This is a genomic window from Streptomyces sp. NPDC057137, assembly GCF_042670825.1.
GTDB lineage: Bacteria > Actinomycetota > Actinomycetes > Streptomycetales > Streptomycetaceae > Streptomyces.
In genome coordinates, this window is sequence record NZ_JBHUUW010000043.1 from 1 (window position 1) to 57,671 (window position 57,671).

At 71.3% G+C, this 57,671-nt stretch carries 47 protein-coding genes and 2 pseudogenes (1 of these 49 running past the window's edge); 27 read left to right on the forward strand and 22 right to left on the reverse strand.

Going from position 1 to position 57,671, the window contains the following annotated elements; genetic code table 11:
• Nucleotides 1-133 precede the first annotated feature (133 nt).
• Together ACFT9I_RS27715 and ACFT9I_RS27720 are read left to right on the forward strand one after the other, a co-directional pair.
• Nucleotides 134-931: a VOC family protein gene (locus tag ACFT9I_RS27715; RefSeq protein WP_382568612.1), complete on the forward strand. Its 798-nt coding sequence runs from the start codon at nt 134-136 to the stop codon at nt 929-931.
• A gap of 62 nt (nt 932-993) precedes the next feature.
• Nucleotides 994-1,278 (forward strand): WhiB family transcriptional regulator, encoded by a 285-nt coding sequence (locus ACFT9I_RS27720; RefSeq protein ID WP_354606514.1) that lies wholly within the window; start codon nt 994-996, stop codon nt 1,276-1,278.
• 36 nt (nt 1,279-1,314) lie between these two features.
• Here ACFT9I_RS27720 and ACFT9I_RS27725 read toward each other — a convergent pair whose 3' ends face one another.
• From ACFT9I_RS27725 to ACFT9I_RS27755, 7 genes are all read right to left on the reverse strand, one after another.
• On the reverse strand, nt 1,315-2,232 hold the full coding sequence (locus ACFT9I_RS27725) for a chitosanase (RefSeq protein WP_382568614.1): 918 nt from the start codon (nt 2,230-2,232) through the stop codon (nt 1,315-1,317).
• A 157-nt stretch (nt 2,233-2,389) separates the two neighbouring features.
• Entirely contained in the window at nt 2,390-3,364 is a 975-nt protein-coding gene (locus ACFT9I_RS27730; protein WP_382568616.1) for an acyl-ACP desaturase, read from the reverse strand.
• 115 nt (nt 3,365-3,479) lie between these two features.
• A complete protein-coding gene (gene ddaH / locus ACFT9I_RS27735) occupies nt 3,480-4,256 on the reverse strand; it encodes a dimethylargininase (protein ID WP_382568618.1) in 777 nt (258 codons plus the stop codon).
• Between the two features lie 127 nt (nt 4,257-4,383).
• Complete coding sequence (locus tag ACFT9I_RS27740) at nt 4,384-6,666, reverse strand: ATP-binding cassette domain-containing protein (protein ID WP_382568620.1); 2,283 nt, start codon at nt 6,664-6,666, stop codon at nt 4,384-4,386.
• 140 nt (nt 6,667-6,806) lie between these two features.
• Nucleotides 6,807-8,453, reverse strand: coding sequence for an ABC-F family ATP-binding cassette domain-containing protein (locus tag ACFT9I_RS27745; RefSeq protein ID WP_382568622.1), 1,647 nt, complete (start codon nt 8,451-8,453; stop codon nt 6,807-6,809).
• Nucleotides 8,454-8,724: 271 nt separating this feature from the next.
• A complete protein-coding gene (locus ACFT9I_RS27750; RefSeq protein ID WP_382568624.1) occupies nt 8,725-9,141 on the reverse strand; it encodes an SsgA family sporulation/cell division regulator in 417 nt (138 codons plus the stop codon).
• A 181-nt stretch (nt 9,142-9,322) separates the two neighbouring features.
• Nucleotides 9,323-9,622 carry a YciI family protein gene (locus ACFT9I_RS27755; RefSeq protein ID WP_382568626.1) on the reverse strand — a complete coding sequence of 100 codons (300 nt, stop codon included), beginning with the start codon at nt 9,620-9,622 and terminating at the stop codon, nt 9,323-9,325.
• Nucleotides 9,623-9,715: 93 nt separating this feature from the next.
• Between ACFT9I_RS27755 and ACFT9I_RS27760 the strand changes: the two genes are divergently transcribed.
• Both ACFT9I_RS27760 and ACFT9I_RS27765 read left to right on the forward strand, forming a co-directional pair.
• Nucleotides 9,716-10,456: an endonuclease V gene (locus ACFT9I_RS27760; RefSeq protein ID WP_382568628.1), complete on the forward strand. Its 741-nt coding sequence runs from the start codon at nt 9,716-9,718 to the stop codon at nt 10,454-10,456.
• Between the two features lie 79 nt (nt 10,457-10,535).
• Nucleotides 10,536-11,417, forward strand: coding sequence for an alpha/beta fold hydrolase (locus tag ACFT9I_RS27765; protein ID WP_382568630.1), 882 nt, complete (start codon nt 10,536-10,538; stop codon nt 11,415-11,417).
• 130 nt (nt 11,418-11,547) lie between these two features.
• Here ACFT9I_RS27765 and ACFT9I_RS27770 read toward each other — a convergent pair whose 3' ends face one another.
• Nucleotides 11,548-12,738 carry a saccharopine dehydrogenase family protein gene (locus tag ACFT9I_RS27770; RefSeq protein WP_382568632.1) on the reverse strand — a complete coding sequence of 397 codons (1,191 nt, stop codon included), beginning with the start codon at nt 12,736-12,738 and terminating at the stop codon, nt 11,548-11,550.
• A 244-nt stretch (nt 12,739-12,982) separates the two neighbouring features.
• Between ACFT9I_RS27770 and ACFT9I_RS27775 the strand changes: the two genes are divergently transcribed.
• The 3 genes from ACFT9I_RS27775 (at nt 12,983) to ACFT9I_RS27785 (ending at nt 17,650) form a co-directional block, all read left to right on the forward strand.
• The gene (locus ACFT9I_RS27775) at nt 12,983-14,179 is read left to right on the forward strand and encodes a CaiB/BaiF CoA transferase family protein (RefSeq protein ID WP_382568634.1); all 1,197 of its coding nucleotides are present in this window, start codon (nt 12,983-12,985) and stop codon (nt 14,177-14,179) included.
• Between the two features lie 12 nt (nt 14,180-14,191).
• Nucleotides 14,192-15,406, forward strand: coding sequence for an acetyl-CoA C-acetyltransferase (locus ACFT9I_RS27780; protein WP_382568636.1), 1,215 nt, complete (start codon nt 14,192-14,194; stop codon nt 15,404-15,406).
• 69 nt (nt 15,407-15,475) lie between these two features.
• A complete protein-coding gene (locus ACFT9I_RS27785) occupies nt 15,476-17,650 on the forward strand; it encodes a 3-hydroxyacyl-CoA dehydrogenase NAD-binding domain-containing protein (protein ID WP_382568638.1) in 2,175 nt (724 codons plus the stop codon).
• Nucleotides 17,651-17,750: 100 nt separating this feature from the next.
• Here the strand turns inward: ACFT9I_RS27785 and ACFT9I_RS27790 are convergent, their stop codons facing one another.
• Nucleotides 17,751-18,494, reverse strand: coding sequence for a MerR family transcriptional regulator (locus tag ACFT9I_RS27790; RefSeq protein WP_382568640.1), 744 nt, complete (start codon nt 18,492-18,494; stop codon nt 17,751-17,753).
• Between ACFT9I_RS27790 and ACFT9I_RS27795 the strand changes: the two genes are divergently transcribed.
• Nucleotides 18,493-18,654, forward strand: coding sequence for a hypothetical protein (locus ACFT9I_RS27795; protein WP_382568642.1), 162 nt, complete (start codon nt 18,493-18,495; stop codon nt 18,652-18,654). The two genes, ACFT9I_RS27790 and ACFT9I_RS27795, sit on opposite strands and share 2 nt — an antisense overlap.
• 167 nt (nt 18,655-18,821) lie before the next feature.
• Complete coding sequence (locus ACFT9I_RS27800; RefSeq protein ID WP_382568644.1) at nt 18,822-19,535, forward strand: DUF6338 family protein; 714 nt, start codon at nt 18,822-18,824, stop codon at nt 19,533-19,535.
• A gap of 9 nt (nt 19,536-19,544) precedes the next feature.
• On the opposite strand, the gene ACFT9I_RS27805 is transcribed toward ACFT9I_RS27800, so the two are convergent.
• The gene (locus ACFT9I_RS27805; protein ID WP_382568646.1) at nt 19,545-22,790 is read right to left on the reverse strand and encodes a CHAT domain-containing protein; all 3,246 of its coding nucleotides are present in this window, start codon (nt 22,788-22,790) and stop codon (nt 19,545-19,547) included.
• Between the two features lie 155 nt (nt 22,791-22,945).
• A complete protein-coding gene (gene sph / locus ACFT9I_RS27810) occupies nt 22,946-23,959 on the reverse strand; it encodes a sphingomyelin phosphodiesterase (protein WP_382568648.1) in 1,014 nt (337 codons plus the stop codon).
• A 308-nt stretch (nt 23,960-24,267) separates the two neighbouring features.
• Here sph and ACFT9I_RS27815 point away from each other — a divergent pair, with 308 nt between their 5' ends.
• A complete protein-coding gene (locus ACFT9I_RS27815; RefSeq protein WP_382568650.1) occupies nt 24,268-25,137 on the forward strand; it encodes a putative protein N(5)-glutamine methyltransferase in 870 nt (289 codons plus the stop codon).
• A gap of 230 nt (nt 25,138-25,367) precedes the next feature.
• Nucleotides 25,368-27,629, forward strand: a pseudogene (locus ACFT9I_RS27820) (glycosyl hydrolase); the annotation flags it as partial.
• A 45-nt stretch (nt 27,630-27,674) separates the two neighbouring features.
• Here ACFT9I_RS27820 and ACFT9I_RS27825 read toward each other — a convergent pair.
• Complete coding sequence (locus tag ACFT9I_RS27825) at nt 27,675-28,715, reverse strand: LacI family DNA-binding transcriptional regulator (RefSeq protein ID WP_382568652.1); 1,041 nt, start codon at nt 28,713-28,715, stop codon at nt 27,675-27,677.
• A gap of 288 nt (nt 28,716-29,003) precedes the next feature.
• On the opposite strand from ACFT9I_RS27825, the gene ACFT9I_RS27830 reads away from it, so the two are divergent.
• Together ACFT9I_RS27830 and ACFT9I_RS27835 are read left to right on the forward strand one after the other, a co-directional pair.
• A complete protein-coding gene (locus ACFT9I_RS27830) occupies nt 29,004-30,302 on the forward strand; it encodes a M14 family metallocarboxypeptidase (protein ID WP_382568654.1) in 1,299 nt (432 codons plus the stop codon).
• An 81-nt stretch (nt 30,303-30,383) separates the two neighbouring features.
• A complete protein-coding gene (locus ACFT9I_RS27835; RefSeq protein WP_382568656.1) occupies nt 30,384-32,120 on the forward strand; it encodes a BCCT family transporter in 1,737 nt (578 codons plus the stop codon).
• 16 nt (nt 32,121-32,136) lie between these two features.
• Here the strand turns inward: ACFT9I_RS27835 and ACFT9I_RS27840 are convergent, their stop codons facing one another.
• Nucleotides 32,137-33,099: an FAD-dependent oxidoreductase gene (locus ACFT9I_RS27840; RefSeq protein ID WP_382568709.1), complete on the reverse strand. Its 963-nt coding sequence runs from the start codon at nt 33,097-33,099 to the stop codon at nt 32,137-32,139.
• Between the two features lie 177 nt (nt 33,100-33,276).
• Between ACFT9I_RS27840 and ACFT9I_RS27845 the strand changes: the two genes are divergently transcribed.
• Both ACFT9I_RS27845 and ACFT9I_RS27850 read left to right on the forward strand, forming a co-directional pair.
• Nucleotides 33,277-33,792 carry a TrmH family RNA methyltransferase gene (locus ACFT9I_RS27845; protein WP_382568658.1) on the forward strand — a complete coding sequence of 172 codons (516 nt, stop codon included), beginning with the start codon at nt 33,277-33,279 and terminating at the stop codon, nt 33,790-33,792.
• Nucleotides 33,793-33,832: 40 nt separating this feature from the next.
• Entirely contained in the window at nt 33,833-35,476 is a 1,644-nt protein-coding gene (locus ACFT9I_RS27850) for an ABC-F family ATP-binding cassette domain-containing protein (RefSeq protein WP_382568660.1), read from the forward strand.
• 116 nt (nt 35,477-35,592) lie between these two features.
• On the opposite strand, the gene ACFT9I_RS27855 is transcribed toward ACFT9I_RS27850, so the two are convergent.
• The 4 genes from ACFT9I_RS27855 to ACFT9I_RS27870 all read right to left on the reverse strand — a co-directional run bounded on the left by ACFT9I_RS27855 (nt 35,593) and on the right by ACFT9I_RS27870 (nt 40,080).
• Nucleotides 35,593-38,025: a Tex family protein gene (locus ACFT9I_RS27855; protein ID WP_382568662.1), complete on the reverse strand. Its 2,433-nt coding sequence runs from the start codon at nt 38,023-38,025 to the stop codon at nt 35,593-35,595.
• A 117-nt stretch (nt 38,026-38,142) separates the two neighbouring features.
• Nucleotides 38,143-38,283: an LPFR motif small protein gene (locus ACFT9I_RS27860; protein ID WP_354603205.1), complete on the reverse strand. Its 141-nt coding sequence runs from the start codon at nt 38,281-38,283 to the stop codon at nt 38,143-38,145.
• A gap of 81 nt (nt 38,284-38,364) precedes the next feature.
• Entirely contained in the window at nt 38,365-39,228 is an 864-nt protein-coding gene (locus ACFT9I_RS27865; protein WP_382568665.1) for a hypothetical protein, read from the reverse strand.
• Nucleotides 39,229-39,306: 78 nt separating this feature from the next.
• The gene (locus tag ACFT9I_RS27870; protein WP_382568667.1) at nt 39,307-40,080 is read right to left on the reverse strand and encodes an enoyl-CoA hydratase/isomerase family protein; all 774 of its coding nucleotides are present in this window, start codon (nt 40,078-40,080) and stop codon (nt 39,307-39,309) included.
• 224 nt (nt 40,081-40,304) lie between these two features.
• Here ACFT9I_RS27870 and ACFT9I_RS27875 point away from each other — a divergent pair, with 224 nt between their 5' ends.
• Nucleotides 40,305-40,844, forward strand: coding sequence for an ATP-binding protein (locus tag ACFT9I_RS27875; RefSeq protein ID WP_382568711.1), 540 nt, complete (start codon nt 40,305-40,307; stop codon nt 40,842-40,844).
• Here the strand turns inward: ACFT9I_RS27875 and idi are convergent.
• From idi to galE, 4 genes and pseudogenes are all read right to left on the reverse strand, one after another.
• Nucleotides 40,819-41,412: an isopentenyl-diphosphate Delta-isomerase gene (gene idi / locus ACFT9I_RS27880; protein WP_382568669.1), complete on the reverse strand. Its 594-nt coding sequence runs from the start codon at nt 41,410-41,412 to the stop codon at nt 40,819-40,821. The genes ACFT9I_RS27875 and idi overlap by 26 nt on opposite strands.
• 218 nt (nt 41,413-41,630) lie before the next feature.
• Nucleotides 41,631-42,401 (reverse strand): annotated as a pseudogene (locus ACFT9I_RS27885) (class I SAM-dependent methyltransferase); the annotation flags it as partial.
• A 257-nt stretch (nt 42,402-42,658) separates the two neighbouring features.
• The gene (locus ACFT9I_RS27890) at nt 42,659-43,600 is read right to left on the reverse strand and encodes a cation diffusion facilitator family transporter (RefSeq protein ID WP_382568671.1); all 942 of its coding nucleotides are present in this window, start codon (nt 43,598-43,600) and stop codon (nt 42,659-42,661) included.
• Nucleotides 43,601-43,752: 152 nt separating this feature from the next.
• Nucleotides 43,753-44,736 carry a UDP-glucose 4-epimerase GalE gene (galE, locus tag ACFT9I_RS27895; protein WP_382568673.1) on the reverse strand — a complete coding sequence of 328 codons (984 nt, stop codon included), beginning with the start codon at nt 44,734-44,736 and terminating at the stop codon, nt 43,753-43,755.
• 342 nt (nt 44,737-45,078) lie between these two features.
• On the opposite strand from galE, the gene ACFT9I_RS27900 reads away from it, so the two are divergent.
• The 7 genes from ACFT9I_RS27900 (at nt 45,079) to ACFT9I_RS27930 (ending at nt 52,229) form a co-directional block, all read left to right on the forward strand.
• The gene (locus ACFT9I_RS27900; RefSeq protein WP_382568713.1) at nt 45,079-46,995 is read left to right on the forward strand and encodes a DUF5941 domain-containing protein; all 1,917 of its coding nucleotides are present in this window, start codon (nt 45,079-45,081) and stop codon (nt 46,993-46,995) included.
• Complete coding sequence (locus ACFT9I_RS27905) at nt 46,992-47,729, forward strand: sugar phosphate nucleotidyltransferase (protein ID WP_382568675.1); 738 nt, start codon at nt 46,992-46,994, stop codon at nt 47,727-47,729. Before ACFT9I_RS27900 ends, ACFT9I_RS27905 begins: the two co-directional genes overlap by 4 nt.
• Entirely contained in the window at nt 47,717-48,778 is a 1,062-nt protein-coding gene (locus tag ACFT9I_RS27910) for an iron-containing alcohol dehydrogenase family protein (protein WP_382568677.1), read from the forward strand. The genes ACFT9I_RS27905 and ACFT9I_RS27910 overlap by 13 nt, the downstream gene beginning before the upstream one ends.
• Nucleotides 48,756-49,535, forward strand: a complete 780-nt coding sequence (locus ACFT9I_RS27915; protein WP_382568679.1) for a CDP-alcohol phosphatidyltransferase family protein — start codon at nt 48,756-48,758, stop codon at nt 49,533-49,535. The genes ACFT9I_RS27910 and ACFT9I_RS27915 overlap by 23 nt, the downstream gene beginning before the upstream one ends.
• A gap of 5 nt (nt 49,536-49,540) precedes the next feature.
• Nucleotides 49,541-50,413, forward strand: a complete 873-nt coding sequence (locus ACFT9I_RS27920) for a glycosyltransferase family 2 protein (RefSeq protein ID WP_382568681.1) — start codon at nt 49,541-49,543, stop codon at nt 50,411-50,413.
• Nucleotides 50,414-50,512: 99 nt separating this feature from the next.
• The gene (locus ACFT9I_RS27925; protein WP_382568683.1) at nt 50,513-51,451 is read left to right on the forward strand and encodes an ABC transporter permease; all 939 of its coding nucleotides are present in this window, start codon (nt 50,513-50,515) and stop codon (nt 51,449-51,451) included.
• The gene (locus ACFT9I_RS27930) at nt 51,444-52,229 is read left to right on the forward strand and encodes an ABC transporter ATP-binding protein (protein ID WP_382568685.1); all 786 of its coding nucleotides are present in this window, start codon (nt 51,444-51,446) and stop codon (nt 52,227-52,229) included. Before ACFT9I_RS27925 ends, ACFT9I_RS27930 begins: the two co-directional genes overlap by 8 nt.
• Nucleotides 52,230-52,320: 91 nt before the next feature.
• On the opposite strand, the gene ACFT9I_RS27935 is transcribed toward ACFT9I_RS27930, so the two are convergent.
• Nucleotides 52,321-54,528, reverse strand: coding sequence for an MMPL family transporter (locus ACFT9I_RS27935; protein ID WP_382568714.1), 2,208 nt, complete (start codon nt 54,526-54,528; stop codon nt 52,321-52,323).
• Nucleotides 54,529-54,615: 87 nt separating this feature from the next.
• Here ACFT9I_RS27935 and ACFT9I_RS27940 point away from each other — a divergent pair, with 87 nt between their 5' ends.
• From ACFT9I_RS27940 to hpnE, 4 genes are all read left to right on the forward strand, one after another.
• Nucleotides 54,616-55,323 carry a TetR/AcrR family transcriptional regulator gene (locus tag ACFT9I_RS27940; protein ID WP_382568687.1) on the forward strand — a complete coding sequence of 236 codons (708 nt, stop codon included), beginning with the start codon at nt 54,616-54,618 and terminating at the stop codon, nt 55,321-55,323.
• A gap of 414 nt (nt 55,324-55,737) precedes the next feature.
• Nucleotides 55,738-56,658 carry a squalene synthase HpnC gene (hpnC, locus tag ACFT9I_RS27945; protein ID WP_382568689.1) on the forward strand — a complete coding sequence of 307 codons (921 nt, stop codon included), beginning with the start codon at nt 55,738-55,740 and terminating at the stop codon, nt 56,656-56,658.
• Nucleotides 56,655-57,605: a presqualene diphosphate synthase HpnD gene (gene hpnD, locus ACFT9I_RS27950; protein WP_382568691.1), complete on the forward strand. Its 951-nt coding sequence runs from the start codon at nt 56,655-56,657 to the stop codon at nt 57,603-57,605. The genes hpnC and hpnD overlap by 4 nt, the downstream gene beginning before the upstream one ends.
• A 58-nt stretch (nt 57,606-57,663) precedes the next feature.
• On the forward strand, nt 57,664-57,671 hold the beginning of the coding sequence (gene hpnE / locus ACFT9I_RS27955; protein WP_382568716.1) for a hydroxysqualene dehydroxylase HpnE. 1,420 nt of this gene lie beyond the right edge of the window; only the first 8 of its 1,428 coding nucleotides appear in the window; the start codon lies at nt 57,664-57,666; its stop codon lies off the right edge, out of view.

Sequence of the window (57,671 nt, forward strand, 5' to 3'; positions counted from 1 at the left end):
GGCCTGCACACGGCCCGGTCCGGCGCGTCGGCTCTCCGGCGTACCTACCCGTGCGACGTACATGTGCGACGGGCGCCGATCGGTAGCAGACTCGGGAGGGAAAGCGCACGGGGGGTCTCTCGAAGGAGCGATGATGCTCACCACCCGTTACGTCCCAGGTTCACCGAACTGGGCAGATCTCGCCACGCCCGACATCGAGGGCGCGAAGACCTTCTACGGAGGCGTCCTCGGCTGGAACCACGTGTCGGCCGGCCCCGAATTCGGCGGCTACGGCATGTTCCAGCTGGACGGCAAGACCGTCGCGGGAGCCATGCAGCTCCCCGCCGAGCAGGCCCCGCCGTCCTGGACCCTCTACTTCCAGACAGCCGACGCCACCGCCACCTCCACCGCCGTGAAGGACAACGGCGGCACGGTCGTGAACGAGCCGATGGACGTCGAGGACCTCGGCCGTATGACGCTCTGCGCCGACCCGGCCGGAGCCGGCTTCGCCGCCTGGCAGCCGGGGAAGAACACCGGCCTGGAGGCCACCGACGCTCCGGGCACCCTCTGCTGGGCCGAGCTCTCCACCCCGGACGCGGCCGCCGCCACCGGCTTCTACGGCTCCGTGTTCGGCTGGGGCACGACCTCGATGCCGATGCCGGGAGGCGGGGGCGACTACATCATGGTCCACCCCGAGGGCAGAGGCCCGGACGGCATGTTCGCGGGGATCGTCCCCACCGCGGCCGATCCCGCCCCCGCCACGACAGGGCCGAACTGGCTCCTGTACTTCGGCACGGCCGACTGCGATGCTGCCGTGGCGGACGCGGACCGACTGGGCGGCACGACCGTCCTGGAGCCCAGGGACATCGAGGGTGTCGGCCGTTTCGCGGTGCTGACCGACCCGTACGGCGCACGATTCGCGCTCATGCAGGGCATCGCGCAGGACGCGTGACCGAGGGCCGTGACACGGCGGCGTTGATCGAATGTTTATCGGCACCAGGCAGCGTGTGTGTCATGCCGATCGATCCCACGAACACCCTCACCAGCATCACCGGACGCACGGGGCAGGAGCTCGCGTGGCAGGAGAACGCCCTGTGCGCCCAGACCGGCCCCGAGTTCTTCTTCCCGGCCCCCGGCTCCTCCACCCGCGAGGCCAAGCAGCTCTGCGGTGCCTGCGAAGGACGGCGGGAATGCCTCGAATACGCCCTGGACAACGACGAACGCTTCGGGGTGTGGGGCGGGCTGTCGGAGAAGGAGCGCGAACGCCTGCGCCGCAGCGGCGCCGCGAGTACCGCCTGAGCCCGCTCGTGTGAAGACAGGTGCAGTTCGGACAGGTCAGGAGGCGGGCAGCTGGAACGTCTCGCCGTACATCTTCCAGCGCAGCGGCAGCGCGAGATCCATGTTGCCGTCCCGGAGGAAGACCCGCTGCGCCGTGTCGATGCGTGAGGTGTCCCGCTGTGTCTCGGTCATCTTCGTCCTGATCACGAACCGGCCCCGGTCGAGGAAGGCGTTCAGATACTCCTTCTCCGAACCGCCCTCGGCCGCCGTCTTCGCCTTCCGCATCGCCGAGTGCCGGATGCCGTAGAAGCCGCCCTCGTCGAGACCGGGCCCGTGCAGCACCATCGCGTCGTAGTAGATGAACTGGCCCAGCGTGCTCAGGCCGTCCATCTTCGCCAGCCGCACCGCCGGGTCGAAGTAGACACGGTCGCGTGTCCTGTCCTGAGCCTCGCGGAAGGCGGGATTCCCGGCCGCCGTCACCCACGCCTCCGTGAAGCCGGGGTCCAGACCCTTGTGCGAGTCGGTGCCGTCCACGTCGCGCAGCGCGGGGAGGTACGGCGCCAGCGGGTTGTCCGGGTGGGCCTTGGTGTACTCCTCGACGAGCTGGAGCATGTCGTTGGTGCCCGAGCAGAATCCGACGATGCCGGCCGTGTAGCCGTTGCCGTCGTCCAGGTCCTCGATCGCGTCGTACTGACCGCGCCAGTCCAGCGTGGAGTTCTCGGCGCTCGCGATGATCCGGGCGGCCGTGTCCTTCTTGTCGGGAGCCGCGAGACCCGGCGGCATCTTCCTGATCCGCTCCTCCAGCTCCGCCTTCTCGCCGTCGCTCCCGGAGGCGAGGGGATCGGGGGCGGTGCTCGCTGTGCCCGCAGGCGGATTGTCGGCCAGAACGCCGGAGTCGCCGTCTCCGCCGAAGATGACGGAGACGACGACCAGGACAGGTGCGCCTATGAGGAAGAGACGGGTGACGGGCTTCACGCCGCACAGCGTACGATGCCCGATTCGAACACCCGTGGGGAGTCCCCCTCGAAATCAACACACCCTGGTGGGACGCGTGATGAATTCGTGTCGCCCTCGACGGGGCGAGGGCACGGAGTCGGCGTCGGCGGGGACGCCGGCCCCCGTCGGCGCGGGATCAGCCGGCGGCGCGCGCGGCCATCCGCGCCTTGCGGGCGGCGAGCTTCTCGTCGAACTTGCTCGCCTCGGAGTCGAGCCCGCTCATGTACAGGCCCAGCTCTTCCTGCGCCTTGAGCCCCTCGGGGCCCAGCCCGTCGATGTCGAGCACCTTCAGATAGCGCAGCACCGGCTGGATCACGTCGTCGTGGTGGATGCGCATGTTGTAGATCTCGCCGATCGCCATCTGCGCGGCGGCGCGCTCGAAGCCCGGCATGCCGTGTCCCGGCATCCGGAAGTCCACGACCACGTCGCGCACGGACTGCATGGTCAGGTCCGGGGCGATATCGAAGGCCGCGCCGAGCAGATTGCGGTAGAAGACCATGTGCAGGTTCTCGTCGGTGGCGATACGCGCCAGCATCCGGTCGCAGACGGGGTCGCCCGACTGGTGGCCGGTGTTGCGGTGCGAGACCCGGGTCGCCAGCTCCTGGAAGGCGACGTACGCGACGGAGTGCAGCATCGAGTGCCGGTTGTCCGACGTGAAGCCCTCCGCCATGTGCGTCATCCGGAACTGCTCCAGCTTGTCCGGGTCCACGGCGCGCGAGGCGAGCAGATAGTCACGCATCACGATGCCGTGCCGGCCCTCCTCGGCGGTCCAGCGGTGCACCCAGGTGCCCCAGGCGCCGTCGCGGCCGAAGAGGCTGGCGATCTCGTGGTGGTAGCTGGGGAGGTTGTCCTCGGTCAGCAGATTCACCACGAGGGCGATCTTGCCGATGTCGGTCACCTTGGACTGCTGCGGCTCCCAGGCCGTGCCGTCCTCGAAGAGACCGGGGAAGTTGTGGGCGTCGGACCAGGGCACGTACTCGTGCGGCATCCAGTCCTTGGCGACCTTGAGATGGCGGTTGAGTTCTTTCTCCACCACCTCTTCCAGTGCATACAGCAGCCGGGCGTCGGTCCACGCCTCCGAACTGCCGAGATGGGGAGAGGTGAGTGTCACGTGTGCTCCTGGGGACGGGAGTAGTACCTACGGGTTCGTAGGTTACGTGACCGTAGGTTAAGGGTGCAGTAAGGGGAGAGCCAACCCCGGATCCGCGACGTCCTGTCGCATACGGCTATTCGCGCAGGTCACGAAGGCGTACCGAGAGGCAGGTCACGCACCCTTCGAGCTTCTCGAACTCGCTGATGTCCACCGGAACGGGCTCAAGACCGAGACCCGCGAACAGTTCCGCGCTGCGCGGCGCGGACGCCGCCATCAACAGCTTCTCGCCGCCGAGCAGCACCACGTGCGACCCCGCCTCCTCGGGTACGGACAGGAACCGCGGGAAGAGCGACGGGTCGTCGACGAGCGGCGCGTAGCCGATCACGGTCCCGTCCGGGAGCGCGGTCACCGCCGACTTCAGATGCAGCACCTTGCTCACCGGTACGGCGACGACCCGCGCGCCCAGCGGCTCGAACGCGGCGCTCAGCTGCCGCAGGCCCTCGTCGTTCGTCCGCCCGCCCTGCCCCACGTACACCGTGTCGCCGACCTTGAGCACATCGCCGCCGTCGAGCGTGCCCGGCTCCGTCACCCGTTCGACCCGGCAGCCGAGCGCGGACAGCGCCTCCTCGACCGCCGCCGTCTCCGGCCGCCGCGACTCGGCGCCGGACCGGGCGATCAGCGCGACGTCACGGAACATCACCACCGGGTCCTCCACGAACACCGCGTCCGGGCAGTCGTCGGCGGGCGCCACCTCCGTCGTCCGCCAGCCGTGCTCCCGCAGCACGGCGGTGTACGACTCCCACTGCGCGAGGGCCAGGTCGGCGTCGACCGGCGTGCGTTCCAGATGGGTCACCAGGCCCTCGGTGAGACGGGGTCCTGGGCGGCGGATCAGGGCTTTCCTGCTGGTCATGGGCTTCTCCGGAGCGGTCGTGGTCGGGTCCGTCGGGCCGGTCAGGTCCGGCGGCATCCCGGCGGTGCCGTCGGGGTGCCGCCGGACCCGACCACGCTACGTCAGCCCGCGATCACCGGAGGCGCGCTCACGTCGCCACCTCCGCCCCCACCTCCCGCCGCAGATACTCCGCGGTGAAGGACTTGGGATGGCGCAGCAGTTCGGCCGGTGTTCCCTCGAAGACGATCTCGCCGCCGTGCTTCCCGCCGTCCGGGCCGAGGTCGATCACCCAGTCCGCGCGCTTGACGACATCCATGTTGTGCTCGACGCAGATCACCGAGTTCCCCGCGTCCACCAGCCGGTCGAGCAGCGCCAGCAGGGTGCCCACGTCCGCCATGTGCAGCCCGGTGGTCGGCTCGTCCAGGACGTACACGCTGCCCGTACGGTGCAGTTGGGTCGCCAGCTTGATGCGCTGCCGCTCCCCGCCCGACAGCGAACTCAGCGGCTGACCGAGCGTCAGATAGGTCAGCCCTACGTCGTTCAGCGTCCGAAGCTTGCGCAGCATCGCCCGGTCGCCGCCGAACTCCTCGAAGAACGGGATCGCCTGAGCGGCCGTCATGTTCAGTACGTCGACGATCGACCGGCCGCCCACCCGCAGCGCCAGTACGCCGTCGTTGAACCGCCGCCCCTCGCACACGTGGCAGACCGTCGTCACCGGATCCATGAACGCCAGATCGGTGTGGATGACCCCGCGCCCCGCGCACTCGGCGCAGGCGCCCGACGAGTTGAAGCTGAAGAGGCCCGGCTCGACCCCGTTCTCCTTCGCGTACACCTTGCGAATGATGTCCATGACGCCGAGATACGACGCCGGGGTGGACCGCGACGAGGCCGTGATCGCGCCCTGGTCGATGACGATCGCGTCCGGGTGCGCCGCCGTGAAGACCCGGGAGACCAGCGTCGACTTGCCCGACCCCGCGACGCCGGTCACCGCCGTCAGCACCCCGGCCGGGAACGTCACGTCGATGCCCTTCAGATTGTGCAACGCGGCTCCACGCACCGGCAGTTGGCCGGTGGGGGAGCGGAAGGTCCCCTTCATGGGGGTACGGCTCACGAGATGCCGGCCGGTGAGGGTGTCGGCGTTCCGCAGCTGCTCCACCGTGCCCTCGAACACCACGTGCCCGCCGTCCGCGCCCGCCCGGGGCCCCATGTCGACGACATGGTCCGCGATCGCCACCACGTCCGGGTCGTGTTCCACCACCAGCACCGTGTTGCCCCGGTCGCGCAGCCGCCGCAGCAGATCGTTCAGCCGGCCCACGTCGCGCGGGTGCAGCCCCACGCTCGGCTCGTCGAAGATGAAGGTCAGCCCCGTCAGTGAACTCCCCAGATGCCGCACCATCTTGAGCCGCTGCCCCTCACCGCCGGAGAGCGTGGTCGTCTCCCGGTCCAGGCTCAGATAGCCGAGCCCGATTCCGACCAGCCGGTCGAGCCGGGCGCGCGCGGCGGCGGCGATCGGTGTGGCCACCGGGTCGTCGATCCGCGCCAGCACGTCCACCAGGTCCCCGACTTCCATGCGGGTGTAGTCGGCGATGTTCAGACCGTCGATACGGGTCGCGAGCGCCGCCTCGTTCAGCCGCGCCCCGCCGCACACGTCGCACACCCGCTGCGCGGTGAACCGGTGCGCGGCCTCCTGGCGCTTCTCGGACATGGTGGCGGTGTCCCGCTTGAGGAAGAGCCGGGTGAAACGGCCCACGACACCCTCGAACCGCATATCGGCGGAACCCGTCCGCAGCTCCAGGGTGACGGTGAAGTCACCGCCATGGAGCAGCAGTTGGCGTTCCTCGGCGGTGTACCGGTCGAGCGGCTTGTCCGGGTCGAAGTGGCCCGAGCCGGCGTACAGCTTCCACTCCCAGCTGCCCACGGAGAGCCCCGGCAGCAGCAGCGCGCCCCCGTTCAGGGACTTCGACCAGTCGACCGCGCGGTCGAGGTCGAGCCGGACCACCCGCCCCACGCCGTCGCACTCCGGGCACATGCCGGCCGGGTCGTTGAAGGAGTACGCGGTGGCCGCCCCCGCGCTCGGCGTGCCGTACCGCGAGAACAGCACCCGGATCACCGAGTAGATGTCGGTCATCGTGCCGACGGTGGAGCGGATGTTGCCGCCGACCGGCTTCTGGTCGATGACGATCGCCACCGACAGGTCGTCGATCGCCTCGACGTGCGGCCGTTCGTGCTTGGGCAGCCGGTTCCTGATGAACGTCGTGAAGGTCTCGTTGAGCTGGCGCTGTGACTCCACGGCGATGGTGTCGAAGACGATCGAGGACTTGCCGGACCCGGAGACCCCGGTGAAGACGGTGATCCGGTCCTTCGGGATGGTGAGCGAGACGTCCCTGAGGTTGTTCTCACGGGCGCCCACGATGGTGATGTTCTGAGGCATGGGCCCGAAGCTAATCGGGAATCCAGACAGCTACTGTCCGGATTCCCGATCGGCCGCGCACCTTTTCCGGCGAGGCCCGGAGCGGGCCTCAGGACAGGCCCCGGGACGGCCGCCTCAGGCCGGGCCCCGCGACGGCGGCCTCAGGAGGCGCCCTGGGACGGCGGCTCAGCCCGTACCTCCTCCACCGTCGTGTCACGCAGCTCGCCGTCCAGCATCAGCCACCGCGTGACGCCGATCGACTCCAGGAACGGCACGTCGTGGCTCGCCACGACCAGGGCGCCCCGGTACGCCCCCAGCGCCGCCGTGAGCGCGCGCACGCTCGCCAGGTCGAGATTGTTCGTCGGCTCGTCCAGCATCAGCAGCCGGGGCGCCGGATCCGCGAGCAGCAGGGCGGCCAGCGAGGCGCGGAACCGCTCCCCGCCCGACAGGGTCCCGGCCGGCTGGTTCGCCCGCGCGCCCCGGAACAGGAAGCGGGCGAGCCGCGCCCGGATCTCGTTGTCCGTGGCGGCGGGCGCGAACCGCTTCACGTTCTCCGCCACGCTCAGCGCGTCGTCCAGGACGTCGAGCCGCTGCGGCAGGAAGCGCGTCGGCACCAGTGCCTCGGCCTCGCCCGAGACCGGCGCCAGTTCCCCGGCGACCGTCCGCAGGAGCGTCGTCTTGCCCGCCCCGTTCCGGCCCACCAGCGCGATCCGCTCCGGGCCGTGGATCGCGAACTCGCCCGAGGCCCGCGCGCCGTACCGCAGCTCCAGCTCGCGCAGCCGCAGCACGCCGATGCCGGAGTGCACCTCCGTGGCGGGCAGTTCGATCCGGATCTCGTCGTCGTCGCGCACCGCGTCGACCGCCTCGTCGAGCCGTTCCCTGGCCTCCGCGAGCTTGGTGGTGTGCATGATGCGGTGCTTGCCGGCCGACACCTGCGCCTGGCGTTTGCGCTCCTGCATGATGGCCTTCGGCTCGCGCTTGGTGTCCCACATCTTCTGTCCGTAGCGCTTACGTCGTGCCAACTTGACCTGCGCGTCGGCCAGTTCGCGCTTCTGCCGCTGCACGTCGCCCTCGGCGACGCGCACCATGCGTATCGAGGCCTCCTGTTCGACGGCGAGGGCCTCCTCGTACGCGGAGAAGTTCCCGCCGTACCAGGTGACCTCGCCGTCCCGCAGATCGGCGATCCGGTCGACCAGATCGAGCAGTTCACGGTCGTGGCTGACCACGACCAGCACCCCCGTCCAGGCGTCGACGGCCGCGTGCAGCCGCCTGCGCGCGTACAGATCCAGATTGTTCGTCGGCTCGTCGAGCAGCAGCACCGAGGGGCGGGCCAGCAGCAGGGCCGCCAGCCGCAGCAGCACGCACTCGCCGCCCGACACCTCGCCGATGGTCCGGTCGAGGCCGATATGGCCGAGCCCGAGCTGGTCGAGGGTGGCGCGCGCCCGTTCCTCGACGTCCCAGTCGTCGCCGATCGTGGTGAAGTTCTCCTCGCTCGCGTCGCCCGCCTCGACAGCGAGCAGCGCGGCTCGGACACCGGCGATGCCGAGCGCCTGGTCGACGCGGAGACCGGTGTCGAGTACGGCGTCCTGCGGGAGGTAGCCGATCTCACCCACCGCGTTCGTCCTGCCGTCGGTGGGCGTGAGCACGCCGGCGATCAGCTTCAACAGGGTTGATTTTCCGGACCCGTTGACGCCGACAAGGCCGGTCCTGCCCGGCCCGACGGCCAGTTGGAAGTCCTCGAACACGACGGACCCGTCCGGCCAGGCGAAGGAGAGCGCGGAGCAGGTGATTTGGGGGGAAGTAGACATACGGGTCTCCAGGTTGCTGCGAAGGGATGCGGGGCAACGGTGGGAGACACCGGCGGAGGGCACCGGGGAAGGACGGCTCGACAGCCGAGGTCACACGCGGTGCGCGCGGGTACAGAGCCGCGCGGCACGGTGTCTCAGGACCTCAGAAGAGCAACGTCCTACTCCGTTCGGTGACAACAAGGACGCTGTACACCGTACGAGGGCATGGGTGCGGGAGCAACGGGTTTTTCGGCCGCCGGGCGGCGGGCGCGAGGCAGGGGGCCCGGGGGGTTCAGCAGGCGTCGCGCAGCAACTCCGCGACGTCGTGGTCCAGATCGAGATACAGATGCTCGCGGCCGACGGGCACGGCCCCCAGCGAGCGGTCGAGGAAGCGCCGCACCTCCGAGGTGCGGACATGGACCATCGCGACGCCCTCGGGGGCGTGGAACTCCAGGACCGTACGGTCGTAACCGAACGGCCGCACCCGTACGTCACCGAGCCCGGCCGGTTCGTCCATCCCGATCGTCAGCAGCTCGCGCGAGAACGACCAGGCCACCTCCGTGCCCTCCAGCGTCGCCGTGGCCGGGAACGCCATCTGCACGGCGAACGGATCCTCGCCGTCGTACCGCAGGGTCGCGGGGACGGTCTCCAGCTGTGGCGCCGAGGCGACCAGCCGGGCTTGCAGGGCCTGCTCGATGACGTTGGACAAGGCCAGCTCCCCTTTGCACGGCTCGGGCGGATGAGTGTCTTCCGCTACAGGGAAAGACGACGCAACGCGCTGAAGAGTGCTCGTTGAACGGCGTGACCTACGTCACCGTTTTCCCTACTCACGGGTCGGGTACCCGGCGAGGTCGTCCGCCGCCCTGATTCGTCCTGGATTCGCCGGTGGTTCACCGGGGCGGCTGCTCGCGGTACTGCCCGAGTCCGGGCGCGGTGCGGGCCACGGCGAACTCCGTGATCCGGTACGCGCACACCCCGCCGACCACGAAGGGATCCGCCGCGGTCAGCGCCTCCACCGCCGCGCGATCGTCCCCGACCGCCAGGATCACACCCCCGTCACGCGGCTTCTTGCGGCCCGACGCGATGAAGGTCCCCGCCGCGAAGTGCGCGTCCACCCAGGCGAGATGATCCGCCGAGAGCGCGTCGACACGGTCGAGCGGTGCGGTGTAGGTCAGCTCCAGTACGAACATGATCGCCAGGTTAGCGGCGGGGCGACGGTACGCGGACGGCGCCGCCCACGGCCTGCGCCCACGACCCACGGCCACGACCTAGGCTGGCGCACCATGACGACGATCAGGACACCCGCCGACGAGGCCGAAGCCAGGGCGATCCAGGACGAGTTGCGCGAGCGCGTCGTGCTCGACGAGGTGGGGCCGGCGGTCGGGACCGGGCTGGTGACCGGGGTCGACGTCGCGTACGACGACGAGCGGGACATCGTCGCCGCCGCGGCCGTCGTCCTCGACGCGGCCACGCTCGCCGTCGTGGACGAGGCGACCGCCGTCGGCCGGGTCGCCTTTCCGTATGTGCCGGGGCTGCTCGCCTTCCGTGAGATCCCGACCGTGCTCGCCGCCCTCGACGCCCTGACGTCGGATCCAGGCCTGGTCGTCTGCGACGGCTACGGCCGCGCCCACCCGCGCCGGTTCGGACTCGCCAGCCATCTCGGGGTGCTGACCGGGCTGCCGGTGATCGGTGTCGCCAAGAACCCGTTCACCTTCTCGTACGAGCAGCCCGGCCCCCGGCGTGGCGACTTCTCGCCACTGGTGGCCGACGACGGCGAGGAGGTGGGCCGGGCGCTGCGTACACAGGACGGTGTGAAGCCCGTGTTCGTCTCGGTCGGGCACCGGACCGGCCTCGACGCCGCCTGCGCGCACACCCTGCGGCTGGCCCCGGACTTCCGTATCCCGGAGACGACCCGCCGGGCGGACACGCTCTGCCGGCTCGCGCTGCGCGAGGCGGTGGCGGCCGCCGGCTCGACGCAGACCACGGGGACCACGGAGACCCTGGAGACCCCCCGCGGAAATTGATTCGCCGCGGAGCGATGAGTTTCGCGCGGCGCCCCGGTCTGCCCTCCGAAAGCGAACAGATATACGTAGGGGGCACGGCATGACCGGCACAGCAGGCACAGCTCAGACCGATCTCCGGTACGTGACGTCGAAGGACGGCACATCGATCGCCTACCGCGCGAGCGGCGCAGGGCCCGTCCTGATCATGGTGTCCGGCGCACTCGGCACCGGCACCGGCCCGGCGGACTCCGTCATCGGCGCTCCGCTGGCCACCGAGTACACGGTGATCGACTTCGACAGACGCGGACGCGGCCACAGCGGCGACACCGAGCCCTACGCGGTGGCGCGCGAGGTCGAGGACATCGAGGCGCTCATCGACGCCCACGGCGGGCGGGCCGCCGTCTTCGGCTTCTCGTCCGGCGCCGCGCTCGCGCTGGCGGCGGCCGACGGGCTCGGCGCCAAGGTGGGCGGAGTCGCCCTGTACGAGCCGCCGTTCATCATCGACGACAGCCGCCCGCCGCTGCCCGCCGACTACGTCGAGCAGATCAGGGCCGCCGTGGCGGCGGGCCGCAGGGACCAGGCCGTGGCGCTGTTCCTGACCGACGCGGTAGGCATTCCCGCCGAGTACGTGGACGCCATGAAGAACCAGCCCGCGGCGCCGGCCGCGGAGGGCGAGATCCAGCCGCCGTCCTGGGCGGACATGGAGGAGGTCGCCCACACCCTCGCGTACGACGGCCTCGTCATGGGCGACACGATGTCCGGCAAGCCGCTCCCCACCGGTCTCTGGAGCGGTGTGACCGCACCCGCGCTGGTGATCTGCGGCGGCGAGAGCGACCCGTTCATGCGGGCGGGCGCCAAGTCGGCCGCCGGGCTGGTGCCCCACGCCGAGTACCGCGAACTCCCCGGCCAGAGCCACCAGTTCGACCCGGCGGCGCTGGCGCCTCTGCTGCGCGAATTCCTCGCGGACCGCGTGACCCGGTGAGCTGGCCCGTGACCCGTTGAGCTGACCCGCCGTCGGTACTCCAGCCCGGCGGCGGGTTCGGTACGAGCGCGGCGGCCCGTGCTGGGGGCGGGCCGCCGCGCTCCGCTGTCCTCGTCCGTACGGCCCGGTATCAGCGCGAGTGCGCGACCCGGAACGTCATCCCGGCCGACCGCAGCCGGCCCAGCAGCGCGTCACCCATCGCGGCGGCGGTGGTGACCTGGCCCGCCGTGTCGGGCAGATCGTCGAAGGCCAGGCTCAGCACCGACTCGGCCAGCATCTTCGCCGACTCGTCGTACCCCGGATCGCCGCCCGCGACCTCGGTGAACACCCTGCGCCCACCGCCCTCGCCCACGAACCGCACCGTGAACCAACTGGTGCTCCTGCGCGCCTCGCCGGGCCCGGCACCCGGCTCGTAACGGTTCATCAGCGCCCGTCGGACCGCCGGAACCTGCGCCAGCGCGATGCCCGTCCCCGCTGCCACCGTGCCGCCCAGGGCGACCGGCAGCGACTTGACGGCGGCGAAGTGCCGGTAGCGGAAGTCGGGGCCGTACCGGGGCAGCGCCGCCGCCGAGCGCGCCACCACCTGCGCGTCGAGCGTGGGCAGCGGCAGCGCCCAGACGCCGGTCTCCTTGCTGAAGTGCGGCGCGCCCGGCGACGTGACGGCCCGCCGCCCGACCAGCCGGGGCTCGTGCAGCCGCCGCTGCTTCGCGGCCTCCATGGTCTGCCGGCCCCGGCTCAGCGCGTTCAGGGCCGTGGCGAGGGTCCCGCCGGAGAAGAACGCGTTGGTGCGGACGAACCCGTCGATGCGCAGCGGCACGTCCACGGGCAGCTGCCGGACCGTGAAGTACGCGCCCAGATCGTGCGGTACGGAGTCGAACCCGCAGGCGTGCACCAGCCGCGCCCCGGTCTGCCGCGCCCGGTCCTCGTACGCCAGATACATCCGGTCGACGAACTCCTGCTCGCCGCAGAGATCCGCGTAGTCGGTCCCGGCCTCCGCGCAGGCGGCGACCAGGTCCTCCCCGTGCCAGAGATACGGGCCGACCGTCGTGGCGAGCACCTTGGTGGACTCGGCGAGCGCGCGCAGCGACGCCGGGTCGGCGGAGTCGGCCACCAGCAGGGGGAGGTCCGCGCAGAGCGGGGAGAGCTTGGCCAGCCGGTTCCGCAGTTTCTCCAGCTTGGCCAGGTCGCGGCCGGCTATCGCCCAGCGGCAGCCCTCGGGCGCGCTCAGGGCGAGATATTCGGCCGTGAGCGTTCCGACGAAGCCGGTCGCCCCGAAGAGCACCACGTCGTACGGGCGTTCCGCCCCGTTCTGCCTGTTCATCGAGTCTCCGCCGTTCGAGCCGCGCCGCGATCGGTGCCGTTGTCGGGGGCCGAGGCTAGCGCCTGGGCGGGCGGAACGGGGTAGTGGGTGACCAGCATCGGACGTCACGGGCGGAAGTCTGCGACCATCGGGTAGGAACAAGCGCTTGCTTGCCCGGCGGCCCCGGCGGGGCTTGTGCGCGGTGGTGGGCGTTCCTAACATCATTGCTGTTACATCGTTGGTGTCACACCGCTGGGGGCTCACCATGACAACAACCGCGAACGGCCCGAGCACCGGTGCCGGGGCCCCGAACGGCCCGCTCGCCGGGGTTCGGGTGGTCGAGCTGGCCGGTATCGGGCCCGGCCCCTTCGCCGCCATGCAACTGGCCGACCTCGGCGCCGACGTCGTACGCGTCGACCGGCCGGGCGGCGCCGGGCTCGGGATCGACCCGGCGTATGACCTCATGAACCGCAACAAGCGCTCCGTACTCGTCGACCTCAAGGCCGACGACGGCCCCGCCCAGGTCCTCGACCTGGTCGAGCGCGCCGACGTCCTCATCGAGGGCTACCGCCCCGGCGTCGCCGAACGCCTCGGCATCGGCCCCGAGGAATGCCTCGCCCGCAATCCCCGCCTGGTGTACGGCCGGATGACCGGCTGGGGCCAGGACGGCCCGCTCGCCCAGCGCGCCGGGCACGACATCGACTACATCGCCGTCGCCGGCACCCTCTCCATGTTCGGCGAGGCCGACCGGCCGCCCACCGTCCCCGCCAACCTCGTCGGCGACTACGCGGGCGGCTCCCTCTACCTGGTCATCGGCGTCCTCGCCGCCCTTCAGCACGCCCGCACACCCGGCGGCACGGGCCAGGTCGTGGACGCGGCGATCGTCGACGGCGCCGCCCATCTGACCACGATGATCCACGCGATGACGGCTGCCGGCGGCTGGCAGGACCGGCGCGGGGCGAACCTGCTGGACGGCGGAGCGCCCTTCTACGGCAACTACGAGACGGCCGACGGCGAGTACATGGCCGTCGGCGCGCTGGAGCAGCGGTTCTACAACGAGTTCATCGACCTGCTCGGCATCAAGGACGACGTCCCCGCCCGTAAGGACTTCGGCCGCTGGGACGAGCTGAGGTCCGCGGTCGCCGCCCGGTTCAAGGAGAAGACCCGCGCCGAGTGGACGGCCGTCTTCGAGGAGTCGGACGCCTGTGTGGCGCCCGTGCTGTCGCTGCGCGAGGCCCCCGCCCATCCGCACCTCGTGGCCCGCGGCACCTTCACCGAACACGCGGGTGTCACCCAGCCGGCTCCCGCACCGCGCTTCTCGGCCACGCCCACCTCCGTACGGAGCGCGCCCGCGCTGCCGGGGGCGGACACCGAGCGGATCGCCGACGACTGGGACGTACCGAGCATCCGAAGCACCGGCACCGGCACGAGCACCGGCCCCGCCACCCCCAACGACTCCTGAGAGGCCGCCGTCTTGAGTACCGAAGCGTATGTGTACGACGCGATCCGCACCCCGCGCGGTCGCGGCAAGGCCAACGGTGCCCTGCACGGCACCAAGCCGATCGACCTCGTCGTCGGCCTGATCCACGAGATCCGCGACCGGTTCCCCGACCTGGACCCGGCGGCGATCGACGACGTCGTCCTCGGCGTCGTCAGCCCCCTCGGCGACCAGGGCTCCGACATCGCCCGCGTCGCCGCCCTCGCCGCCGGACTGCCCGACACCGTCGCGGGCGTCCAGGAGAACCGCTTCTGCGCCTCCGGCCTCGAAGCGGTCAACCTGGCCGCCGCCAAGGTCCGTTCGGGCTGGGAGGACCTGATCCTGGCCGGTGGCGTCGAGTCGATGTCACGCGTGCCGATGGGCTCCGACGGCGGCGCCTGGGCGATGGACCCGATGACCAGCCTCCGTACGGGCTTCGCCCCCCAGGGCATCGGCGCCGACCTGATCGCCACCATCGGCGGCTTCACCCGGCGCGACGTCGACGAGTTCGCCGCGCTGTCGCAGGAGCGCGCGGCGGCGGCCTGGAAGGACGGCCGCTTCGCCCGCTCCGTCGTCCCCGTCCGCGACGTCAACGGGCTCACCGTCCTCGACCACGACGAGCATCTGCGGCCCGGCACCACGGCCGACACGCTCGCCTCGCTCAAGCCGTCGTTCGCGCAGATCGGCGACCTCGGCGGATTCGACGCGGTGGCGCTCCAGAAGTACCACTGGGTCGAGAAGATCGACCATGTGCACCACGCGGGCAACTCCTCCGGCATCGTGGACGGCGCGTCCCTCGTCGCGATCGGCTCGAAGGAGACCGGCGAGCGGTACGGCATGAGGCCGCGCGCCCGAATCGTCTCGGCCGCCGTGTCCGGCTCCGAGCCCACGATCATGCTGACCGGGCCCGCGCCCGCCAGCCGCAAGGCACTCGCCAAGGCCGGACTGACCATCGACGACATCGACCTCGTGGAGATCAACGAGGCGTTCGCCGCCGTCGTCCTGCGCTACGTCGCCGACATGGGGCTCTCGCTGGACCAGGTCAACGTCAACGGCGGCGCCATCGCGCTCGGCCACCCGCTCGGCGCCACCGGCGCGATGATCCTCGGCACCCTCGTGGACGAACTGGAACGCCAGGACAAGCGGTACGGCCTCGCCACGCTCTGCGTCGGCGGCGGCATGGGAGTCGCCACCATCGTCGAACGCGTGTGACAGTTCCGTCCGTCCCGTCCGTCCCGTCCGTCCCGTCCGCCAAGCATCTCTTCTCTACGGAGCAGCAGCATGAGCGAGTCCACCACCATCCGCTGGGAGCAGGACGGGACGGGCGTCGTCACCCTCGTCCTCGACGACCCCGACCAGTCGGCCAACACCATGAACCAGGCCTTCCGGACCTCGGTCGCCGCCATCGCGGCACGCGCGGAGGCCGAGAAGGACAGCATCCGCGGCATCATCGTCACCTCTGCCAAGAAGACGTTCTTCGCGGGCGGCGACCTCAAGGACATGATCAAGCTCGGTCCGGGCGACGCGCAGCAGGCGTACGACGCCGGCCTGGCCGTCAAGCGCGCCCTGCGCACCATCGAGACCCTCGGCAAGCCCGTCGTCGCCGCCATCAACGGCGCGGCCCTGGGCGGCGGTTACGAGATCGCGCTCGCCTGCCACCACCGCGTCGCGCTCGACGCGCCCGGCTCCAAGATCGGCCTGCCCGAGGTCACCCTCGGCCTGCTGCCCGCGGGCGGCGGCGTCACCCGTACCGTACGGCTCCTCGGCATCTCCGACGCGCTGCTCAAGGTGCTGCTCCAGGGCACCCAGTACTCGCCGCGCCGCGCGCTGGACAACGGCCTCGTCCATGAAGTCGCCGCCACCACCGAGGAGATGCTGGACCGGGCGCGCGCGTTCATCGACGCGCACCCCGAGTCGTGGCAGCCGTGGGACGTCAAGGGCTACAGGATCCCCGGCGGTACGCCCTCCAGCCCGCGCTTCGCCGCGAACCTCCCGGCCTTCCCCGCCAACCTCCAGAAGCAGACCGGCGGCGCGCCCTATCCCGCGCCCCGCAACATCCTGGCCGCCGCCGTCGAGGGCTCGCAGGTCGACTTCGAGACCGCGCAGACCATCGAGGCCAGGTACTTCACCGAACTGGTCACCGGGCAGACCGCCAAGAACATGATCCAGGCGTTCTTCTTCGACCTCCAGGCGGTCAACTCGGGCGCCAGCCGCCCCCAGGACATCGACAGGCGCCCGGTGCGCAAGGTCGCCGTACTCGGCGCCGGGATGATGGGCGCGGGCATCGCCTACTCGTGCGCCCGCGCCGGTATCGACGTCGTCCTCAAGGACGTCACGACCCAGGCGGCGGCCAAGGGCAAGGCGTACTCGGAGAAGCTGCTGGCCAAGGCGGTCGCCCGGGGCCGTACGACCGAGGCCGGCCGGGACGCGGTGCTGGCGCGGATCACCCCGACCGGCGAGGTCGCGGACCTCGCGGGCTGCGACGCGGTGATCGAGGCGGTCTTCGAGGACACGGCGCTCAAGCACAAGGTGTTCCAGGAGATCCAGGACGTGGTCGAGCCCGACGCGCTCCTGTGCTCCAACACCTCGACGCTGCCCATCACCGCCCTCGCCGAAGGCGTCACGCGGCCCGCCGACTTCATCGGTCTGCACTTCTTCTCACCCGTCGACAAGATGCCGCTCGTGGAGATCATCAAGGGCGGGAAGACCGGCGACGAGGCGCTCGCGCGCGCCTTCGACCTGGTACGGCAGATCAAGAAGACACCGATCGTCGTCAACGACTCGCGTGGCTTCTTCACCTCGCGCGTCATCGGCCGGTTCATCAACGAGGGCGTCGCGATGGTCGCCGAGGGTGTCGAGCCCGCCTCCGTCGAGCAGGCGGCGGCGCAGGCCGGCTACCCCGCCAAGGTCCTCTCCCTGATGGACGAGCTGACCCTCACGCTGCCGCGCAAGATCCGGAACGAGACGCGGCGCGCGGTCGAGGAGGCGGGCGGCACCTGGACCCCGCACCCGGCCGACGCGGTCATCGACCGCATGGTGGACGACTTCGGCCGCCCGGGGCGCGCAGGCGGCGCCGGCTTCTACGACTACGCCGACGACGGCAGCCGTACCGGCCTCTGGCCGGGCCTGCGCGAGCACTTCACCAAGCCGGACGCGGACGTGCCGTTCACCGACCTGAAGGAGCGCATGCTCTTCTCGGAGGCGCTGGACTCCGTGCGCTGCCTGGACGAGAACGTCCTGACGACGGTCGCCGACGCCAACATCGGCTCCATCATGGGCATCGGCTTCCCGGCCTGGACGGGCGGGGTGCTCCAGTACATCAACGGGTACGAGGGCGGCCTGCCCGGCTTCGTCGCGCGGGCGCGGGAGTTGGCCGGGACGTACGGGGAGCGGTTCGCACCGCCCGCGTCGCTGGTGGCGAAGGCCGAGCGCGGCGAGACGTTCCACGACGCCTAGGGGGTGTCTTGCCGATCTTGCCGGGCCCGGTGCCGCGGCCGGGAACGTCGGCCGGGTTGCGCGGCCGTGGGCCGCGCTTGTTCTCGATCGCCGGACGGGCTCAATCGAGCCCGTCCGTGAACGCGGCCCGCAGCTCCTCCTTCAGCGAGCGCTGGAACGCCGTCACCAGCGCCTGCACGACCATCGGCTGCATATGGGCGGACAGCGACCTCATCGCCGCCACACGCTCCGGGTCCGGCTCGCTCTCCTCGTACGGTTTCCACACCTCGTCCCGGAAGAGGCGGGAGAGCGCGTGCGCGGCGGAGCGGGTGTGCTCCAGCAGGACCGTACGGGCGGCGAGGATCGTCTCGTGTGCGATCGGCACGTCCAGCAGCTCGACGCCGAGGCGCAGCAGCCCCGGATCGAGCCGGTAGTGGCCGGGGGCGTCGGCACGGGCCAGGACACCCATGGCCGCCAGCCGGTCGACGTCCCCCTCGGAGAGGACCCGCCCCGCGCGCCGCTCCAGCTCGGCCCGCGTCGCGTCCTCCGCCGAGTCAGGCGCCCAGGTCGCCACCAGCGCCCGGTGGATCGCCAGGTCGTGCGCGCTCAGGTCCGGCGGCAGCTGCTCCAGATAGCGCTCGATCGCCGCGAGGGTCATGCCCTGGTGCTGAAGCTCCTCGATGAGCGCGAGCCGCGAGAGGTGGTCGTGGCCGTAGTGGCCGACGCGGCGCGGGCCGATCACCGGGGGCGGCAGCAGACCGCGGGTGCTGTAGAAGCGGATGGTGCGCACCGTGACGCCGGCGCGCGCGGCCAGCTCGTCGACGGTGAGCGTCGGCTCCTGGGGCGCCCCGGATGCGGTCTCCATGCCGACAGTATTGCTGTCTCACCAGTACTGCGAAAGACAGGCGAGGACCGCGCGCACCCCTCAGGAGGAGGGCGGCGCCGGCTGGGCCGGGGGCGGGGGCTTCGACTGCTGGGTCGTCGTGGGCGGCGGCTGGCTGTTGGGGGCCTTCTTCGTTCCGTAGTGATCCCGGTTCCTGCGACGTACCGGGGCGGGATTCTCGGCGCTCGCCGGGGTTTCTGTGGACGGTTCCGGAGTGTCCTGCATTCGAACTCCTCGTCACATGGGTAGGTGCGTCGATGCCATTGAAGCGCATAGCGCCTCTGTCCCGCCCGGCACAGAAAGCGGTCCATGCTGCCGTCCACGATCCTCGGTCTCGTCCTGCTCATCGTCGTGCTCCTGCCAGGAGCCGCCCACATCAAGGTCAGGCAGCTCCGGTGGCCCGAACGGGACGTCTCCCCGCTGTGGGAGACGCTCCGTCTGATCACCATCAGCGTCGTCGCCGACGCCCTGGCGCTGGCGCTGCTCGGCCTGTGCCGGGTGTGGGCCCCTGGCTCGACCCCGGATGTGGGCACCCTGGTCCGGGAGCCGGGCCCCTATGCCCGCTCCCACTACGTCTCCCTGCTGTGGTGGTCGCTGGCGCTGCTGCTGGCCGCTGTCTGCGGGGCGGCGTGGTGCGGGACGGAACGCGCCACGCGGCTGGCCGCGCGGCTGCCGTTCGTCGGCCGGTACGTGCCCGAGGGCGAGCACCCGTCCCGGGTCTCCGCCTGGTGGCAGGCGTTCAACGAGTGGCCCGAGGCGCGCGTGCAGGTCGGCTGTCTGCTGGAGGACGGCGCGTACTGGTCCGGGTGGCTGCGCTCGTACTCGAACCGGGTCTCGGACGACGCCGAGCGCGAACTCGTCCTGGGCGGGCCCCTGTTCTACCGTCCGCCGGGAGCGGCCGTGGAGGCCGAACTGCCCGACACCGGCGCGGTGATCCTCAGTGCCCGCCGGATCACCGCGATCACCGTCACCTATGTGCTGCCTCCCGTGCCCACGCCCCCGAGCCCGTCCCCCTCGCCGTGAGGGGGCGGGTCAGCACCCGTGGAAGGAGAGGACGGCCCAGCCGAGGACACCGGCGTCCGCCCGCGCCGACGCCCAGGGGCCGGACGCCTCTCCAGGCTCCGGGGCCAGCTCCGCGATCTGCGGGTACGCCGCGTGTTTCTGCGCGTTGGTGGAGTCCCGCACCCAGATCTGAGCCTGTCTCAGCGCCTGCTCCGGCTCCATCCCCTCGCCCAGCCAGTGGGCGTAGAACCGGTCGGTGATCAGCGCGCAGACCCAGCCGTCCGCGTCCCAGCCGGTCGCCATCACCCCGGCGTAGCCGCTTTGCAGGAACGCGGACGGCATCCCTGCGGCCTCGTCGAGCACCGCCTGGTCCAGCGCCCCGGTGCGGCAGGCCGGCAGGACCGCCATGCGTACGTCCAGGGCGTCGAGTCTCAGCACGTCCCGCACCGTCAGCAGCCGGTCCTGCGACATGACGAGCCCTCCGTCGAGCGGCGAGCCGTCCACCACTTCCCCGTGACACGCGAAGTGCTGGACCGAGGCGTGCGGGAGCGCCGCGAGCACGGCCTCGCGGGTGGCCTCCGGGCCGCCGAGGGACGCTCCGGTTCCGCTCCGGAAATGCCGCCGGGCCAGGTGTATCTGCCACTTCGCGGAGGGCAGCGGGGTGTAGGACACCGGTGTCGGCTCCGTCACCGTCAGCAGGGTGTGGTGCCGGCCGGTCAGGGACCGGATCGTGTGGGCGGCGCCGAGGGCCCGCACATTGGCCTGGTAGCTGACGGCGAGGTCGTCGATCACATGCCGGTGGCCGGTCGGAGCCGTGGTGTCCGGTCGGCGGGCGGCGTGCAGCGGGAGCAGGCCGAGCCCGCCCACCGCTATCAGCGACACCTTCGGGACACCGCGGAGCCTGCGCATCACGGGGGCCATCACGCCGGTCCACAGCCGGTCGGCCACGGCGTCGCACTTGTCTTCGCGCTCCGCTTCGTCCCGCGTGTCCAGCGCGTCCCGCCAGTCGCCCACCAGCCCGTCCAGCACCGACGTGGTGAGTGAGGGCAGCGGGATCCGGAACGGACGCGCGTTCTCGGTCGCGGGCAGCGAGAGCGCCAGGCCGCCGCGGTCGGTCGCCAGGAGGTAGACGACGTGTGTGCCCGACTCCCGTACGGTCAGGGCCAGTTCGCCGTACGAGGGTGGCGGCAGGAAACTCGCGAGCCCCGCCGCCTCGCGGATCTCCGCGACCACGGCGTCGAACCGGTCGCGTACGCGCGCGGCCCGCGTCGCGTCCGTCCCCGTCCCCTCTCCCGGCTGCGTCCCCGGCTGTGTCCCCGTGCCGCCGGACCAGCCGCCGAGAAGCTCCGCGTCGGAGCGCGCCACCTCGGTGGCGGCGTCCCGGAACGCGTCGGCGAGATCGGAACGGTCCGCCCGCCGCAGCCGGTCCAGGTCGGCGGCCCGCCGTTCCAGCGCCTCGGTGAGCATCAGCGCCCGGCCCGACTCGACGGCGACGACGGCCCGGCCCAGCATTCCGGACTCGGCGAAGGCGTAGGCCGCACGGGCGCCCATCCCCTCGGCGCTGGACAGGACCGATGTCTTGTCGCCGCGCGTGACCTGGACACGGCTGAGGTGATGCAGTGCGCTCAGCCCGTGACGGTACGCCTCGGCCGCCTCCAGCAGCGCACCTCGGCGCCATGCCCGGTCGCCCCAGGCCCGCGCCGTGCTGTACTCGACGGCGGGGCTGAACTCTGCCGCCGCGTCGCACGCCCGCTTCGCCGCTCGCGTAGCCGTTTCGTCGTCCTCCGGCGCACCGCTGATCTCCGCCTTGGCCAGCCGTATGCGGAACAACTCGGCCAGCAGGGCGGGCCGGTTGGCGCTGTCGGCCGGTAACCGCCCTTCCAACTCCGCGAGTTGGGCGGCGGCGGCCTCCAGGCCGGACGGATCGCGGCGGAGGGCGGCGAGACCGGCTCGGCACTGCGCCTGGGTGGTGCCCGCGAGCGGGGCCTCCCGTTCGTTGAAGGTGCCGCGGGCGAGTGCCTCCGTGATCTCTTCGAGCGCCTTCTCCCACAGCGGCCCGGCGGACCGCGGCCGGAGGCGCGCGAGGTCCATCAGGCAGTGGGCGGACATCCGCAGGGCGTGCGCGCGTACGGGCCCGTCGCCGGCGAGGTCGATCGCGCGGGAAGCCAGGGTCGCCGCGTCGTACAGATCCTGCGACGCCGGATCATCCGCACCCCCGCGCGCCTGATGACGACGGAAGAGAGCGAAGCTCTGATTCAGCAGGAAGGCCGGATCGGTGGAGGCCGCCCCGTCGTTCCGGAGGAGGTCGACGGCCTCGTCGCCGGCCTGCAGACGGCCGCCGCGGTGCAGGCGAATCTCCGCGAGAACGGCCTCCACGCTCCTCGCCCGGTCGCCGATGATGCCGTGCAGGGGACCGCGGTCGGCGGACTGCCGCCTGAGCAGGTCCTCGGCCTCGGGCAACGCGCCGGTGTCGCCCGTACGCTGATGGCGTACGAGGGCGATCTGGCCCAGCACATGGGATCGCACCGCGGAGTAGCCGGGGACGTCGTCACCCAGCCCCGAGGCGTCCAGCTCCCTGATGATGTCGTGAGCCTCCGTCAGATGCCGCTCGTCGTCGGAGACTCTGGTGTACGAGCTCAGCAGGGCGTTGGCCAGATTGCAGCGGGCCACCAGCGGCAGCCGCCCGTCGGACGAGTTCGCCAGCAGCCGCGCCGCCTCCCGGCACCGTTCGATCGCCCGCGTCAGCAGCGCGTTGTCGTTCGACGCCTCCCATTCGCTGTGGTCCAGCGTGCCCAACTGCAGGACGGCCAGGCCACGTTCCTCGTCCCCGGCGCCCGAACGTCGGTATGCGCGCTCCAACTGCTCGCGCTGCGAACCCCCGCCCGCGCCCGGTACGGATGCCGGTCCGGACGTGCCGGAGGAGCCGGGAAGGTACGTTCTGAACACGCTGATGTTGCCCTCGATGTCCCGGACCGCCTCGGCGGCGGCGAGACCGCGGGTGGTACCGCCGAAGCGGGTGGCGTCCCCGGCGGCGAGGTCCCGGGCCTCCGTCAAGTGGCCTATCGCCTCAAGGAGTTGCTCCGGTTGATCCAGCCGTGCCTGGCACCGGTAGGCGCAGTAGAGGCTCGTCGCGAGGTTCGCCAGGGCCGGGATACGGCGCTCGGGGCGGTGCCCCGCCGCCGCGAGAGCCGCCCTGTCCTCCCGCACCGCCGCGTCGACCTGATCGCACGGGATGTTCTCGTCACGCGGCTCGTGTCGCGATCTGCCCAGATTCATTCTCCACGCCCTCAGGCAAGGTCCCGGTTCCGCTCCCGGCCCGGCACGGGCAAGGTCACCGGAACAACCACCCCAAAGCAGTCCCCACGCGGGCGAACCACTCAGGACTGATCAGCATGGCCTTCGAGGGCGGGCGGCGCATCCCGAACAGCCTTTCAGCCCCGCGCCGATGCGATGACCGGGTAGTGGTCGGAGAGGTTGGTGTACGTGTACTCCGTGCCCCAACTCGACACCGTCCAGGGCGCGCTCTCCTCCTTCACCACCTCGTTCGTCCAGCCGTCCGGCTTCGCGTGGCCCGTGCGGTGCAGGACGTGGTCAAGATCCTCACGCGGGTCGTCCGGGTAGCGCTCGGCCGCGATCGAGTTGTCCGCCGTGTCGAAGGAGTACGGGTGCCCGGTCCGCGCGTCCGCGCCGGCCAGGCCTCCGTCGGCGAGCATCGACGCGTACTCCGCGCTGTGCGAGTCGACGTTGAAGTCACCGGCGACCAGCACCTGTTCGGACGCCGGGATGTTCTTGGCGTCCAGGAAGGCGTCGATCGCCCTGAACTGGCTGCTTCGCACCTGCGCCGCCTCGCCCGCCGCGCAGCCCGGATCGGTGGACTGCGTATGGGTGCCGACCAGATGTACCTTGCTGCCGTTGACGTCCAACTCCGTATAGACGAAGCCCTTGTTGGAGAACCAGTCGCCTCCGCACGCGTCCTGGAAGACGTACTGCTCCTTGCGGACGATCGGCCACTTGCTGAGGACGGCGACGCCGCCGTCCTCCGGGGTGAGGGCGGAGTACGCCCCGCCCGTCGCGTCCCAGCCGCTCTTGCTCCGGCCCAGCACCGGTGTCTGGTGCGGATACCGGTCGGCGGAGTTCCGCTGGAGCGCGTCGGACGAGGAGTTGTCGAAGGCCTCCTGCACGACGACCACATCGTTGCCGCCGTAGAACGGGGCGGCGGGGATCGCCGCCGCCCGGTGGTCCTGGCCCCAGTTCGGATAGAGCGTCTTGCTGAAAAGGAACGTGTTGTACGTCAGCACCTTCAACGCCGGTGCGTCGGCGGCCTGCTGGGATGCCGGGGTGGCGGGTGACGCCGAAGCGCCGGGGGCGGTCGCGGTCAGCGTCGCGAGGGCGAGCGCGCCGGACAGCGCGACGGCGGGGACACGGCGGAGCACGGAGTGCGGCACAGGGACTCCCGGTTCGGTGGGGGCGGAGCGGCGCCGTTCATCAAACCAGTCGTAGTTACTTCCCGGTAGCCATCGGGAGAAGTCGATGCGCACACCGCACGGCCGGTGGCCGCGCACCGGCACGACAGAACCCGATCGTGCCCCCGGCACCCGTGGGGTACTGTGACCCCCGACCGAAGCAGAGCCCGTACCGAGGAGGTGGGACCCATTACCGCAGTGTCAGGCCGGGTGCTCCCCTCTCACGGCCGCGCGGTCCGACCGACAGGCTGAGACCGCCGGAGCGCCCGTAGGCGCCCCGAAAGGTTTCCATGTCGGCAACACTCTCCTCCCCGTTCTCCTCCGCACTGCCCTCCCTCCCCACCGTCGCCACCAGGCTCCGCGCCGCCGGCTGTGTCTTCGCCGAGGACGAGGCGCGGCTCCTGGTCTCCGCCGCGCGGACCCCCGCCGACCTCGCCGACATGGTGAGCCGTCGCGCCGCCGGACTGCCCCTGGAGCACGTCATCGGCTGGGCCGAGTTCTACGGCCTGCGGATCGCCGTCGACGCCGGGGTCTTCGTCCCCCGCCGCCGTACCGAATTCCTCGTACGACAGGCGGCGGCCCTGGCCCACCAGACCGCCCCCGGACGGCCCGCCGTCGTCGTCGACCTGTGCTGCGGCTCCGGCGCGCTCGGCGCCGCGCTGCTCGCGACGGCGCACGACCCCGTCGAGCTGTACGCCTCCGACATCGACCCGGCGGCCGTCGCCTGCGCCCGCCGCAACATCGGCGCCGGCGGCACGGTCCTCGAAGGCGACCTCTTCGACGCCCTGCCGGACGGCCTTCGGAGCCGTATCGACATCCTGCTCGCCAACGTGCCCTACGTACCGACCGAGGAGGTCGGACTGCTGCCGCCCGAAGCGCGCGAACACGAGCCGCTGGTGGCACTCGACGGCGGCGCCGACGGGCTCGACGTCCTGCGACGCGTGACGGCGGGGGCGTCCCGGTGGCTGGCGCCCGGCGGACATCTGCTGTTCGAGACCAGTGAGCGCCAGGTGCCCGGCGCCGTCGGCACGGTCCGGGGCGACGGGCTAGCCCCACGGGTCGTGACCTCCGAGGAGTGGGACGCCACCGTGGTCGTCGCCCAGCTCAGGGGCGCCCCGCTCGGACCCGTGGCTCTCACCCCGGACCCGCGCGGCCGCTGACCCCGTGCGTACCGGCGGTGCGTCGCCCTTCCCGGGTGGCGCACCGCCCGCCGCGGCGACGGCCGTCGCCGTCGATCCGTCAAGACTCGAACGCATGACGGCACCGACCGACACACAACTGCCTTCTCTGTCAGCTCTATTGACACTTAGGTTTCAGAAGTTTTACGTTCCTTTGCATCTGAGAGCGCTCTCGGGCCCACTTTCCCCCCATGACTTCGAGGTGCCGTCACATGCCCACCTCCCTTTCGAGACGACCGGCCTCGGTGCTGGTTCTGGTCACCGCCATGGCCGCCGTAGGACTGGGTCCTGCCGCCGGTCCCGCCGCGGCCGCCAACATCCCCGTCGGCTCGGGCAGTTACTCCGACACCCGCCCCGCCGGGACGTCGGGCCCGACCAACAACGTGGGCGCCCCGGTCACGCCCAAGCTGACCGAGGCGGCCAAGGACCGGCCGGTGCCCACCAACGACTGGTGGACCTCGGTCGCCTATCAGCGGTACGGCGACAACCCGTACTCCACCCCGATGTACGGCCACCCCCTCACCTACCAGGCCACCGCCGGCGGACTGGAGGTCGGCTACCCCACGACCGCCGCCATCGTGGGTGACGGACGGCAGTACGAGTACGCGCACAAGGCCGATCTCACCCTGGGCCTCACCGGCCTCAACTCCCCGGACACCAAGGCCGACGACTGGTCCGACTGGACCGTCACGCCCTACTGGTCCGACGGCACCCGCACGCTGCGGACCACCATCGGTCACGGCATGCCCTACGTGTACGCGAAGGGCTCGGGCGGCGACGCCAGCATCACCGCCGCCGCCGCGCCGACCGTCTTCTCCGACGACGGCAACGTCCTCGGCATCACCGTCGCCGGACACCACTACGCGCTCTTCGCGCCGACCGGCAGCGACTGGTCGGTCTCGGGCTCCACCATCACGGCCGGACTCGGCGACAAGGACTACTTCTCGCTCGCGCTCCTGCCCTCCGAGGACGCGCTGGCGACGTACGCCAAGTACGCCTACAGCTTCGTCACCGGCTCCACGACGAGCTGGAACTCGGACGGCGGCGACGTCAAGGCGACGTACACCCTCACCACCGAGCCGCAGGAGGGCACCGAGAAGGGCACCCTCCAGGCCCTCTACCGGCACCAGTGGCTCAACACGACCGACGAACTCACCCCGTACACCTACGTGTCACCGCGCGGCACGATGAAGGTGCGGGAGTCCACGTCCTTCACCACCAGCCAGAAGGCGTCCGGCGTGCTGCCCGCGCTGCCGGAGTCGAGCGGGGTCGACGCGGCCACGCTCAAGGCGCAGTTGGACGACGTGGTGAACGCCGGCGACCCGTTCTCCGGCGCGACCGACACCTACTGGACGGGCAAGGCGCTCGGCCGGCTCGCCCAACTCGCCCCGATCGCGGACCAGATCGGCGAGACCGCGACGCGCGACAAGATCGTGGGCCTGCTGAAGGGCCGTCTTGAGGAGTGGTTCACGGCGGGCGGCGCCAGTGAGTTCAGCTACGACAACGACTGGAAGACCCTGACCGGTTACCCGGCGTCGTACGGCAGCGACACCGAACTCAACGACCACCACTTCCACTACAGCTACTACGTGTACGCGGCGGCGATCGTCGCCCAGTACGACCAGGCGTGGGCCGCCGAGTCCGCCTGGGGCGGCATGGTCGAGACACTGATCCGCGACGCGGCCAACCCGAGCCGTACGGACAGTGACTTCCCGTTCCTGCGCGGCTTCGACGTGTACGCCGGCCACAGCTGGGCCTCCGGACACCAGGGCTTCGCGGCGGGCAACAACCAGGAGTCGTCGTCGGAGTCCATCAACCTCAGCGCGGGACTCGTCCTCTGGGGTTCGGCGACCGGCGACGACGAGCTGCGTGACCTGGGTTCGTATCTGCTGGCCACCGAGTCCGAGGCGATCGGCCAGTACTGGTTCGACGCCGACCAGGAGGTCTTCCCGGCGGACTTCGCCCGCGGCACGGTCGGCATGGTGTGGGGCAGCGGCGGCGCGTACTCCACCTGGTGGACCGCCAACCCCGAGGAGATCCACGGCATCAACGTCCTTCCCGTGACCGGGGGTTCACTCCACCTGGGCCGTGAGAAGGAGGCCATCGGCCGCAACATCGCCGAGATGGAGGAGGAGAACGGCGGGCCCGCCGTCGAATGGCGCGACATCCTCTGGGAGTTCGAGGCGATCTCCGACCCGGCGGGGGCGAAGGCCAAGTGGGACGCGGGCCAGGCGGCCCTGTCCCCGGAGGCGGGCGAGTCCAAGGCCCACGTCAACCACTGGATCGGCACCCTCGACGCGGTCGGCGCCCCCGACCCGACGGTGACCGGGTCGATCCCGACCTCGGCCGTCTTCACGAAGGGCGGGGTGAGCACGTACGCGGCGCACAACTTCGCCTCGACGGAGCAGACGGTCACGTTCTCGGACGGCAAGACGCTCACGGTGCCCGCACGCTCCGCGGCGAGCACCACGGGCTGATTCCCGAACCATCCTCCCCCCACACGCGGCGGGTCTCCGGCCTCAGGCCGAGGCCCGCCGCACCAGTGTGGTCGGGGTGATCACGGACGCCGGCGCGCGCGCCTCCGCACTGTCCTTGTCGAGACCCCGCAGCAGCAGCCGCGCCATCAGCCGGCCCTGCCCCTCCACGTCCTGCCGGATCGTGGTCAGCGGTGGGTCGGTGTCCTCGGCGACGGACACCATGTCGTCGAAACCGACCAGCGCCACCTCCTCGGGCACCGCGACCCCGCGCTCGCGCAGCACCCGCAGCGCGCCGGACGCCATCAGGTCGTTGGCGGCGAACACCGCGTCCAGGTCGGGGCGCCGCTCCAGCAGCTCCTTCATCGCCCGCGCGCCGCTCTCCACCGTGAACTCGCCCTCGGTGATGAGCGTCGGGTCGGCGTCGAGCAGCACATCACGGTAGCCGTCGAGCCGGTCCGTCGACGAGGTCTGGTCGGGCGGGCCCGCGATGTGCGCGATGCGCTCGCGCCCGAGATCGCGCAGATACTGCACGGCCGCCCGCGCGCCGCCGCGATTGTCGGCGTCCACGTACGGCACGCCCTGATCGCTCGGCGCGGACGTCCAGCTCGGCCGGCCGCCGTACACCGTCGGCGTTCCCGACCTGCGGATGATCGCCGGCAGCGGGTCGTCGATGTGCAGCGAGAACGCGAGGGCGCCGTCGACATGGCCGCCCGCCAGATACCGGGCGATCCGCCCGAAGTCGCCGGGACCTTCGAGCAGGAGCAGCACCAACTGCGTGTCGTGAGCGGTGAGTTCCTTGCTGATACCGCGTATCTGCTGCGAGAAGAACGGGTCCGAGAAGATACGGATCTCCGGCTCGGCGATGATCACGGCGACCGCGCCCGTGCGCCGGGTGACCAGCGTGCGCGCCGCGTGGTTCGGCACGTACCCCAGCTCCTCCACGGCCCTGACCACCTTGTCGACCAGCGGCTGCCGCACCCCGGCGCCGCCGTTGACCACCCGGGACGCGGTGGCACGGGAGACCCCGGCGCGGGCCGCGACGGCTTCCAGCGTGGGCCGGGATCCAGGTGACTGCTCGGGCAAGGCGGGCGCTCCTCGTCGGTACGGGTGCCCGTACGGGCTGCCGGGACCGGTACAGGGTATCCGCTGCCCCCTCCACCGAGAGAGCGCTCCCAAGCGCGAGGCCGTGTCTGACGAACAGCGCCGTCCGCCCGCCTCAGCAGGGACGGCGCGCATCTCCCGACATACGGCTGATCGCGGACAACCCTCTGTCGCACCGTTGTTCACCGGAGTACGTTTCCGCCCCATGGAATTCCGTTCACTGGGCATGTGTCCCTCGGACCACCCACCGAGCATCGGAGACCGCACCTGATGACGTCCCGGATTCGCACGCTCGTCCTGTCGGTGGCGGCAGCCGCCCTCGTCGTCCCCCTCACCGCACTTCCCTCGGCGGCCACTTCCGCCGCCCCGGCCGACACTCCGCCGCGTACCGGCTTCGAGGAGAGCGACGGCGCCGAGTGGACCACCCTGGCGCAGGAGCAGGAATTCCTCGCCGCCGTCGACCGCGGCGGCGACCGGGTCGCCGTCGGCACCATCGGCACCACCAAGCAGGGCCGCCCGCTCAACCTCGTCGAGCTGGGCAACAAGCGGTCGGTGACCAGCCTCCTGCTGATCTGCAGCCAGCACGGCGACGAGCCCTCGGGCCGTGAGGCCTGCCTCACCACCGTCCGCGACCTGGCCTATCCCAAGGACCGCGCGACGAAGCGCTTCCTGGACCGTACGAGTGTGCTGGTCGTCCCGACCGCCAACCCCGACGGCCGGGCCGCCGACACCCGCGGCAACTCCGACGGCGTCGACATCAACCGCGACCACATCGCGCTCAAGACCGCCGAGGGCCGCGCCATGGCCGCCCTCACGCGCGACCGCGAGCCCGACGTCATCTACGACCTGCACGAGTACGGCGCCACGCCGCCGTACTACGACAAGGATCTCTTCGACCTCTGGCCGCGCAACCTCAACACCTCCTCCCGCGTGCACAAGGAGGCGCAGACCCTGTCGGAGGCGTACGTACGCCCGGCCGCCCGCGCCGGCGACCACTCCATCGGCACGTACGGCATCTGGACCGACCCCGTCACCGGCGACCCGATCAAGCAGACCGCGGGCGACGGCCAGGAGCGCATCCTGCGTAACGCCTCCGGCGTCAAGCACTCCGTCGGCCTGCTCATCGAGAGCCGCGTCGACCCGAGGTCCGAGGCCGAGGAGAACGACCCCGCGCTGAACCACCGGCGCCGTGTCGACAGTCAACTCGACTCCCTGAAGGGCCTGTTCGGTTACGCCGACGAGCGCCGCGTCCAGCTCTCCGCCGCCACCGCCCTCTCCCGTGCCGCCGGACTGCTCGACCGCGGCACGGTCTACCTCGGCGGCGGCGACAACGAGCCCGCGACCCCCGAGGACACCGTCGAGAACCCGCCCTGCGGCTACCGGCTCGACGCCGCCCAGTACGCGGACGTGAAGGACGAACTGGCGTTGCACGGCGTGAAGGCCCTGCCCGCGCGCGGTGACGGAGCCTTCGTGCCGCTGCGTCAGTCCCAGCGCAAGCTGGTGCCGCTCCTGCTCGACGGCCGCGCCACCTACCACCTCACCGTTGGACAACCAGTGGAGACTTGTTGATAGAAAGAGACCCACGTCACATGTGCTAAGGCGTAACGGAGCGCCGACGCATGCTCCGTGAAACCCCGAAAGGTGTTGCTCGTGCCGCAGGACGCTCAGAAATCGGGAGCCGAAGGAGGCCCGCCGTCTGTCACGACGGCCGGGCCCGGTCATCCCCAGGACTCCCAACGCCCCCAGACCGACCGGGTGGTGTTCGGTGTCACGGCCGTCCTCACGCTCGCCTTCGTGGTCTGGGGGACGGCCGCCACCGACTCCCTGGAGGACGCGTCCAGCTCCATGCTCTCCGGCCTGATCCACAACGGTGGCTGGGCCTTCGTCCTGGTGGCCTCGGGCTTCGTGGTCTTCGCCCTCTGGCTGGCGATCAGCCGCTACGGCAAGATCACACTCGGTGAGGAGGGTGAGAAGCCCGAGTTCAGGACCATCTCCTGGGTCGCCATGATGTTCAGCGCCGGCATGGGCATCGGCCTGATGTTCTTCGGCGTGAACGAACCGCTCACCTTCTTCACCGACCCGCCCCCCGGCACCGACCCCGCCGACGCGGCGGCGGCCACCGAGACCGCCATGGCGACCACGCTGTTCCACTGGACCCTGCACCCCTGGGCCATCTACGCCGTGGTCGGGCTCGCCATCGCGTACAGCACCTTCCGGCGCAAGCGGCGCCAGACGATCAGCGCGGTCTTCGTGCCGCTCATCGGCGAGAAGAACGCGTACGGCGCCCCCGGCCGCGTCATCGACATCCTCGCGATCTTCGCGACGCTCTTCGGCTCGGCCGCCTCGCTGGGCCTCGGCGCCCTCCAGATCGGCAGCGGGTTCACCGAGCTGAACTGGCGGGACAACGTCAGCACCGCACTGCTCGTCGTCATCATCGCCGTCCTGACCCTGGCGTTCGTGGCCTCGGCGGTCTCCGGTGTGGAGAAGGGCATCCAGTGGCTCTCCAACACCAACATGGTGCTGGCGCTGTTCCTCGCCCTGTTCGTGTTCATCCTCGGCCCGACCGTCTTCATCCTCGACCTGCTGCCGACGTCGATCGCGGCCTACTTCGGCGACCTCGCCGAGCTGGCGGGCCGCACCGAGGCCAGCAGCGGCCGGGGCGTCGCCGAGTGGCTCGGCAGCTGGACGGTCTTCTACTGGGCGTGGTGGATCTCCTGGACGCCCTTCGTCGGCATGTTCATCGCCCGGATCAGCCGAGGCCGGACGATCCGTCAGTTCGTGGGCGGCGTCATCCTCGTACCGAGCACCGTGAGTCTGATCTGGTTCGCCATCTTCGGCGGGTCGGCCATCAGGCTCCAGGAGCGCAAGGGCGAGCTCGCCAAGGAGGCGACGCCCGAGGGCCAGCTGTTCCAGCTGCTCCAGGACTTCCCGATCGCCACGATCACCAGCGTGCTGGTGATGATCCTCGTCGGCATCTTCTTCGTCTCCGGCGCCGACGCCGCGTCCATCGTGATGGGAACGCTCTCCCAGAAGGGCCACTTCGAGCCCAGCAAGTACGTGATCGTCTTCTGGGGTGTGGTGACCGGCGCCGTCGCCGCGGTGATGCTGCTCGTCGGCGACGGCGAGGACGACGCGCTGAAGGGGCTGCAGAACATGACGATCCTGGTGGCCGCGCCCTTCGCGCTCGTCATGATCGGCATGTGTGTGGCCCTCATGCGCGACCTGCGCCGCGACCCGCTGATCCTCCGTGAGGAGCGGGGCGTCGAGGTCGTCGAATCGGCGGTCATCGCCGGACACGACCAGTACGACGGCGACTTCGAGATCCGCATCGGCCCGACGCCGGACGGGCCGACCGGCGGCACCCCGGAGAAGTCGGCGCCACGCTGAGCCGGTCGTTCTTGCGTCAGGAGGCCGCCAGCCGGGCGGCCTCCTCGGCACAGCCCCAGGCCACGGTGACGCCCGCGCCACCGTGGCCGTAGTTGTGCACCAGCCGTGCCCCGCCCGGCAGTTGGCCGGCCTCGACCCGTACGCCCGGCCGCGCGGGACGCAGCCCCACCCGGTGCGCGAGCACCCGCGCGCCCCGCACCTCCGGACGCAGCGCCGCGCAGCGCTCGACAATGGCGGCGGCGGTCGCCGGGTCGGGGTGCGGGTCCCAGGCGTGGTCCTCGGCGGTTCCGCCGAGTATCAGACCGAACGGCTGGGGGAAGAGGTACGACGTACCGCCCGTGCCGCCGTCCTTGGACACCAGCCACTCCTCGATCCCCGGGTTCTCGACCACGACGAGCTGCCCGCGCACCGGAAACACCGACGCGTCGGGCACCAGCTCGCGGGCGCCGAGCCCCGAGCAGTTGACGACGACGGACGCCTCCGCCGCGGCCTCCGCCAAGTCGCCGACCGCACGCTGCTCCACACTGCCGCCGGCCGCGCGCAGCCGCTCCTCCAGATACCGCAGATGCGTCGGCATGTCGATCAGCGGCAGCCGGCCGCGCAACGCCTGGCCGAACCCGGCGGGCAACTCGTCGGGACGCGCCTCCCGCAGCTCGGGCAGCTCCCGCGCCCAACTCCCCAGCCCCGCGAGGGCCGTGTCGGTCATCAGGCCCGCCACCACGCGTACGCCCGTTGCCTCCGGATCCCGCGCCAGCGCCACGTACTCACGCAACGACCGCAGGGACCACGGGCCGACCCGCTCGGCGGGCTCGATCCGATACGGCCAGAACAGCGCGCCCGCCACCGCCGACGTGGTGTGCGCGGCTGCGTCCCGCGACCACACACGCACCCGCCGCCCCTCCCGCCCCTGCTCGGCGAGCACGACGGCGGTCGTCAGCCCGACGACCCCGCCACCGATCACGATCACCGTGTCACTCATGGAGGGACCGTAGCTGAGGCCGAATTCGCTGGACATCCCGGTGGCCCGCGCGAGAAGCTCGACCCCCGTACGCCCCTCGTACGCCCCTCGTACGACCTGACCGACGATGGCCCCGGCGAGCCGCGAATCGCCGTACGACATGCATCCCGAGTTCCGGAGGCCGACGGCCTCGCGCCGATGACGGCGATCCGCACCCGTACCCCCGACGAACTGCGCCGCAGCCGCCGCCCGCGCTCCCACTCCTGCTGGGACCACCTCTACGCGGCGCCGCTGTGGCCCCTCCACGGGGCCAACCTCGGCACCCTCGCCCGCACCTGCGACGCGGTCGGCGCGTGCCTCGCGCTCCCGCGCCTCCCCTGGGTCCCGGAGGCGCTCGCACGCGGCAACACCCTGCGCAGACCCGTATGCGTCCACTGGACGGGCGATCCGCTCGGCTGGCTGGCCAAGCGGCGGGAGCGCGGCGCGCGCGTCGTCGGGGTGGAACTCGCCGACGAGGCGGTACGCCTGGCGGACCTGCCCGCCGCCCGGCAGCCCACCGTGATGGTCCTCGGCCACGAACGGCACGGCATTCCGCCCGAGGCCCTGGACCTGTTGGACACCTGCGTGGAAATCCCCATGATCGGCACCGGCGCCAGCCTCAACGTCGCCGTGGCCGGCAGCCTGGCCCTCTACAAACTGGCGGGCCTGCTCTGACCACAAGCCTTTGCCCCCGCCCCCTAGAATCGACGGTCTGATGACTGCCACTCTCGTCGCCAAGAATCTCGCCGCCGGACACGGCGACCGCTCACTCTTCGCGGAGCTCGACCTCGTCGTCGCGCCCGGCGACGTGATCGGTCTCGTCGGGGTCAACGGAGCCGGGAAGTCGACCCTGCTCCGGCTGCTCGCCGGGCTCGACACACCCGAGGACGGGGCGCTGAGCCTGTCCCCGCCCAGCGCGACCGTGGGCCACCTCCCGCAGGAGCCCGAGCGCCACCCCGGCGAATCCGTACGGGACTTCCTCGCCCGGCGTACGGGCGTCACCGACGCCCAGTCCACGCTCGACGCGGCCACCCAGGCCCTGGTCGACGGCGCGCCCGGCGCGGACGACGCGTACGCCGTCGGCCTGGAGCGCTGGCTCGGGCTCGGCGGCGCCGACCTCGACGAACGCGCCGAGGAAGTGGCCGCGTCACTCGGCCTGACCGTCGGCCTCGACCAGCCGATGACCGCGCTCTCCGGCGGCGAGGCGGCCCGCGCCGGCCTCGCGTCCCTGCTGCTGTCCCGCTACGACGTCTTCCTTCTGGACGAGCCGACGAACGACCTCGACCTCGACGGCCTCGAACGCCTCGAATCCTTCGTGAGCGGTCTCCGCGCGGGTACGGTCCTCGTCAGCCACGACCGTGAGTTCCTCACCCGCACCGTCACCAAGGTCCTCGAACTCGACCTGGCCCAGCAGCAGGTCAACCTCTTCGGCGGCGGCTACGCGGCGTACCTCGAAGAACGCGAGCGGGCCCGGCAGCACGCCCGCGAGGAGTACGACGAGTACGCCGACAAGCGCTCGTCGCTCCAGGGGCGGGCCCACATGCAGCGCTCCTGGATGGAGAAGGGCGTCAAGAACGCGCGCCGCAAGGCCACGGACAACGACAAGATGGCCCGCAAGCTGCGTTCCGAGTCCACCGAGAAGCAGGCGGCGAAGGCCCGCCAGACCCAGCGTCTGATCGAGCGCCTGGACGCCGAGGCCGTCGACGAGCCCCGCAAGGAGTGGGAACTCCAGATGGAGATCGCCTCGGCCCCGCGCTCCGGTTCGGTCGTCGCGACGCTGAACGGCGCCGAAGTCCGGCGCGGCGACTTCCACTTCGGACCCGCGTCGCTCCAGATCGACTGGGCGGACAGGGTCGCCATCACCGGCGCGAACGGCGCGGGCAAGTCCACCCTGCTGGCGCTCCTCCTCGGCCGGCTGTCCCCCGACGCGGGCGCGGCGTCGCTGGGCTCGGGCGTGGTGGTCGGCGAGGTCGACCAGGCCCGCGCGCTGTTCTACGGCACGGAGACGTTGCTCGACGCGTTCTGCGCGGCCGTTCCGGACACGGAGCCGGCCGAAGTCCGCACGCTGCTGGCGAAGTTCGGCCTCAAGGCGGCCCACGTACTGCGCCCGGCGACAACCCTCTCCCCGGGCGAACGCACCCGCGCGGCCCTGGCGCTGCTCCAGGGCCGGGGAGTGAACCTGCTGGTCCTGGACGAGCCGACGAACCATCTCGACCTGGCGGCGATCGAGCAACTGGAGTCGGCGCTCGACAGTTACGAGGGCACACTGCTGCTGGTCACGCACGACCGCCGCATGCTGGAGTCCGTCCACACGACCCGCCGCATCGAGATCGCGGCGGGCAAGGTCACGGAGACCTGACACCGCCGCCGGGCAGGGCGCCCACGCCACGGGAGTGTGCCCGGGAGGTGGCGCCGCCCGCCCCAGGGAGCGGCCTGTGGTCCCGCTTGGGCGGGACCACAGGAAACCGGCCGCGCTCAGCCGCCCAGCCCCGCCCTCCGCAGCGCGTCGGCCATCGCGCTGTTCGTCGGGGCCGGCTTCGCCGACTTCGCCGGGGGCTGTCGCTTCGCGCCGCCCCGGTCGCCGCCGCGATCACCGCCGCCGGACCCGCGACCCTTGCCGCCACCGCCACCACCGCCGCGATCCCCGCCCCGCCGCTGCTGCGGCGCGCGTTCGTCGGCCCCGCCGCCCCCGCTACCCCCGCCGGCAGGCGACTCCGCCTCGTCGTCCAGCCGCAGCGTCAGTGAGATCCGCTTGCGCGGGATGTCGACCTCCCGCACCTTCACCTTCACCACGTCGCCCGGCTTCACGACATCGCGCGGGTCCTTCACGAACGTCTTCGACATCGCCGACACATGGACCAGCCCGTCCTGATGCACCCCGACGTCCACGAACGCCCCGAACGCCGCCACGTTCGTGACCACGCCCTCCAGCACCATCCCGGCGGTCAGGTCGCCGATCTTCTCGACGCCGTCCTTGAACGTCGCCGTCTTGAAGGCGGGTCGCGGGTCCCGGCCCGGCTTCTCCAGCTCGCGCAGGATGTCCGTGACCGTCGGCAGACCGAACGCGTCGCTGACGAAGTCGGCCGGCCGCAGCGAGCGCAGCGCGCCCGCGTTGCCCATCAGCGACGCGACCTCGCTGCCGGTCGTCTTCACCATCGCGCGGACGACCGGATACGCCTCCGGGTGGACGGACGACGCGTCCAGCGGGTCGTCCCCGTCCCGGATCCGCAGGAAGCCCGCGCACTGCTCGTACGCCTTCGGTCCCAGCCGCGCCACGTCCTTCAGCGCCCGCCGTGAGCGGAAGGGACCGTTGGAGTCGCGGTGGGAGACGATGTTCTCGGCGAGACCGGCGCCGATGCCGGACACCCGGGAAAGCAGCGGCGCGGACGCCGTGTTGACGTCGACGCCGACGCCGTTCACACAGTCCTCGACGACCGCGTCGAGCGAGCGCGAGAGCTTCACCTCGGACAGGTCGTGCTGGTACTGGCCGACGCCGATGGACTTGGGGTCGATCTTGACCAGCTCGGCGAGCGGGTCCTGGAGGCGCCGGGCGATCGAGACGGCGCCGCGGATCGACACGTCGAGGTCGGGCAGCTCCTGGGAGGCGAACGCGGAGGCGGAGTACACGGAGGCGCCCGCCTCCGAGACCATCACCTTCGTGAGCTTCAACTCCGGGTGCTTCGCGATCAGTTCGGCCGCCAGCTTGTCCGTCTCGCGGGACGCCGTACCGTTGCCGATGGCGATCAGGTCGACGGAGTGCTCGGCGCAGAGCCGCGCGAGCTTCGCCAGGGACTCGTCCCACTTGTTCGCCGGGACATGCGGATAGATCGTGTCGATGCCGACGACCTTGCCCGTCGCGTCGACGACGGCGACCTTGACCCCCGTACGGAAACCGGGGTCCAGCCCGAGCGTGGCACGCGTTCCCGCGGGCGCGGCCAGCAGCAGATCGCGCAGGTTCGACGCGAAGACCCGTACCGCCTCGTCCTCGGCGGCCGTACGCAGCCGGAGGCGCAGGTCGATGCCGAGGTGGACGAGGATCCGGGTGCGCCAGGCCCAACGGACCGTGTCGGCCAGCCACTTGTCGCCGGGCCGGCCGCGGTCCGCGACGCCGAAGCGGCGGGCGACCATGTTCTCGTACGCGCTCGGGCCCGGCAGCGCGTCGGCGTCGTCGGACTCCGGCTCCAGGCTGAGGTCCAGGACCTCCTCCTTCTCGCCCCGGAAGAGCGCGAGCATGCGGTGCGAGGGGAGTGCGGTGAAGGCTTCGGCGAAGTCGAAGTAGTCCGCGAACTTGGCGGCGGGCCCCTCCGTCGCGTTGCCCTTGCCCTCGCGGACCTTCGCCGTGAGCCGGCCGCGCGTCCACATGCGCTCCCGCAGCTCACCGGTGAGGTCGGCGTCCTCGGAGAAGCGCTCGGTGAGGATGGCGCGGGAGCCGTCCAGCGCGGCGGCGGCGTCCGCGACACCCTTGTCGGTGTCGACGAACGCCGCCGCGGCCGTCAGGGGGTCCACCGACGGATTGTTCAACAGGCCCTCGGCGAGCGGTTCGAGGCCGGCCTCACGGGCGATCTGCGCCTTCGTGCGCCGCTTGGGCTTGAACGGCAGATAGATGTCCTCAAGCCGCGACTTGGTGTCGGCGGCCCGGATCTGCGCCTCCAGAGCCTCGTCCAGCTTGCCCTGCTCGCGTACGGACTCCAGGATCGCCGTCCGGCGCTCCTCGAGTTCGCGCAGGTAGCGCAACCGCTCCTCGAGCGTGCGCAGCTGCGCGTCGTCGAGCATCTCGGTCGCTTCCTTGCGGTAGCGAGCGATGAACGGCACGGTCGACCCGCCGTCCAGCAGCTCGACGGCCGCCTTCACCTGCCGCTCGCGTACGCCGAGTTCCCCGGCGATCCTGCCTTCGATGGACGTCGTCACGTTCTCCCCGACTCGGCTCTCGTGCTGGCTGTGCGTGTGCCTGCATTGTGCCGGGTGGCCGGGGGCCGTGTCGCGCGCCCTCTCGGAGAGAGGGGTAGTGGCGGGACCTGACGGGGGTCAGGCGCGGCGGGCGCGGCCGCCGCCGCGGGAGCCGCGCGAGGCGCCGCCGAACAGCTTGGCGACGAGCCGGAACGGCAGGGTGACCACGGTGGCGATGGCGCCACCGACGGCGCGAAGTGCATCTGCGATGGCACGCATGACGGAAACCTCCTGGTAGATGTGCGGGTCTGCCGTAACGACCCGCACTCTCCGGTTTGCCGCTCAGCGCGCTCGCAAACGTCAGCCCTTCCCGATGAGGTCCTCCGGGAACGCGCCGGCGCCGGCCGCAGCCAGGAGGAATCCCCGCCCCAGCTCGGTGAGCCGCTCCACCCCGTCGGCGCCCAGATGCTCGTACGGCGCGGTGTCCAGCCGGTCCGTGTGCTCCTCCAGGCCGGCGCGGAGCGCGGTCCCCGCCTCGGTCAGCTCGCCCGCGTCGTCCAGCAGCCCGCGCTCCCGCAGCCGCCCGGCGGCGTCGTCCAGGTCCGTACGGTGCCAGCCCCGGGTACGGAGCAACCAGCGCGGGGACATGCCCTTGCCGGTCGCCGTGTGGCTGACCAGCGCTTCGACCGGGTCGAGCCCGGCGGACAGCAGCGCGGTGAGATGGCCGTCGCCGCGGTGTTCGCGCAGCAGCGTCGCCGCGTGCCAGTAGGCGAGGTGCGGCTCGTCGGGGACCGGCAGATCGGCGTGCGCGGCGTAGAGCGGCCGGGCGTGTCGGGTGCATGCCTCGGTGGCGCGCAGCGCGAGCCGGGCCGCCTCGGCCATCTCGTCGGACGTGACGACCTCCTCACCGAGGACACGTCGCAGGGTGGAGTCGACGGCGCGCAGCCGGGCGTCGAGCACGGTCTCGGGCGAGGCGACCCGCCACACGGCGGGGATGTGCCGGGCGACCAGCTCGTAGCTGAAGTTGTAGAAGGCGGCGGCGATCACGCCGGGCCCGACCGCGCCCATCGCGGCGCCGCGCCCGGCGAAGTACACGGCCCTCGGGTCGTCGACCCCGACCCCGGCCAGCTCCTTGCCGAAGTCCGGGGAGAAGTAGACCGTCGAGTGGAGCGGATTGACGGCGTTGTGGCAGCGGCGTCCGGCGCGCGGGGCGAGAGTGGTCATGCCCGTACGTTACCGACTGGTCGGTACGGCCGATAGCCCCGGTATCCCCGTACGCGGGACGCCCCCGGGGTAAGCCCCTCAGTCCCGCACCGTCCACCCGAACCGCGGCGTCCTGCGCTCCAGGAACGCCGCCACGCCCTCCGCCCGGTCCCCGCTGCCGCGCGCCTGCCCGTCCCAGTACGCGTCCCGGTCCTCGCGCCCCGTCGCGTACTCCTTCGCCGCCGCCTGGGTGAGCTGCGAGCGCGCGGCCAGTACCCGGGTGAACTCGGCCACCCGCTTGCCCAGTTCGCCCGGCGCGAGCACCTCGTCCACCAGGCCGACCCGCAGGGCCCGCCCGGTCTCGATCAACTCCCCGGAGAACAGCAGGTACTTGGCGGTCGACGGACCGACCAGGGAGACCAGCCGCCGGGTCGACGACGACCGGTAGACGACGCCGAGCTTCGCGGGCGTGATCCCGAACCGCGCGCCTTCCTCCGCGAACCGCAGGTCGCACGCGACCGCCAACTGGGCGCCGCCGCCCACGCAGTAGCCCCGTACGGCCGCCAGTGTCGGCTTGGGGAACGCGGCGAGTGCCTCCTCCGCCGCCACGCTGAGATCCTGCAGCGCGTCGCCGGGCTCGCGCAGCGCCCCGATGTCGGCGCCCGCGCTGAAGGAGTCGCCGGCGCCGGTGAGCACCAGGGCGTGTACGGCGGGATCCGTCGCCAGCCCGGCCAGCAGTTCGGGCAGCGCCCGCCACATCGGCGCGGTCAGCGCGTTGCGCTTGGCGGGATGCGTGATGGTCACGGTGGCGACCCCGTCGGTCACGACGGCGGTCAGCCGTGGCGGTGCGGGTTCGGTGGGCGTGGGCTCCATGCGCCGGATGCTATCCGGGCACCGTGCACCGGTGATCACGAAGGGGCTGGAAACCGACACGGTCGGTCAGCCGCCTAACAGGTTCGGACGAACCCGGACACAATCTATCGATAGGCGCTGACTTCTGTTCAGTGCCCTGGTCCGTCCCGCCTTGTTCCCAAGACTCGGTGTCCTATGCACAGCGCGCTCGGAGCGCTGGGGAACCGAGGGTGGGTGCCGCGGTGATGGAGAGCCTCGGGAGTGTTCCGGCCAGACCGAAGCCGTACGAGGGGGTCTGGCGGTTCACCGCCCCGGCTGTGGAGATCTCCGTGCCACAGGCGCGGCACGCCGTACGAGACCTCCTGGACCGGCAGGGCGCCCCGGCGTCCGACGAGACCGTCCAGGGGCTGCTGCTGATCGTCTCGGAGCTGGTGACCAATGCCGTACGGCACGCGGCCCTGCTGTCGCCGGAGCTGGCGGTGGAGGTCGCCATCGCCGCCGACTGGGTCCGGGTGTCGGTGGAGGACAACCACCCGTACCGGCCGAAGGCGCTGGAGCGGGACTACGCGCAGACCGGTGGGCGCGGTCTGCTGCTCGTACGGGAGATCACGCTGGAGGCGGGCGGCACCTGCGACGTCGAGCACACGGCGAGCGGCGGGAAGATCGTCTGGGCGCTGCTCCCGCTGACGCCCGACGCCGTGGCGGTGCCCGCCCGGACCCCGGTGATCCAGGAGGCGCGTGAGACCGCGGGCGGCCCCGTCACCAGCCCCCGGCCGACCCCGTGAGTTCCTGGATCGCCGGCCGTGCCGTGTCCAGCACGGACATGAACCACGCGGAGAACGGCGCCGCCCCGTGCCGCTCGTCCAGCTCGGCCGGTGTGACGAACGCCGTGTCGTGGATCTCCGCCGGGTCCGGCCGCGGCGTCGCCTGCACCAGCCCCACGAAGACGTGGTTGTACTCCTGCTCGACCAGCCCGGACGCCGGGTCCGGGTGGTTGTAGCGGACCGTGCCCGCCTCGGCGAGCAGCGTGGGCGAGATACCCAGCTCCTCGTACGTACGCCGGGCGGCGGCGGCGAAGGGCGCCTCGTCCGGATACGGGTGCCCGCAGCAGGTGTTCGACCAGACGCCGGGGGAGTGGTACTTGCCGAGCGCGCGGCGCTGGATCAGCAGCCTGCCCTGCTCGTCGAAGAGGAACACGGAGAACGCCCGGTGCAGCTGACCCGGTGGCTGATGTGCCGCGAGCTTCTCGGCTGTGCCGATGGTGTTGCCGTCCTCGTCGACCAGCTCCAGCATGATCGCTTCTTGTACCCCGTTGGGCGAGCTGCTCGGGGCAGTGACAGGTGTGGTCGGCATAGCCATCCTTCGCTTCGGTCCTCGGCCCTCAAGTCTGCCGTACAAGAGCCACTTGTCCGCACTTCCGCGAAACGGGCATGTCCTTTCTCGAAACGGGTGTGTCCGCCCCCGCGATGTGCTCTGCGGGGGCGGACACGGGAGTTACGTCCCGGCTCCCGCCGGGGTGAGAGCGATCACGCCACCGGAGCCTCGCCCGCCCCTTCGGCCCCCGCCGCCGGGGCGGGACGCAGGACATAGCCGGTGTAGCCGTACTCCGTGCCGTGCTCGCGGCGCATCGCGATCTCCGCACGGGTCACGGCGAGCGCCCGATCCATGCCGGGCGCCCGCCGGTCGGCCGAGTCGGCCCGTTCGCCGAGCGGCCCGTAGTACTCGTCCCAGTCGCTCTCCGGCTGCCGGTACACCTCCAGCACGGTGTATCCGGCGGCGACGGCCGCCGCCGTGTTCGCCTCGGTCGTACGGAGCGCGTACTGCCCGTCCCAGAAGGCACGTGCCTCGGCGCTCGGCTCGGCCGTCGTCCACTCGCACTCGGTGACGACCAGGGCGCCGCCAGGTGCGAGCAGCCGTCGCCAGCGGCCGAGGCCGTTGTCGAAGCCGATGGAGTAGATGGAGCTCTCCGCCCAGACCAGGTCGAACGCGCCGTCCGGGTAGGGGAGTTCGGCCATGTCCGCCGTCTCCGTGCTGATCGATCCGGTGAGCCCACGGGCGTCGGCGGCGCGCCGCAGCTCGTCGAGGAACGGCTCGTGCAGATCCACGGCCGTCACCCGCGCGCCGGCCTCGGCGGCCAGCAGGAGCGACACCCGGCCGGGACCGCAGCCCAGATCGAGCGCGCGCGGACGGGACGGCAGCGGCCCGGCGAAGGACAGCAGCCGCCGGGTGGTGGCGTCGGAGCCGGGACCCTGCCGCGGCAGACCGTGGTGCAGGGCGAAGAAAGCGTCGAGATCGGCGTCGGCGGAGTGAGCCGACGTGTCATGTGTGTCGTTGTCGGACAACGTGAGCAACCCTTGTGTGTGAGGGGCTGCGGCCGACGCGGGACCGGTGTGGTGCGTCCGGTCAGCCGGCAGCCCGGAAGCTGAGGAAGGACCGTGTGCCGCGCATGGCGACCTCCACTGCGACGGTCATCAACCTCAGCTCCTCTCACGACAGGGGAGACACCGACGTCTCCGGCCGGGACTGTAACAGGGCACCGCCCGGTGGTCCCACCGGATTACCGCCCCGACCGTCGAGGCCGCCCCCGGGCGCCCCGCCCTCAGTGGCAGAGATTCGCCTCGTGCTCCGCGTGCCCCACCGGCTCCAGCTGGAAGGTGCAGTGCTCCACGTCGAAGTGGTCGCCGAGGCAGCCCTGCAGATCGTGGAGCATCTTCTCGTGCCCGACGCTGCTCAGCACGGACTGGCTCACCACCACGTGCGCCGAGAGCACCGGCATGCCCGAGGTGATCGTCCAGGCGTGCAGGTCGTGCACGTCCTCCACGCCGGGGAGCGCCACTATGTGCGCCCTGACCTCGGCCATGTCCACGCCCTTGGGCGCCGCCTCCAGCAGCACGTTCAGCGTCTCCCGCAGCAGCTTCACCGTCCTCGGGACGATCATCAGGCCGATCACCAGGGACGCGATCGGGTCGGCCGCCTGCCAGCCGGTGGTCAGGATGACCGTCGCCGAGATCAGGACGGCGACCGAGCCGAGCGTGTCGGCCAGCACCTCCAGATACGCGCCGCGCACATTGAGGCTCTCCTTCTGCCCGCGCATCAGCAGGGAGAGGGAGATCAGGTTGGCGACCATGCCGACAGCCGCGAAGATGATCGTGAGCCCGCCCTTGGTGTCGGCGGGGGTGATGAAACGCTCGACCGCCTCGAAGAGCAGGAAGCCGCCGACACCGAGCAGCAGCAGACAGTTGGCGAGCGCGGCCAGGATCTCGGCGCGGGCGAGACCGAACGTGCGGTTGCCGGTCGACGGCCGGTTCGCGAAGTGGACCGCGAGCAGCGCCAGGGCCAGACCGACCGCGTCCGTCGCCATGTGCGCGGCGTCGGCGATCAGGGCCAGGGAGTCGGAGGCGATACCACCGATGATCTCCATGACCATCACGGACAGGGTGATCCCCAGCGCGATCCGCAGCCGCCCCTTGTACGCGGCGGTCGCGGTCCCCGGCGGCGGCGCACCGCCGTGCGTGTGCCCGTGATCGTGCCCAGCCCCCATGAGGTTGCCTCCCGGTCAGTTCGATCGTGCCGACGCGGCCCAGTGAACTACGGGTGGGGGGTATCGAGCAACACGGGACTGAACACCGTTGTCATTCCCTCTGACCTGCGGGAATGCCCGCAGGTCAGCGGAGTGACAAGATCTTTTACGGGTCAGCCGGCGGGCAGCTCGGGGTGGCGCAGCAGCCAGCCCTCCCACGCCGATTCGACCATTTCGCGTACCCCGCGCCGGGCCGTCCAGCCCAGGTCCCCGGTGATCGACTCGACCGACGCGACGGCCTTCGCCGCGTCGCCCGCCCGGCGCGGCTCGACGACCGGGGGAGTCGTACGGCCCGTGACCTCGGCCACCAGATCCGCGAGTTCGCGCACCGACACGCCCTCACCGCGCCCGATGTTGTACGTCAGATCACCGGGCACCTCCTGCGCGGCCAGCCTCCGGGCCACCGCGAGATGGGCGTCGGCGAGATCGGCGACATGGATGTAGTCGCGTACGCAGGTGCCGTCCGGCGTCGGATAGTCGTCGCCGAAGATCCGCATCGGCTCACCGCGGGTGATCCGGTCGAAGAACATCGGGATGATGTTGAACACCCCGGTGTCCGCCAGCTCGGGGCGCGCCGAACCCGCCACGTTGAAGTAGCGCAGACACGCGGTGGACAGCGAGTGGGCCCGGCCGGTGGCGCGTACCAGCCACTCGCCCGTGAGCTTCGTCTCGCCGTACGGGTTGATCGGCACGGCCGGGGTCCGCTCGGTGATCAGTTCCACATCGGGCACGCCGTACACGGCCGCCGACGACGAGAACAGGAACCGCTCGACCCCCGCGTCGACCACGGCCTCCAGCAGCACGGTGAGACCGTGCACATTCTCCCGGTAGTAGGCGAGCGGCTGCTCGACCGATTCGCCGACCTGCTTCTTGGCGGCGAGATGCACCACACCGGTCACGGCATGGTCGGCCAGCGCCCGGTCGACGACGTCCCGGTCGAGCAACGAGCCCCGCACCAGGGGGATTTCGGCGGGCAGCCGGTCCGCGATGCCGGACGAGACGTTGTCGAGGACCACGACCCGTTCACCCGCCTCGGTCATGGACCGCGCCACGTGCGCGCCGATGTATCCCGCTCCACCTGTGATCAGCCAAGTCATGCCGTCACCATAGAGGCTGCCGCGAGACGGCCCCGGTGGTCGTACGGTTACCGGACGTTCACCTGGCGGTCGCGGCTTCGACGGTGCAGACCGTGCGGAGTCGGATATGTCTTACGGGACCCGTGCGGGTCCCTGACGGCCACGGTTTGTGAGGCGGGGCACCCATCGACAATGATGATCTCCCGGCGGGTCGGAATTGGCCCGGCTCATGGCGTCCGGGGCATGAACGGGCAGTGAACTCGGTCTTCCGTTCATCCGATAGCCTCTGCCGACATGCCGCCGACCCGCATCCCGGGCAGAGCCGCCGCGCGGCCGCCCCGCAGTGTCAAGGAGTGAATTCGTCTGTCGACCGCCATCCTCACCGGTACGCCGGTACCCGGATCGCCGCTCGAAGGCGATCTGCGGTCGCTGGGATTCGAAGTGCGCACCGCGCCCGACGCGGCGGCGGCCATCGGCCTGCTCGCCTCGGCGCCCGCCGCCGACCGCGTCGCCCTCGTGGACCAGCGCTTCGTCGGTCATCTCCACGCCCTGCGGCTGGCGTTGACGGACCCCCGGTTCCCGGCGGCGGCCGTCACCGGCGCGCTGACCGCCCAACCCGAGGCGCGTGCCGCGCTGTCCGTGGCGCTGACCGCCGTGACCAGCGGCGCCGCCGCGGACCGTGAGGACGCCCCCGCCGTACGCACCGGTGGCGCCGGCCTCGTGACGGAGGCCGACCAGCCCGGCACGCACACCGCGCCCGCGACCTCCGAACTCCCGCTCGCCGACCGGGTGAGCGCCGCGCTGGAGGCCGACGGCACCGCCGTACAGCACCCCGAACTCGGCTCGCTCGTCGCCGCCGTCCCCGCCGGACAGGCCGCCCGCGAACAGGCGCTCGCCGCCGTCGCGGCCGTCGACGACGAGGCCGTACGGCTGCGCTCCGCCGTGAAGGCGCGCGACGGTTTCTTCACCACCTTCTGCATCAGCCCCTACTCCCGCTACCTCGCCCGCTGGTGCGCCCGGCGCGGACTGACGCCCAACCAGGTCACCACCGCGTCCCTGTTCACCGCCCTGATCGCGGCGGGCTGCGCGGCCACCGGCACCCGCGGCGGCTATGTCGCGGCCGGACTGCTGCTGCTCTTCTCCTTCGTACTCGACTGCACCGACGGACAGCTCGCCCGCTACTCGTTGCAGTACTCGACGATGGGCGCCTGGCTGGACGCGACGTTCGACCGCGCCAAGGAGTACGCGTACTACGCGGGTCTCGCGCTCGGCGCGGCCCGCGGCGGCGATGACGTGTGGGCTCTCGCGCTCGCCGCGATGGTCCTGCAGTCCGTACGGCACTTCGTGGACTTCTCCTTCAACGAGGCCAACGCCGACAGCACCGCCGCGACGGTCAACGGCAAAGCCGTCGTCGGCACCCCCACCACCGCCCTGTCCAGCAAGCTCGACAGCGTCGGCTGGACCGTCTGGGTACGCCGGATGATCGTCCTGCCGATCGGTGAGCGCTGGGCGATGATCGCTGTCCTCACCGCCCTCACCACGCCCCGGATCGTCTTCTACGCGCTCCTCGTCGGCTGCGGCTTCGCCGCCTGCTACACCACCGCCGGCCGTGTCCTGCGCTCGGTCACCCGCCGGGCCGTCCGCACCGACCGGGCCGCACAGGCGCTCGCCGACCTCGCCGACACCGGACCGCTCGCCGAGCTGGTCGCCCGCGCGGTGCGGCGCCCGGCCCGCGCGCTGCCCGGCGTGTCGGCGCTCCTGATCGCCGTCGCGGGCGGCGCCGCCGCCGTCGCCATGGCCGCCTTCGGCCCGCTCGACAGCCCCGTACTCGTCCTCGGCGCCCTGATCTACGTCGTGACCTCCGGGATCGCCGTCGCCCACCGCATGGGCGGCCCGCTCGACTGGCTCATCCCGCCGGTCTTCCGGGCGACCGAGTACAGCGCGATCCTGCTCTTCGCCGCCCGCGCCGACGTCCCCGGCGCCCTGCCCGCGGCGTTCGGGCTGGTCGCGGCGGTCGCCTACCATCACTACGACACGGTGTACCGCATCCGTGGCGGCGCCGGAGCCCCGCCCCGAGGGCTGGTCCGCTCCCTCGGCGGACACGAGGGCCGCACGCTGCTCGTCGCCGTACTCGCCGCCTTCTCCACGGCCGCATTCGACCTTCCGCTGGGACTGACGGTGATCGCCGTCGTCGTCGCCGTGATCGCGCTCGCGGAGTCCATCCAGTTCTGGGTGTCCTCCGGAGCCCCCGCCGTACACGACGAAGGAGAAACCGCATGATCGGCCTCGTACTGGCGGCAGGTGCCGGAAGGCGCCTGCGCCCCTACACCGACACGCTGCCCAAGGCCCTCGTGCCCGTGGACGGCGACACGACCGTCCTCGACCTGACGCTCGGCAACTTCGCGGAGATCGGGCTCACCGAGGCCGCGATCGTCGTCGGCTACCGCAAGGAGGCCGTGTACGAGCGCAAGGCCGCCCTGGAGGCGAAGTACGGCCTCACCCTCACCCTCGTCGACAACGACAAGGCCGAGGAGTGGAACAACGCCTACTCCCTCTGGTGCGCCCGTGACGTCATCAGGCGCGGCGTGATCCTCGCCAACGGCGACACCGTCCACCCCGTCTCCGTCGAGCGCACACTGCTCGCCGCCCGCGGCGACGGCCGGAAGATCATCCTCGCCCTCGATACGGTGAAGCAGCTCGCCGACGAGGAGATGAAGGTCATCACCGAGGCGGACAAGGGCGTACGGCGCATCACGAAGCTGATGGACCCCGCCACCGCCAGCGGCGAGTACATCGGCGTCACCCTCATCGAGCCCGAGGCCGCCGACGAACTCGCCGACGCCCTCAAGGCCACCTTCGAGCGCGACCCCGACCTCTACTACGAGGACGGCTACCAGGAACTCGTGAACAGAGGCTTCACCATCGACGTCGCCCCCATCGGCGACATCCCCTGGGTGGAGATCGACAACCACGACGACCTCGCGAAGGGCCGTGTCATCGCGTGCCAGTACTGACCCGACTCATCCCGTCCCCGGTCGTCGTCGACATCACGCGCGGCGCCATGGACGATCTGGCCGGCCTCCTCGCCGACCAGCGGATCTCCGCCTCCGGCAAGCTCGCCATCGCGATCAGCGGCGGCTCGGGGCAGGCGCTGCGCGAGAAACTGTCGCCGGTCCTGCCCGGCGCCGCCTGGTACCCGGTCGCCGACGGCACGATCGACTCCGCCGTCAAGCTCGCCGACGACATCAAGGGCAAGCGGTACGACGCGGTCGTCGGCCTCGGCGGCGGCAAGATCATCGATGTCGCGAAGTACGCCGCCGCGCGCGTCGGCCTGCCGATGGTCTCCGTCGCCACCAACCTCGCCCACGACGGCCTGTGTTCACCGGTCGCCACCCTGGACAACGACAACGGGCGCGGCTCCTACGGCGTGCCGATGCCGATCGCGATGGTCATCGACCTCGATGTCGTACGGGAGGCCCCGCCCCGCTTCGTACGCTCCGGAATCGGCGACGCCATCTCCAACCTCTCGGCCATCGCCGACTGGGAGCTGTCCCACGAGGTCAACGGCGAGCCCATCGACGGACTGGCCGCCGCCATGGCCCGTACCGCCGGCGAATCCGTTCTGCGCCACCCCGGCGGCGTCGGCGACGACGAGTTCCTCACCGTGCTGTCCGAGGCGCTCGTCCTGTCCGGCATCGCCATCTCGATCAGCGGTGACACCCGCCCGTCGTCCGGCGCCTGCCACGAGATCAGCCACGCCTTCGATCTGCTCTACCCCAGGCGGGCCGCCAGCCACGGCGAGCAGGTCGGCATCGGCGCTGCCTTCGCGATGCATCTGCGCGGCGCCCGCGAACAGTCGCGGCTCTTCGCCGAGGTGCTGCGCAGACACGAACTGCCCGTGCTGCCCGCCGAGATCGGCTTCACCGTCGACGAGTTCGTCCGGGCCGTCGACTACGCGCCGCAGACCAGACCGGGCCGCTTCACGATCCTCGAACACCTCGACCTGTCCACCGACCAGATCAGGGACGCGTACGCCGACTATGCCAAGACCATCAGTAGCTGAACTCCGTCCGGTCGTTCACCCCCCGGGCGTCAAGGACCGGCGGAGCGGCGAGCACTGGGGGGGCCGGCTCTACATGCGCGAGATCTCCCTGCGCGTCGACCGGTACCTGGTGAACACGAAGGTCACGCCCAACCAGCTGACCTATGTGATGACCGTCGCCGGCGCCCTCGCCCTCCCCGCCCTCCTGGTGCCCGGGATCACGGGCGCGGTGCTCGGCGTGGTGGCGGTCCAGCTCTATCTGCTGCTGGACTGCGTCGACGGCGAGGTCGCCCGCTGGAAGAAGCAGTACTCGATGACCGGGGTCTATCTGGACCGGGTCGCCGCCTACCTCTGCGACGCCGCCGTCCTGGTCGGCTTCGGCCTGCGCGCCGCCGACCTGTGGGGCACCGGACGGATCGACTGGCTGTGGGCCTTCCTCGGGACGCTCGCCGCCCTCGGCGCCATCATGATCAAGGCCGAGACCGACCTGGTCGGCGTCGCCCGTCACCAGCAGGGCCTCGCTCCGGTCAAGGAGGCGGCCTCCGAGCCGCGCTCGTCCGGTATGGCGCTGGCCCGCAGGGCCGCCGGGGCGCTGAAGTTCCACCGGCTCATCCTCGGCATCGAGGCGTCCCTGCTGATCCTGGTCCTGGCGATCCTGGACTCGGTCCGGGACGATCTGTTCTTCTCCCGGCTCGGCGTCGCCGTCCTCGCCGGAATCGCCGTCGTGCAGACGCTGCTGCACCTCGTGTCGATCCTCGCGTCCAGCAGGCTGAGGTGAGTGACATGCGTCTCGGTGCGGTGATCATCACCATGGGCAACCGCCCCGAAGACCTGCGCGCCCTCATCGACTCCGTCGCCAAGCAGGACGGCGACCCGATCGACGTCGTGGTCGTCGGCAACGGCGCCCCGGTCGGTGACGTGCCCGACGGCGTACGGACGATCGAGCTGCCCGAGAACCTCGGCATCCCCGGCGGCCGTAACGTCGGCATCGAGGCCTTCGGCCCCTCCGGCGGCGACGTGGACGTCCTGCTCTTCCTCGACGACGACGGCCTGCTGCCCGGCACCGACACCGCCGAGCTGGTCCGTGAGGCGTTCGCCGCCGACCCGGTCCTCGGCATCGTCAGCTTCCGGATCGCCGACCCCGACACCGGCCTCACCCAGCGCCGCCACGTCCCCCGGCTGCGCGCCTCCGACCCGCTGCGGTCCTCCCGTGTGACGACCTTCCTGGGCGGCGCCAACGCCGTCCGTACGAAGGTCCTCGCCGAGGTCGGCGCCCTCCCCGGCGACTTCTTCTACGCCCACGAGGAGACCGACCTCGCCTGGCGGGCCCTGGACGCCGGCTGGATGATCGACTACCGCGCCGACATGGTCCTCTTCCACCCCACGATGCCGCCGTCACGGCACGCGGTCTACCACCGCATGGTGGCCCGCAACCGGGTCTGGCTGGCGCGCCGCAACCTGCCCGCGCCCGTCGTCCCCGTCTATCTCGGCGTCTGGATCCTGCTCACCCTCGCCCGCCGTCCGACCGTCCCCGCGCTCAAGGCATGGTTCGGCGGTTTCCGGGAAGGCTGGACGACTCCGTGCGGTCCCCGCAGGCCCATGAAGTGGCGTACGGTGTGGCGGCTGACCCGACTGGGCCGACCGCCTGTCATCTGACAGGCTCGGTTCTGAGAGCATCGGGGCTCAACTCCGGGTCCCGGCCGTCCACGCCTGTGCCCGACCGGCTGCGCATCTTGAACACGAAAGTTTCAACTTGTGAGTGAGACAACCCATGACGGCGCGATCGCCATAAGCGCCCCGCCGTCTCCCGACGACGGTCTGTCCTCGACCGAACTGGCCGCCAAGTACGGCCTGTCGGTGAGCGGTGCCCGTCCGGGACTGGCCGAGTACATCCGCAAGCTGTACGGTCGGCGCCACTTCATCTTCGCCTTCTCCCAGGCGAAGCTGACGGCCCAGTACAGCCAGGCGAAGCTCGGCCAGCTCTGGCAGGTGGCGACCCCGCTGCTCAACGCCTTCGTCTACTTCCTGATCTTCGGCCTGATCCTCGGTGCCGGACGCGGGATGGAGACCAGCGTCTACATCCCGTTCCTGGTGACGGGCGTGTTCGTGTTCGCCTTCACCCAGACGTCCGTGATGGCGGGCGTGAAGGCGATCTCGGGCAACCTCGGGCTCGTGCGGGCCCTGCACTTCCCCCGTGCCTCGCTGCCCATCTCCTTCGCGCTCCAGCAGCTCCAGCAGCTGCTGTTCTCGATGATCGTGCTGCTGGCCGTGGTGGTCGCCTTCGGCAGCCTCCCCGCTCTCTCCTGGCTGCTGGTGCTGCCCGTCCTGGTGCTCCAGTTCGTCTTCAACACCGGTCTGGCGCTGATCATGGCGCGGCTGGGCAGCAAGACGCCCGACCTCGCCCAGCTCATGCCGTTCATCATGCGTACCTGGATGTACGCGTCGGGCGTGATGTTCTCCATCCCGCTGATGCTCGCCGGCAAGCCGAACGTGCCGAGCTGGGTCGTGGACGTACTCCAGTACAACCCCGCCGCCATCTACATGGACCTCATCCGCTTCGCGCTGATCGACGGTTACGGCTCCGAGAACCTGCCCCAGCACGTGTGGGCATCGGGTCTCGCGTGGTCGCTCCTCGTCGGCATCGCGGGCTTTGTGTACTTCTGGAAGGCTGAGGAACGATACGGCCGTGGCTGACCTCAACGAGCAGGGACGCGTCCCCACCGTCATCGCCGACGACGTGCACATCGTGTACCGCGTCAACGGCGGCGGCGGTGGCAAGGGCAACGCCACTGCGGCACTGAGCCGCATACTCAGGCGCGACAAGGGCGAGGCGCGCGGAGTCCGCAAGGTGCACGCCGTCCGGGGGGTCAGCTTCACCTCGTACCGAGGCGAGGCGATCGGCCTGATCGGCACCAACGGCTCCGGCAAGTCGACCCTGCTGCGCGCCATCGCGGGGCTGCTGCCCACCGAGCACGGCAAGGTCTACACCGACGGCCAGCCCTCGCTGCTGGGCGTCAACGCCGCGCTGATGAACGATCTCACCGGCGAGCGCAACGTCATCCTCGGCGGTCTCGCCATGGGAATGACGCGCGAGCAGGTGCGTGAGCGCTACCAGTCCATCGTCGACTTCTCCGGCATCAACGAGAAGGGCGACTTCATCACTCTGCCGATGCGGACCTACTCCTCCGGCATGGCGGCCCGGCTCCGCTTCTCCATCGCGGCGGCCAAGGACCACGACGTCCTCATGATCGACGAGGCGCTGGCCACCGGTGACCGCAAGTTCCAGATCCGCTCCGAGGCGCGGATCCGCGAGCTGCGCAAGGAGGCCGGCACGGTCTTCCTGGTCAGCCACAGCAACAAGTCGATCAGGGACACCTGCGACCGCGTGCTGTGGCTGGAGAAGGGCGAGCTGCTGATGGACGGCCCGACGGACGAGGTGCTCAAGGCGTACGAGAAGGAGACCGGCAAGTAGCCGTGTTCCAGGGGAAGTTCGAGCCCCCTCCCACACAGCGAAGCGGCCCCCGCCGGATCCGTCCGGCGGGGGCCGCTTCGCGTACGCGTGGTCAGACGCCGGCCGGGGCGCGTTCCGGCTCGGCCGCGACGGGCTCCTCGGCGAGGCCCACCTTGCCGTGCAGCGTGCGCAGCGCGGCCGGCGCGTACCAGGCGCCGCGCCCCAGCAGCCGCATCGCGGCCGGTACGAGCACACCGCGCACCGCCACCGCGTCGATGACGATCGCCAGACCGCTGCCGATGCCGAACATCTGGAGGAAGCTGATCCCGCTCGTACCGAAGGCGAAGAAGCTCACGGCCAGCAGCCCGGCCGCCATGCTGACGATCCGCCCGGTGCGGGCCAGACCCTGGGTGACGGTCGTCGTCCGGTCCGCGCCCGCGTCGTGCAGCTCCTTCATCCGGCTGGTCACGAACACCTCGTAGTCCATGGACAGTCCGAAGGCGACGCAGAACAGCAGCACGGTCATCGAGGTGTCCATCGGCTGCGGGGTGAAGCCCAGCAGCGACGAGAGATGGCCGTCCTGGAAGATCCACACCATCGCGCCGATCGCGGCCGACAGGCTGATCGCGTTGAGCAGCAGCGCGCGCAGCGGCTGGACGACACTGCCGGTGAACAGGAACAGCAGGACGAAGGTCGTCACGACGACCAGCCCGATCGCCAGCGGCAGCCGGTCACCGATGGACTGCCGGGAGTCGACGAGGATCGCGTCCGCGCCGCCGACCAGCATCTCGGTGCCCGCGGGCCTCTCCAGCGCCCGGATGTCCGCCACCAGGTCCTGGGCGGCAGCGGACTTGGGCGCCGTGCCGGTGACGACCACGAGGCGCTGCGCGTCCGGCCGGCCGAGGCCCGCGTTCGCGGGGCCCGGCTCCTGGCCCCGCCCGTCGGTGTACGTGCCGGCGGAGGCGTCGACGCGTACGACACCGTCCAGCCGGGACAGTTCGCCCGCGTACGCCGCCAGCGGCTCCGCCCCCACGGCCGAGGTGCTCACGATCTGGACGGCGCCCGCCTCGTCGGTCGGGAAGTCCTGCTGGACGGCCGTCGCGACCTGCCGGCCGGCCGCGTCCTCGGGCAGCACCCGCTCGTCGGGCGTGCCGAACGTGACGCCGAGCAGCGGGCTCGCGACGAGCAGCAGCACGGCGAGCACCGGCAGGGCGGTGAGGGCGGGCCGGCGCATGACAAGGGCGGCGAGCCGTCCCCAGAAGGGCGCGTCCGAGCGCCGTACCGTCCTGGCCCAGGGCAGCCGCCCCTTGTTGACCCGGTGGCCCAGCACGGCCAGCAGCGGCGGCACGACGAACAGGGCGGCGACCACCGCGATCACGACCACGCCGATCCCCGCGTAGGCGAAGGAGCGCAGGAAGAACGGCGGGAAGACGAGCAGCGCGGCGAGCGCGGCGGCGACGGTCGCGGCCGAGAACAGGATCGTGCGCCCGGCCGTCCTCACGGTGGTGCGCAGTGCCTCGGGGACCTCGTCCCCGGCGGCGAGCTGTTCGCGGAAGCGGCTGACAAGCAGGAGCGCGTAGTCGATGCCCAGCCCCAGGCCGAGCGCGGTCGTGAGGTTGATCGCGAAGACCGACACCTCGGTCACGCTGCCGAGGACGAAGAGGAGCGCGAACGTGCCGACGATCGCGATCAGTCCGATGACCAGCGGCAGCGCCGCGGCCACCAGGCTGCCGAAGGCGAGGACCAGCAGCAGGAGCGTCACCGGTACGGCGATCGCCTCGGCCACGGCGAGGTCGCCGGAGACCTGGGAGCTGATGTCGATGCCGATGGCGGTCGCGCCGCCGGCGCGGACCTCGACGCCGTCGCGGTCGCCCGTGTAGCGGTCGATCAGCTCCTGGGCGCGTTCGGTGCGCCGGGTCTCGTCGCCCTTCACATGGAGGGCGATCAGCGCTTCGCCGCCGCTCTCCGAGATGAGCCGCGGGCTCTTGGTGTCCCAGTACGAGACGACGTTGCTCACGGTGCTGTCGTCCTTGAGCCCGTCCGTGAGGGCGCGGCCCCGCTCGTCGACGGCGGGGGAGCCGGGCCCCGGCCGGGTGCCCTCCTGGCCGACCAGGAACAGCAGGTTGGTCTCGCCCCCGAACTTCTCGTCGATCCGGACGGCGGCCCGCGACGACTGCGCGTCCGGGTCGTCGAAGCCGCCGCCGAGCAGCTTGCCGAAAGCGCCGGCTCCGAGCACGCCCATGGCGACCACGGCGACGGTGGCCAGTACGAGTAGGAGCCGCGACCTCTTCAGGGCCAGCTCAGCGATCTTGGACAGCACGGGATCCCCCATCTCCGAATGTTAACGGCGTCAACACCGACTCTGGCAGGGGATGTTAATACTGTCAACATCGGGCAGGATGAAGGCATGGAGAACAATCGGGCGACCCCGGGGGCCAAGGCCGGCTATCACCACGGCGATCTGCGCAACGCGCTGATCACCGCCGGAGTGGAGCTGGCGACCGACGGGGGACCCACCAAGGTGGTCCTGCGTGAGGTGGCCCGCCGCGCGGGCGTCTCGGCCACCGCCGCCTACCGCCACTTCGCCGGCCAGGGCGATCTGCTCCTCGCGGTCAAGATCCAGGCGCAGCAGATGCTCGCGGACGCCATGGAGCGGGTCGCGGCGGTGGCGCCCGGCGCGGACTCCACCGGTGCGGACGACCCCGGCGCGGCCGCCGAACAGCGGCTGGCGGCGATCGGCCGGGGATACGTCGGCTTCGCCCTGGAGCAGCCCGGCCTCTTCCGCACGGCCTTCAACCACTCGCTCTTCCCGGGCGCCGGCGAGGACGCCGGATGGGGTGGTGTGACGTCGCCCGCCGACAACCCCCAGTACCGCTCGTACCACCTGCTCACCGAGGCGCTGGACGAACTGGTCGCCACCGGCCGGATGCCCGCCCACAACCGCCCCGGTGCCGAGGCCGCCGCCTGGTCGACGGCGCACGGCCTCGCGATGCTCATCCTCGACGGACCGATGGGCCGGCTGCCGGCCGCGGACCGGGACGCCGTGATCGAACGTACGACCGACACCATCGTCGCCGGACTCCTGGTGCCCCGAGGGCGCCCCGGCGGAGCGTGAACCGCGACCGTACGCGGCCGCAGCCGGACGGCGTCGCGGCGGCGCCCGACACCCGCTCAGCACCCGCCCGCCGCCTGTCAACCGTCAAACTTCCGTCAAGTCCCGTGCCGCTGAGGAAGGTTGAAGCGACTCGTGATGTTGTCGTTGTGCGCGAGGTGCCCCGGCGCGGCCGTGGGCGTTGTACAACGTAAGCTGTACCGGTGCTGATTCGTGGCAAGAGCGGCGATACGTCCGTAAGCCCCGGCTGACCGGCTGCGGATCCGTCCATATCGGCGGAATCCCAGTCGCCAGGCCGCGCGGCGTGTCCGAAATGGGATGTTTGGGTCGGCAGTGTAGAACGGGAGACGTGACGGCAATGACGGTTGATCTCCAGCTCCGCGAGGGTCGCGCCGTCCCCGCAGCAGGCGGTCCGAGGTGACGGCCGCCCCCCAGAGGCAGGCCGAGACCTCCTCGCGTGCCACCCTCGACAAGGCGTCAGGTGAGAACTTTCCCGTCGCCCCCTTCTTCCTGCCGCGCGCCTGGCGCGACGACCTGATGGCCGTCTACGGCTACGCCCGTCTCGTCGACGACATCGGCGACGGCGACCTGGCGCCCGGCGGCGCCGACGCCCGCCACCTCGGCCTCGACGCCGGGGCGACGGACGACCGGCTCGCCATGCTGGACGCCTTCGAGGCCGACCTGAACCGGGTGTTCGACCCGGCGGGCCCGGCCCCGCGCCACCCACTGCTGCGGGGTCTCGTCCCGACCGTACGGCGCCACGCGCTCACCCCCGAGCCGTTCCTCGGTCTGATCCAGGCCAATCGCCAGGACCAGTCCGTGCGTCGCTACGGCACCTACGACGACCTCCTCGCCTACTGCGAACTCTCCGCCAACCCCGTCGGCCGCCTCGTCCTCGCGATCACCGGCACCACGAGCCCCGAACGCGTCCGCCGCTCCGACGCCGTGTGCACCGGACTCCAGATCGTCGAGCATCTCCAGGACGTCGCCGAGGACCTGGCGGGCGACCGGATCTATCTGCCCGCCGACGACATGAAGCGGTTCCGTGTCAGCGAGGCCGACCTCGCCGCGCCGACCGCGAACGCCTCCGTCCGGAGCCTGATCGCCTTCGAGGCCGAACGCGCGGGTCAACTCCTCGACGAGGGAGGGCCGTTGGTGCACAGCGTGCACGGCCGGCTCCGACTTCTTCTGGCCGGATTCGTCGGTGGGGGGCGCGCCGCTCTCTCAGCGGTCGCCGCCGTGGGACACGATGTACTGCCCGGACCGCCCAAAGCCACCACACCACGTCTGCTGCGTGAAGTGGGAGCAGTCCTGCGGAAAACGCACAGAAAGGGGTGAGCCGGATCGTGGAGGGACAGACCCCCGTGTCGGCGCCGGTACAGGCCGCGTACAGCTATTGCGAGGCCGTCACCGGGCAGCAGGCCCGTAATTTCGCCTACGGCATCCGGCTGCTGCCCGCCGAGAAACGGCAGGCCATGTCGGCGCTGTACGCGTTCTCGCGGCGCGTCGACGACATCGGCGACGGCACGCTGGAGCCCGGGGCCAAGCAGTCGAGGCTCGAAGACACCCGCGCCCTCCTCGGACGGATCAGAAACGGCCAGATCGAGGAGGACGACACCGACCCCGTCGCCGTCGCACTCACCGACGCGGCCGGCCGCTTCGCGCTCCCGCTCGGCGGGCTCGACGAACTGATCGACGGCGTCCTGATGGACGTCAAGGGCGAGACGTACGAGACGTGGGACGACCTCAAGATCTACTGCCGGTGCGTCGCCGGAGCCATCGGCAGACTCTCGCTCGGGGTGTTCGGCACCGACCCCGCGGCGCCGGGCGCCGAGCGCGCGTCCGAGTACGCCGACACCCTCGGCCTCGCGCTCCAACTGACCAACATCCTGCGCGACGTACGCGAGGACGCCGGCAACGCGCGCACCTATCTGCCCGCCGACGACCTCGCCAAGTTCGGCTGCTCGGCGGGCTTCGACAGCGCCACCCCGCCCGCCGGCTCCGACTTCGCCGGGCTCATCCACTTCGAGGCCAGACGCGCCCGCGCGCTCTTCGCCGAGGGCTACCGGCTGCTGCCCATGCTCGACCGGCGCAGCGGCGCCTGCGTCGCCGCCATGGCGGGCATCTACCGCCGGCTCCTCGACCGCATCGAACGCGACCCCGAAGCCGTCCTGCGCGGCCGGGTCTCGCTGCCCGGACGCGAGAAGGCGTACGTCGCCGTGCGCGGGCTCTCCGGACTCGACGCCAGGAACATCTCCCGGCAGAGCGTCAGGAGGCGCGCGTGACGCCGCTGTCCGGCGGCGCCGACGGCGGACTCGGCGCCCCGCGATCAACCTCCCGGGGATCTGTCG

Coding starts and splice junctions, on each gene's coding strand:
- ddaH (WP_382568618.1), bottom strand. CDS start 4,256: ATGACCAGCAGGAAAGCCCTGATCCGCCGCCCAGGACCCCGTCTCACC.
- ACFT9I_RS27940 (WP_382568687.1), top strand. CDS start 54,616: ATGGAGAACAATCGGGCGACCCCGGGGGCCAAGGCCGGCTATCACCAC.
- ACFT9I_RS27745 (WP_382568622.1), bottom strand. CDS start 8,453: ATGTCTACTTCCCCCCAAATCACCTGCTCCGCGCTCTCCTTCGCCTGG.
- ACFT9I_RS27890 (WP_382568671.1), bottom strand. CDS start 43,600: ATGGGGGCTGGGCACGATCACGGGCACACGCACGGCGGTGCGCCGCCG.
- ACFT9I_RS27840 (WP_382568709.1), bottom strand. CDS start 33,099: ATGAGTGACACGGTGATCGTGATCGGTGGCGGGGTCGTCGGGCTGACG.
- ACFT9I_RS27830 (WP_382568654.1), top strand. CDS start 29,004: ATGACGTCCCGGATTCGCACGCTCGTCCTGTCGGTGGCGGCAGCCGCC.
- ACFT9I_RS27815 (WP_382568650.1), top strand. CDS start 24,268: ATGTCGGCAACACTCTCCTCCCCGTTCTCCTCCGCACTGCCCTCCCTC.
- ACFT9I_RS27800 (WP_382568644.1), top strand. CDS start 18,822: ATGCTGCCGTCCACGATCCTCGGTCTCGTCCTGCTCATCGTCGTGCTC.
- ACFT9I_RS27805 (WP_382568646.1), bottom strand. CDS start 22,790: ATGAATCTGGGCAGATCGCGACACGAGCCGCGTGACGAGAACATCCCG.
- ACFT9I_RS27740 (WP_382568620.1), bottom strand. CDS start 6,666: ATGCCTCAGAACATCACCATCGTGGGCGCCCGTGAGAACAACCTCAGG.
- ACFT9I_RS27870 (WP_382568667.1), bottom strand. CDS start 40,080: ATGGAGCCCACGCCCACCGAACCCGCACCGCCACGGCTGACCGCCGTC.
- ACFT9I_RS27850 (WP_382568660.1), top strand. CDS start 33,833: ATGACTGCCACTCTCGTCGCCAAGAATCTCGCCGCCGGACACGGCGAC.
- idi (WP_382568669.1), bottom strand. CDS start 41,412: ATGCCGACCACACCTGTCACTGCCCCGAGCAGCTCGCCCAACGGGGTA.
- ACFT9I_RS27920 (WP_382568681.1), top strand. CDS start 49,541: ATGCGTCTCGGTGCGGTGATCATCACCATGGGCAACCGCCCCGAAGAC.
- ACFT9I_RS27770 (WP_382568632.1), bottom strand. CDS start 12,738: ATGAACAGGCAGAACGGGGCGGAACGCCCGTACGACGTGGTGCTCTTC.
- ACFT9I_RS27755 (WP_382568626.1), bottom strand. CDS start 9,622: ATGTTCGTACTGGAGCTGACCTACACCGCACCGCTCGACCGTGTCGAC.
- galE (WP_382568673.1), bottom strand. CDS start 44,736: ATGACTTGGCTGATCACAGGTGGAGCGGGATACATCGGCGCGCACGTG.
- ACFT9I_RS27720 (WP_354606514.1), top strand. CDS start 994: ATGCCGATCGATCCCACGAACACCCTCACCAGCATCACCGGACGCACG.
- ACFT9I_RS27760 (WP_382568628.1), top strand. CDS start 9,716: ATGACGACGATCAGGACACCCGCCGACGAGGCCGAAGCCAGGGCGATC.
- ACFT9I_RS27790 (WP_382568640.1), bottom strand. CDS start 18,494: ATGGAGACCGCATCCGGGGCGCCCCAGGAGCCGACGCTCACCGTCGAC.
- ACFT9I_RS27905 (WP_382568675.1), top strand. CDS start 46,992: ATGATCGGCCTCGTACTGGCGGCAGGTGCCGGAAGGCGCCTGCGCCCC.
- ACFT9I_RS27875 (WP_382568711.1), top strand. CDS start 40,305: ATGGAGAGCCTCGGGAGTGTTCCGGCCAGACCGAAGCCGTACGAGGGG.
- ACFT9I_RS27765 (WP_382568630.1), top strand. CDS start 10,536: ATGACCGGCACAGCAGGCACAGCTCAGACCGATCTCCGGTACGTGACG.
- ACFT9I_RS27785 (WP_382568638.1), top strand. CDS start 15,476: ATGAGCGAGTCCACCACCATCCGCTGGGAGCAGGACGGGACGGGCGTC.
- ACFT9I_RS27915 (WP_382568679.1), top strand. CDS start 48,756: ATGCCAAGACCATCAGTAGCTGAACTCCGTCCGGTCGTTCACCCCCCG.
- ACFT9I_RS27865 (WP_382568665.1), bottom strand. CDS start 39,228: ATGACCACTCTCGCCCCGCGCGCCGGACGCCGCTGCCACAACGCCGTC.
- ACFT9I_RS27860 (WP_354603205.1), bottom strand. CDS start 38,283: ATGCGTGCCATCGCAGATGCACTTCGCGCCGTCGGTGGCGCCATCGCC.
- ACFT9I_RS27845 (WP_382568658.1), top strand. CDS start 33,277: ATGACGGCGATCCGCACCCGTACCCCCGACGAACTGCGCCGCAGCCGC.
- ACFT9I_RS27775 (WP_382568634.1), top strand. CDS start 12,983: ATGACAACAACCGCGAACGGCCCGAGCACCGGTGCCGGGGCCCCGAAC.
- ACFT9I_RS27795 (WP_382568642.1), top strand. CDS start 18,493: ATGCCGACAGTATTGCTGTCTCACCAGTACTGCGAAAGACAGGCGAGG.
- ACFT9I_RS27715 (WP_382568612.1), top strand. CDS start 134: ATGCTCACCACCCGTTACGTCCCAGGTTCACCGAACTGGGCAGATCTC.